At 54.4% G+C, this 57671-nt stretch carries 52 protein-coding genes and 1 pseudogene (1 of these 53 running past the window's edge); 26 read left to right on the top strand and 27 right to left on the bottom strand.

Features of this window, described 5'->3' with window-relative positions; all coding sequences use genetic code 11:
* The 8 genes from ACMV5I_RS06465 to ACMV5I_RS06430 all read right to left on the bottom strand — a co-directional run.
* Nucleotides 1-1289, bottom strand: partial view of an RHS repeat-associated core domain-containing protein gene (locus tag ACMV5I_RS06465; RefSeq protein ID WP_414823926.1) — the 5' end (the start) only. The gene continues 3655 nt to the left of window position 1, outside the view; the window shows 1289 of its 4944 coding nt (coding positions 1-1289); it begins with the start codon at nt 1287-1289; the stop codon falls past the left edge of the window.
* 10 nt (nt 1290-1299) lie between these two features.
* A complete protein-coding gene (locus ACMV5I_RS06460; protein ID WP_051346276.1) occupies nt 1300-2085 on the bottom strand; it encodes a DUF4123 domain-containing protein in 786 nt (261 codons plus the stop codon).
* Nucleotides 2086-2198: 113 nt separating this feature from the next.
* A complete protein-coding gene (gene tssI / locus ACMV5I_RS06455) occupies nt 2199-4493 on the bottom strand; it encodes a type VI secretion system tip protein TssI/VgrG (RefSeq protein WP_414823925.1) in 2295 nt (764 codons plus the stop codon).
* A gap of 20 nt (nt 4494-4513) precedes the next feature.
* Complete coding sequence (tssF, locus tag ACMV5I_RS06450) at nt 4514-6259, bottom strand: type VI secretion system baseplate subunit TssF (RefSeq protein ID WP_414823924.1); 1746 nt, start codon at nt 6257-6259, stop codon at nt 4514-4516.
* 18 nt (nt 6260-6277) lie between these two features.
* On the bottom strand, nt 6278-7306 hold the full coding sequence (gene tssG / locus ACMV5I_RS06445) for a type VI secretion system baseplate subunit TssG (RefSeq protein ID WP_059199175.1): 1029 nt from the start codon (nt 7304-7306) through the stop codon (nt 6278-6280).
* The gene (tssF, locus tag ACMV5I_RS06440; protein WP_414823923.1) at nt 7303-9045 is read right to left on the bottom strand and encodes a type VI secretion system baseplate subunit TssF; all 1743 of its coding nucleotides are present in this window, start codon (nt 9043-9045) and stop codon (nt 7303-7305) included. The genes tssG and tssF (ACMV5I_RS06440) overlap by 4 nt, the downstream gene beginning before the upstream one ends.
* Before the next feature lie 24 nt (nt 9046-9069).
* Nucleotides 9070-10530, bottom strand: coding sequence for a type VI secretion system contractile sheath large subunit (gene tssC / locus ACMV5I_RS06435; RefSeq protein WP_414823922.1), 1461 nt, complete (start codon nt 10528-10530; stop codon nt 9070-9072).
* Nucleotides 10531-10620: 90 nt separating this feature from the next.
* Nucleotides 10621-10884 (bottom strand): PAAR domain-containing protein, encoded by a 264-nt coding sequence (locus ACMV5I_RS06430; protein WP_024484455.1) that lies wholly within the window; start codon nt 10882-10884, stop codon nt 10621-10623.
* Nucleotides 10885-11332: 448 nt separating this feature from the next.
* Between ACMV5I_RS06430 and ACMV5I_RS06425 the strand changes: the two genes are divergently transcribed.
* From ACMV5I_RS06425 to rhuM, 13 genes and pseudogenes are all read left to right on the top strand, one after another.
* The gene (locus tag ACMV5I_RS06425; RefSeq protein ID WP_414823921.1) at nt 11333-11806 is read left to right on the top strand and encodes a hypothetical protein; all 474 of its coding nucleotides are present in this window, start codon (nt 11333-11335) and stop codon (nt 11804-11806) included.
* Between the two features lie 267 nt (nt 11807-12073).
* Entirely contained in the window at nt 12074-12667 is a 594-nt protein-coding gene (locus tag ACMV5I_RS06420) for a tyrosine-type DNA invertase (RefSeq protein ID WP_414823920.1), read from the top strand.
* Nucleotides 12668-13107: 440 nt separating this feature from the next.
* Nucleotides 13108-13665: a type 1 fimbrial major subunit FimA gene (gene fimA / locus ACMV5I_RS06415; protein ID WP_414823919.1), complete on the top strand. Its 558-nt coding sequence runs from the start codon at nt 13108-13110 to the stop codon at nt 13663-13665.
* Between the two features lie 65 nt (nt 13666-13730).
* Nucleotides 13731-14279, top strand: a complete 549-nt coding sequence (locus ACMV5I_RS06410; protein ID WP_414823918.1) for a fimbrial protein — start codon at nt 13731-13733, stop codon at nt 14277-14279.
* 129 nt (nt 14280-14408) lie between these two features.
* Nucleotides 14409-15056 carry a fimbria/pilus periplasmic chaperone gene (locus ACMV5I_RS06405; RefSeq protein WP_414824015.1) on the top strand — a complete coding sequence of 216 codons (648 nt, stop codon included), beginning with the start codon at nt 14409-14411 and terminating at the stop codon, nt 15054-15056.
* Between the two features lie 99 nt (nt 15057-15155).
* Entirely contained in the window at nt 15156-17792 is a 2637-nt protein-coding gene (locus tag ACMV5I_RS06400; RefSeq protein WP_414823917.1) for a fimbrial biogenesis usher protein, read from the top strand.
* A 35-nt stretch (nt 17793-17827) separates the two neighbouring features.
* The gene (locus tag ACMV5I_RS06395) at nt 17828-18832 is read left to right on the top strand and encodes a fimbrial protein (protein ID WP_414823916.1); all 1005 of its coding nucleotides are present in this window, start codon (nt 17828-17830) and stop codon (nt 18830-18832) included.
* Between the two features lie 17 nt (nt 18833-18849).
* On the top strand, nt 18850-19416 hold the full coding sequence (locus ACMV5I_RS06390) for a fimbrial protein (RefSeq protein ID WP_209529090.1): 567 nt from the start codon (nt 18850-18852) through the stop codon (nt 19414-19416).
* A gap of 142 nt (nt 19417-19558) precedes the next feature.
* Nucleotides 19559-20338, top strand: a complete 780-nt coding sequence (locus tag ACMV5I_RS06385) for an outer membrane protein (RefSeq protein WP_414823915.1) — start codon at nt 19559-19561, stop codon at nt 20336-20338.
* Nucleotides 20339-20946: 608 nt separating this feature from the next.
* Nucleotides 20947-21351: a hypothetical protein gene (locus ACMV5I_RS06380; protein WP_414823914.1), complete on the top strand. Its 405-nt coding sequence runs from the start codon at nt 20947-20949 to the stop codon at nt 21349-21351.
* Nucleotides 21352-21413: 62 nt separating this feature from the next.
* Nucleotides 21414-22127, top strand: coding sequence for a helix-turn-helix transcriptional regulator (locus tag ACMV5I_RS06375; protein WP_414823913.1), 714 nt, complete (start codon nt 21414-21416; stop codon nt 22125-22127).
* A 459-nt stretch (nt 22128-22586) separates the two neighbouring features.
* Nucleotides 22587-23171: a tyrosine-type DNA invertase gene (locus ACMV5I_RS06370; RefSeq protein ID WP_414824014.1), complete on the top strand. Its 585-nt coding sequence runs from the start codon at nt 22587-22589 to the stop codon at nt 23169-23171.
* A 654-nt stretch (nt 23172-23825) separates the two neighbouring features.
* A pseudogene (gene rhuM, locus ACMV5I_RS06365) lies at nt 23826-24428 on the top strand (RhuM family protein); the annotation flags it as partial.
* 95 nt (nt 24429-24523) lie between these two features.
* On the opposite strand, the gene ACMV5I_RS06360 reads toward rhuM, so the two are convergent.
* The 5 genes from ACMV5I_RS06360 to ACMV5I_RS06340 all read right to left on the bottom strand — a co-directional run bounded on the left by ACMV5I_RS06360 (nt 24524) and on the right by ACMV5I_RS06340 (nt 30055).
* A complete protein-coding gene (locus ACMV5I_RS06360) occupies nt 24524-25783 on the bottom strand; it encodes an MFS transporter (RefSeq protein ID WP_202811453.1) in 1260 nt (419 codons plus the stop codon).
* 101 nt (nt 25784-25884) lie between these two features.
* The gene (locus ACMV5I_RS06355; RefSeq protein WP_414823912.1) at nt 25885-26856 is read right to left on the bottom strand and encodes a sugar phosphate isomerase/epimerase family protein; all 972 of its coding nucleotides are present in this window, start codon (nt 26854-26856) and stop codon (nt 25885-25887) included.
* A gap of 8 nt (nt 26857-26864) precedes the next feature.
* The gene (locus tag ACMV5I_RS06350; protein WP_261147686.1) at nt 26865-27572 is read right to left on the bottom strand and encodes a GntR family transcriptional regulator; all 708 of its coding nucleotides are present in this window, start codon (nt 27570-27572) and stop codon (nt 26865-26867) included.
* 216 nt (nt 27573-27788) lie between these two features.
* Nucleotides 27789-28382: a response regulator transcription factor gene (locus ACMV5I_RS06345; protein WP_121608172.1), complete on the bottom strand. Its 594-nt coding sequence runs from the start codon at nt 28380-28382 to the stop codon at nt 27789-27791.
* Between the two features lie 14 nt (nt 28383-28396).
* The gene (locus ACMV5I_RS06340; RefSeq protein ID WP_414823911.1) at nt 28397-30055 is read right to left on the bottom strand and encodes a Wzy polymerase domain-containing protein; all 1659 of its coding nucleotides are present in this window, start codon (nt 30053-30055) and stop codon (nt 28397-28399) included.
* Nucleotides 30056-30663: 608 nt separating this feature from the next.
* Here ACMV5I_RS06340 and ACMV5I_RS06335 point away from each other — a divergent pair.
* From ACMV5I_RS06335 to ACMV5I_RS06295, 9 genes are all read left to right on the top strand, one after another.
* On the top strand, nt 30664-31218 hold the full coding sequence (locus ACMV5I_RS06335; RefSeq protein ID WP_202671605.1) for a fimbrial protein: 555 nt from the start codon (nt 30664-30666) through the stop codon (nt 31216-31218).
* Nucleotides 31219-31290: 72 nt separating this feature from the next.
* Nucleotides 31291-31830: a fimbrial protein gene (locus ACMV5I_RS06330; RefSeq protein ID WP_414823910.1), complete on the top strand. Its 540-nt coding sequence runs from the start codon at nt 31291-31293 to the stop codon at nt 31828-31830.
* Between the two features lie 107 nt (nt 31831-31937).
* Nucleotides 31938-34469, top strand: a complete 2532-nt coding sequence (locus tag ACMV5I_RS06325) for an outer membrane usher protein (RefSeq protein WP_121608167.1) — start codon at nt 31938-31940, stop codon at nt 34467-34469.
* Between the two features lie 268 nt (nt 34470-34737).
* Nucleotides 34738-35487 carry a fimbria/pilus periplasmic chaperone gene (locus ACMV5I_RS06320; protein ID WP_121608166.1) on the top strand — a complete coding sequence of 250 codons (750 nt, stop codon included), beginning with the start codon at nt 34738-34740 and terminating at the stop codon, nt 35485-35487.
* A gap of 35 nt (nt 35488-35522) precedes the next feature.
* Complete coding sequence (locus tag ACMV5I_RS06315) at nt 35523-36161, top strand: fimbrial protein (protein WP_121608165.1); 639 nt, start codon at nt 35523-35525, stop codon at nt 36159-36161.
* The gene (locus ACMV5I_RS06310) at nt 36154-36675 is read left to right on the top strand and encodes a fimbrial protein (protein WP_414823909.1); all 522 of its coding nucleotides are present in this window, start codon (nt 36154-36156) and stop codon (nt 36673-36675) included. The genes ACMV5I_RS06315 and ACMV5I_RS06310 overlap by 8 nt, the downstream gene beginning before the upstream one ends.
* Nucleotides 36676-36688: 13 nt before the next feature.
* Nucleotides 36689-37177: a fimbrial protein gene (locus ACMV5I_RS06305; RefSeq protein ID WP_202671608.1), complete on the top strand. Its 489-nt coding sequence runs from the start codon at nt 36689-36691 to the stop codon at nt 37175-37177.
* A 14-nt stretch (nt 37178-37191) separates the two neighbouring features.
* Nucleotides 37192-37740 (top strand): fimbrial protein, encoded by a 549-nt coding sequence (locus tag ACMV5I_RS06300; protein ID WP_414823908.1) that lies wholly within the window; start codon nt 37192-37194, stop codon nt 37738-37740.
* Nucleotides 37733-38713, top strand: coding sequence for a reverse transcriptase domain-containing protein (locus tag ACMV5I_RS06295; protein WP_414823907.1), 981 nt, complete (start codon nt 37733-37735; stop codon nt 38711-38713). Before ACMV5I_RS06300 ends, ACMV5I_RS06295 begins: the two co-directional genes overlap by 8 nt.
* Nucleotides 38714-39742: 1029 nt before the next feature.
* Here the strand turns inward: ACMV5I_RS06295 and ACMV5I_RS06290 are convergent.
* Nucleotides 39743-40132, bottom strand: coding sequence for a winged helix-turn-helix domain-containing protein (locus ACMV5I_RS06290; RefSeq protein ID WP_414823906.1), 390 nt, complete (start codon nt 40130-40132; stop codon nt 39743-39745).
* 478 nt (nt 40133-40610) lie between these two features.
* Between ACMV5I_RS06290 and ACMV5I_RS06285 the strand changes: the two genes are divergently transcribed.
* Complete coding sequence (locus ACMV5I_RS06285) at nt 40611-41423, top strand: winged helix-turn-helix domain-containing protein (protein WP_414823905.1); 813 nt, start codon at nt 40611-40613, stop codon at nt 41421-41423.
* Nucleotides 41401-41856, top strand: a complete 456-nt coding sequence (locus tag ACMV5I_RS06280; RefSeq protein ID WP_414823904.1) for a hypothetical protein — start codon at nt 41401-41403, stop codon at nt 41854-41856. Before ACMV5I_RS06285 ends, ACMV5I_RS06280 begins: the two co-directional genes overlap by 23 nt.
* Before the next feature lie 85 nt (nt 41857-41941).
* On the opposite strand, the gene ACMV5I_RS06275 is transcribed toward ACMV5I_RS06280, so the two are convergent.
* The 7 genes from ACMV5I_RS06275 to ACMV5I_RS06245 all read right to left on the bottom strand — a co-directional run bounded on the left by ACMV5I_RS06275 (nt 41942) and on the right by ACMV5I_RS06245 (nt 49003).
* Nucleotides 41942-42991 carry a hypothetical protein gene (locus ACMV5I_RS06275; protein ID WP_414823903.1) on the bottom strand — a complete coding sequence of 350 codons (1050 nt, stop codon included), beginning with the start codon at nt 42989-42991 and terminating at the stop codon, nt 41942-41944.
* 53 nt (nt 42992-43044) lie between these two features.
* A complete protein-coding gene (locus ACMV5I_RS06270; RefSeq protein ID WP_414823902.1) occupies nt 43045-45636 on the bottom strand; it encodes a fimbria/pilus outer membrane usher protein in 2592 nt (863 codons plus the stop codon).
* A 61-nt stretch (nt 45637-45697) separates the two neighbouring features.
* Nucleotides 45698-46426, bottom strand: a complete 729-nt coding sequence (locus ACMV5I_RS06265) for a molecular chaperone (RefSeq protein WP_414823901.1) — start codon at nt 46424-46426, stop codon at nt 45698-45700.
* Nucleotides 46423-47142 (bottom strand): molecular chaperone, encoded by a 720-nt coding sequence (locus ACMV5I_RS06260; protein ID WP_414823900.1) that lies wholly within the window; start codon nt 47140-47142, stop codon nt 46423-46425. The genes ACMV5I_RS06265 and ACMV5I_RS06260 overlap by 4 nt, the downstream gene beginning before the upstream one ends.
* A gap of 7 nt (nt 47143-47149) precedes the next feature.
* Nucleotides 47150-47710, bottom strand: a complete 561-nt coding sequence (locus ACMV5I_RS06255; protein ID WP_202671615.1) for a fimbrial protein — start codon at nt 47708-47710, stop codon at nt 47150-47152.
* Entirely contained in the window at nt 47685-48410 is a 726-nt protein-coding gene (locus tag ACMV5I_RS06250) for a molecular chaperone (RefSeq protein ID WP_202671616.1), read from the bottom strand. Before ACMV5I_RS06250 ends, ACMV5I_RS06255 begins: the two co-directional genes overlap by 26 nt.
* Before the next feature lie 44 nt (nt 48411-48454).
* On the bottom strand, nt 48455-49003 hold the full coding sequence (locus ACMV5I_RS06245; RefSeq protein WP_121608152.1) for a fimbrial protein: 549 nt from the start codon (nt 49001-49003) through the stop codon (nt 48455-48457).
* Nucleotides 49004-49774: 771 nt separating this feature from the next.
* Between ACMV5I_RS06245 and ACMV5I_RS06240 the strand changes: the two genes are divergently transcribed.
* Entirely contained in the window at nt 49775-50056 is a 282-nt protein-coding gene (locus tag ACMV5I_RS06240; protein WP_121608151.1) for a FaeA/PapI family transcriptional regulator, read from the top strand.
* Nucleotides 50057-50112: 56 nt separating this feature from the next.
* A complete protein-coding gene (locus tag ACMV5I_RS06235; protein WP_414823899.1) occupies nt 50113-50691 on the top strand; it encodes a response regulator transcription factor in 579 nt (192 codons plus the stop codon).
* A gap of 115 nt (nt 50692-50806) precedes the next feature.
* Here ACMV5I_RS06235 and ACMV5I_RS06230 read toward each other — a convergent pair whose 3' ends face one another.
* The 6 genes from ACMV5I_RS06230 to ACMV5I_RS06205 all read right to left on the bottom strand — a co-directional run bounded on the left by ACMV5I_RS06230 (nt 50807) and on the right by ACMV5I_RS06205 (nt 57156).
* Nucleotides 50807-52306, bottom strand: coding sequence for a helix-hairpin-helix domain-containing protein (locus tag ACMV5I_RS06230; protein WP_121608148.1), 1500 nt, complete (start codon nt 52304-52306; stop codon nt 50807-50809).
* Nucleotides 52307-52336: 30 nt separating this feature from the next.
* Nucleotides 52337-53938 carry a protein phosphatase 2C domain-containing protein gene (locus ACMV5I_RS06225; protein WP_414823898.1) on the bottom strand — a complete coding sequence of 534 codons (1602 nt, stop codon included), beginning with the start codon at nt 53936-53938 and terminating at the stop codon, nt 52337-52339.
* A complete protein-coding gene (locus tag ACMV5I_RS06220; protein ID WP_261147700.1) occupies nt 53938-54978 on the bottom strand; it encodes a TerY-C metal binding domain-containing protein in 1041 nt (346 codons plus the stop codon). The genes ACMV5I_RS06225 and ACMV5I_RS06220 overlap by 1 nt, the downstream gene beginning before the upstream one ends.
* A gap of 239 nt (nt 54979-55217) precedes the next feature.
* A complete protein-coding gene (locus ACMV5I_RS06215; protein ID WP_141130904.1) occupies nt 55218-55856 on the bottom strand; it encodes a vWA domain-containing protein in 639 nt (212 codons plus the stop codon).
* Nucleotides 55853-56497 carry a TerD family protein gene (locus ACMV5I_RS06210; protein ID WP_024484436.1) on the bottom strand — a complete coding sequence of 215 codons (645 nt, stop codon included), beginning with the start codon at nt 56495-56497 and terminating at the stop codon, nt 55853-55855. The genes ACMV5I_RS06215 and ACMV5I_RS06210 overlap by 4 nt, the downstream gene beginning before the upstream one ends.
* Before the next feature lie 20 nt (nt 56498-56517).
* Nucleotides 56518-57156 (bottom strand): vWA domain-containing protein, encoded by a 639-nt coding sequence (locus tag ACMV5I_RS06205; RefSeq protein WP_021807361.1) that lies wholly within the window; start codon nt 57154-57156, stop codon nt 56518-56520.
* Between the last annotated feature and the right edge of the window lie 515 nt (nt 57157-57671).

The raw sequence follows: 57671 nt of genomic DNA, 5'->3' as shown, positions 1-57671 counted from the left end.
TTGATCAGCGAGACCGGACAGCCGGTGCCGGGGGTGCACTGCGAGTTCACCGTGGACTGGTCAGCCGCATTTGTCGCAGGGCTGTTTTTCACCGTGCCTGAGTTATCCACCAGACCAGTTTGGTTTGACGAACCCAGCTGGTTTTTCCGATCCTGTTTCAACTTGGCATTGGCCTGGCGCTTGAGGTTCATTTGGCGAGTCTTCTCAAAGAACCGTTTGACTAGTTCCAGGGTGGCAAACAGAATCGTCTTCAGCCCCTGCCAGACAGACTGCAATGCGCTGCCCAGTTTCTTGAGCAAGCTGCCTACCTTATAGATCAGAAACGCCACGCCCAACCCGGCGGTCATCAGGGTCAGCAGCGCCCCGAAGACAATGCCGACCAACGCATCGCTGATAATGGAACCCCCTATTTTTACCATCGGTTCCAGTAGTGCACCCCAGGGGTACATACGCACTTGCAGTTCCACCGAACGCATAAACAGGTACAACGCAGCTTCATCATTGAACAGCGCCAACAGCTCGCGGGCCATCTGCTTGCTGCCTTCCAGCAGGGACTTCAGTTTCTGTTCATCTAACTGGGTGATGAGATCCTTATACTTACCCGCTTCCGCATAGATTTTCTGCCCGTACTTTGCGGGGTCGGTGATCACGTCGTAGGCCAGTTTTACGTCATCCCACAGCCCGAACATGCCGTCGTACAGCCCAGCGCCCAGCGCGGTCAACAGGCCTGCATTGATTGGGCTCAGCTGCCACTGCGGCTTGTAGGTCTGCCATTGCGTTGACAAGGTGTTGTACATCTCTAGCATCAGGCCGTCATAGGCTTGCAGCATCTGGTCATTGTGCTGCTCAAGCTGGGGATCGGTGGCTTTAACGTAATATTTCTTGCCCGCAGTCAGACTAGGGAAACGGGCTATGCCTTGCTCATCGGTCTGCTGGGTAGCCACCTTCGAGTCAAAACCAAAACTGACATCTTCATAGATCTCAATGGTCACATCGGGGATGGGGAGTTCGAGCGTAGACTCGTAGGCGAGGGCAACCTTGATCTCGCCACTCTTCGGGCAGGTCACTACGCTACTCTCAAAGCTGCGATCGTTTTCCGAGACCACGGTCTTGCTGTCGTTGAGCCGCAGGGTTTTTTCCATCTCCAGCGTCGGCCCACCTAATCGCCCGGAAATGCTGCTGGCCGTGGCCCACTCCTTGACGATCTGCCGATACTCTTGGGTGATCAGGGTCTTGTTTTTGAAGCCCAGCAAGGCATTGTCAATACTCGCAATATATTCGGTCGTCATAGTCCATTACTCACGGTCGAAAAGAGGAAACGTTGAAGGTGATCACCTCAAACGGATTGGTACGGCAGCTCAGCGCATCTACCAGGGCCTGGGATAGCCGTGCGGTTCGCTTCTTCGGATCTGGCGTCTGTTGCCAGACCTGTGGGTAAAGTCGCAGCGCTATCTGGCGCAGAACCGGTTCTGGCACGGCTTGATAGAGTTCAAACTCATTCTCGCGCAGCCAGGTCAGCTGGTTGGCGATCAGCGGTTCTGGATCTTCATCCAGCAATGCATCTACCATCCCTTGGGGCACCAGCCACCAGGGGCTAATCTGGGCCTGCGCAGAAGGATCCACTGGGCAGGTAAAACCCTCGCCGTTCACCCAGTAATCGGAGAACACCGGCAGGATAGTGCGCCACTCATCGCCAAAGTAGCGCAGGTAAGCTGGCAGATAACGCCCATCCCAATAGCGGAAAAACACCGCTTTGCCGCTGGGCATGATCACCTGCGTCAAACCGGCAAGGTGGGTCGCCAGGGCAGCCTGCGGCAACGGCGAACGTGCCAGCCAGCCCCAGTTGCGTAAAGGGGTTTCTGCCACCCAGCGTAAGAATGGGCTGCCTTCGTTAAGTTGCACCAGCACCGGCATCACTTCAAACCAGTTGGCATAGGGCGTATTGGCGTAAAGCCCGTGCGGCGTGCGGCTACCGTCCTCACGGTAATAGGCTTTGATGCCTTGCGCACCATGGGTATTGGCCAGGATGGCATACAACGGTGTACCCGCCGTGTTTCTTACCCAGTCCTGTACACGATTTGACATGGTCATCTTCTCCTTGATTAAAGAACGGCCTTAAACTGGCTGCGCCAGGCCAGCTAGCGTGCCGAAGAGGACGATATCCATTCCTCCCGAGAACAAAAAAACGGATCTTTTGCTCATGACTTTTTGCCCATCTTTTTGAATAGCTCTTCTACATCAGCAGATTGCGAGCCTTTAAGCCGATCGCCGAGCATATTCAAATAGTCTTTACCCGTGGCACCGGACAGGTTGCCTGCGTTAACCATTGAGGTCAGCCCGCTGATAGGCAGCGAACCAACGTTAGGCAACGCTTGAGAAACACCGCCTGTCGAGGCCCAGCCACTGCCGGGCATCCCTTGAGAGACACTGGCCGTTGCTGGCATCGCTCCACCGGATTGCGGTACAAAGCCGCTGCTTGCGCCTTGGGCACTCGGCTTGGCAGGGGCCTCATCTATCGGGCAACCTCCGGCTTTACATTTCTCACACTCTTCGCAATAAGGGGCATCACTACTAAGCACTCCCTGCTGGATCAGCGTGGGTGCCGCCAACAACGGCACCACACCCGGCATCTTCAGGTTGACGCCTTGTCCGCTGCCCGCAGAGCCACTGCCTACCTGCAACGATGACGACGTGAAAATGGCCCCCGGTGCCAGTTTGATAAAGCTGCCCCCGGCCTTGAGCGTTAGCTCACTGCCCGCCGAGAGGGTGATTTTGGCCCCGGCTTCTACCGACACTTCCTGCCCAGCCTTCACCACATAGGCGCTGCCAACCTGCAAATGGGATTCGCCGTCGGCCAGTTCGGACTTTTTGCCGCTGGTGTGGAGGGTGAGTTCGCCCTTGATGCGGCTTTCCCGGTTGCCCTCGATTTCGCTCAGGCTGTTGCCGCCAATCTTGCTGCTCTGGTTGGCGCGAATGTCCCAGTGCGCATCGTTGTTGACCAGAGCCTTGAGGTCTTTCTGCGCGTGCAGGTAAATCTCCTCGCTGCCCGCCTCATCCTCAAACGACAGTTCGTTAAAGCCCTCTGCCTTGTGCGATTTGGTGCGCCAGACCGATTTGGTCTTGTTGGCGGGCAGCGGGTACGGCGGTTTGTTCAGGCCGTTGTAGTAACGCCCGCTCACCACCGGACGATCGATGTCGCCGTTGAGGTAGCTGATCAGCACTTCCTGGCCAATCCTTGGCAGCGTCACCGAGCCAAAGCCGTCCCCCGCCCACTGGTTGGAGACCGGCACCCAGCAGGAGGCTTTTTCATCCGCCGGGTCGTAACGGTTCCAGTGGAAATGCACCCGCACCCAGCCTAGTTCGTTGACGTACAGTTCCTCGCCCTTGGGCCCGACGATCGTGGCCACCTCGTCACCGTCAGCCAGCGGTTTGTAACGGTAGCTTGGTCGCCAGTCGATATTCCCCGGCGCAAAGGTCAGCGAGTTGGTGAAGGTGGTGCCGCTGCCGTTACTTTCTTCTTCCAGCGCGGCAGGCTGCTCCCCACGGTGGCTGACGGTGATCACCTGCCAGCGATCGTTACGCGCCTGCACCGGGTGGCCCTGCAAGGTAAAAATTGTGCCCGGCATCAGCCGGATGCTGTTGGTTTCTGCTGCGCCCTGTTGGGTGCCCGCTTGCATGGCCTCCAGCCGCACGGTGCTGAGCTGCGGCCCGGTCTGGTCATCCTGATAACGGCCATAGCTCTCAAATACCGAGTACTGGGTGGCTTCACCGCCCAATGCAGGGTCGCTCTGCTTAAACTGCAGAGGATGGTCTGGCCGCCGGTGTTCACGGTCCTTGAGCACGCTTTCCCGTGACTGCATGAACGCTCCCAGGGTCAGCCGATGGGCGATGTCGCCCTGGGTTGGCGACTGGATATGCGGGTTGAAGGTCAGCGGGATACCTTCCGTCATGCTCAGGTGCGAATCGCCATACACCAGTTCGTTATCTTCAAACCAGAAGCTGATCCCCACCTCGGCCATCAGCCGCAGGATGAAGTCCAGGTCGCTTTCGCGCTTCTGGGTCACGTACTCACGCGGCGGATAGGTCTGCTGGATATGGCTCTGGTAAGGGATGCGGTGTTCGTCCAATACCTGATTGACGATGTCCGGCACCGACAGGAAATGGAAGATCCGGCTGTCCTGTTTCAGGCTCAGTACCCAGACATCCGGGCGGATCACCGCCTGATAGTAGGTGCGGCGAAAACCGCTTTCCCCCTGAGTCAGGCTGGCAATCAGCCCTGGGATCGTGCGCTGTTCCTTGCCACTGACGGTGACGGTCAACGCCCCCGGCTGCAGCAACTGTGCTTCCAGTTCGATGTCTGACCGGGTGCTGACCAGGTTCACCGTCAGGGTAAACAGGGTCGACAACCCTTCTTCCAGGGTAAAACCGGCCACGTCAAAGGTGTCCGGAGGCAGTTCACCGAGTTGGCTGCTGAAAAATAATCCGCTGTCCATCGTTCACTCCTTGTGGTGTCTCACATCATGGCTCGTTGGCCGCGCGCCAGGGGCAATGCCCAGCGCCGCTGTGAAGGTTCGGTTATCACATCCAGCAGCAGGAAGCTGTTGGTGGTCAGGCAATGGGTAAAGAAGACGCTCAGCGCCGCCGCAAAGGTGTAGGCTTCGCCGGGGCTGTCGAACGCCTGGTCATCGAGCGTCAGGGTCATCTGCAAACCGCGCCGCAGCCGTTCCCCCATCAGGGTATTCACCGGTTCGGTCTTGACGGCGGTGATGCCCTCCACCGCCCGGCGAATGTGCCGGACCTGGGGCAGGTTGTGCCGGGCGTGCAGGCAAAAATCGTCGATCGCCCGCTGCACCGTTTCCCGGTGGTTGAGAAGCGCGGGGCTGAACGACAGGCAGGCCATCAGCCGCCAATGGTGATGGCTGTCCACCACCGCCGGGTACGGGGTCGAAAATCGGGTGACGGTAGTAACGTCCAAGGTGTCGGTCACCGCCATGCCGAGCAGGAAAGGGGAGCCAAGCGGTAACGTGGGTGATTGCGCCGAGGTGGTGAGCAAATCGCAGACCACGGCCCGGCAAGGGGGCTCGGTCAGCGGCTCCCCGGCACTGTTGCACAGCACCAGCTCATGCTGCATCCGCCCCAGGACATCACCGCTGACCCGGACGGTGTAAAACAGCGCCAACCCGGCGTCGGGTGCATAACGCGATCCCGGCGTCAGTTCGCTGTCGGGCTGGAAGTGCACCCGTCGGCCCCGCCGCAGGGTATCCGGCTCTTCCAGCATGCTGACGCCGGTGATGGCATACACCCAGCGATCGTCGGCATACGGCAGCGGGTAAACGCTCTGCCCGGGTAGCAGCCGTATGGGGGCGCTTTTCTGTGCCGCCAGGCTGATCACCGGGACGCAGTGCAGCATAAAAGCCGAGGCCAGTTGGGCCTGGGTGAGTGGGATCTCCCCGTTGAACGTGAGGATGACGGTAAAGGTACGGCTGTTCCCCAACGTCAGCCCTGAGTGCATCGGGCCAAAATCCAGCGTCAGGAAATCATTCACATGGGGCAGGTACAGGTATTCGGCCAGGCTCTGCAGCGCCCAGGTGGTTTCCCCCTCGTGCGGCAGAATGCGGTTATCCGCAGTGGGCCGTGGGGAGGACAACACCGTCTCCAGCACCCATTGTCGTCCTTCCACCTGTAGCACGGGCCGGTCCTGATGTTGTTCACACCACAGGGTCAGCGTCGCCGCCACCTGTGGATCGTCACCCAGAAATAGCGACAGCGGCTGGGTTGGCCAAGTGTCACCCGGCCCCTGATACTGAAACGTCAGGCGGATCTCGCTGTGGGAGTTGGTGACCAGCAACTGCCGGTCAATCAGGGCCAGCGGTTGCAGCGTCAAGGCATGGCAGGTCTGGAACACCTGCGTACGTCCATCGGACAACAGGGAGAGCGATTCTCCCGCGGGCAAGGTTAACGGCGCATCCAGCGTGCTAGCTTTGGCGCTGACGTTCACCACGCCACAGGCCGGAATAGGCCGCAAGGGGAAGGGCCAGGTACGTGCAAGATGCCCCTGCGTGACTTCGGGGAAGCCGTCCTCCAGGCGTTGACGCAGCCCGGCATTCAGCATTGCCGCCCCCTGGATCAGGCATTCCACATCCGGATCGCCCGCATGGCGGCCCAGTTGCGCGGCCAGTGAAGGGGTTTCCTGCCCCACCTTGTCCGCCAGCGCACGCAGGTAGGCATGTTCCTCTCTGAGATGATCGGTAAAGTTCATATCAATCCTTGACGTTGGCTACCTGCGCACAGGCAACAGGGTGTAGGGTTTCTCTTCGGGCTGCCCCACAAAGGTGGTCCACCCCAACTGGGTCCGTTGTGTGTCGCCGAGCTTCAGCCCCCCCGCCTGATGCCGTGCCAGCGTCAGGCGCAGATCCCAGACCAGCGGTTCGCGCAGGATGTACTCGACAAAATTGACCAGCAGGCGATGCTGCTTACCGTCAGGTAAAAACGACAGGTACTGTTCCTGCGTGAGTTCATTGATCGACAGCTGAAATTTGACGCTGCGATCGCGCATTCGGCTGCCGATCACAAAGTTGCCCCCCAGCAGCGAACGGGGTTGATGGCGTTGCCCGCGCACGGCGGTGACCTGCCCCAGGCGATTTTGCTGCTCGTCACTCAACGTCATGACGTGGGGCATACAAGACTGCACCGTCACGTCCGGGAGTGAAAAGAAGTGGCCGACCAGGCGAGCGATCACTTCTGGCGAACGGCCCGGTGAGGCCAGCAGACCGGCGTAGGCCAGCATGGCTTCGGCGTTGATACCCAACTGCTCTCGCGTCTGCGGATGGCCCAGGCCTATCAGGGCAAAAATACGCCCCGAGGTAGCATCGCGGCCCCCCGGTTTGAAGGTGATCTCATAGCGGTATTTGCGCCAAATCTGGTGCGCCAACGATAGGGGCCGATGGTTGAACACGGCTAGAAAATCGTTGAGCCGCGTCTCTCCCTGCGCTGTGCTCCCGGCAATGTCATCCAGGTAGTAATAGGGTAGGGGCGACTGGCTGCCTTGCAGGCCCAGAAAGCTCACCTCCAGGCGCAGCGGCCCACCCGGTTCATGTTGCAACGCCACCACATCGCTGGCGGCGAAGCCCAATCCGGCAGCGGCGGTAAAACGCAACGCCTCCCGGTTCGGTGGCAGGCCGAGCGTGCGGGCCGGATCGATGCCTGCCAGCCGGTTAAGCCCTTCCACCAGGCGGTAGAAGTCATACTGGCTAACGTTATCGGCGATAACCTGGAGCTGCTGCTCCTGCTCTGCACTAGGGATCATAGAAAGCGGTAAGACTCCTGATTATCTTGGTTAACCACGGTGAGGGTATGGAAATGGTTGACGCTGGCGCGCTGGGCCAGGAACCGTGCCAGTACCCGGCCATACAGATAGAGCTCGCCTTCTGAGTCAAACGCCCCTTGGAGCCGCACCGTAAGCACCGAAGCCAGGCCATCGATCGGCACACCGTCGATATGACGTTCAGCCGGGCGCACGGTCAGGCTGAGTAACCCCGCTCTGCGCCGCCGGGAGACCCCTGCCGCCAGTTCACTGTGCCAGGCGGGCAGATCGCAGGCGCTCAGCACCTGCCGCAGCGCCGTCAGCGTCAGCAGTGAGCGGCTGTTCAACGAGAGATTACGCAGCAGGGCCGCCTGCAAGGTGGCATCCAACCTCGGACTAAGGGGGACCGACGGGCGGGTGATATTGTGCACACGAACCCCCGGCGGGCAGCCGGTGGCCGGTTGGCGGAGTTCTCCTACTTTCAGGTGCAACGGCAAGCGGCGGTGGCTGCACGTGAGCCGTACGGACACCGACTCCGGCGGCAGGTTGTCCAGGTTTTCTCCGTGGCGGATCAACGCCAGGTGATGGTTCAAGCCCCCCACGGGCGATGAGGTGACCCGCACGTGGTAATACCCCGCGTCTTGTTGCTGGCTGAAACGCTCAAACGGCGCATAGCGGCAGGGGGTATCACTCAGGGCTGATACGCCGGTCACTTCATCTACCGAGAACACGTCGTAATCCTCGGGATGGCGCACGCTGGGGAATAACGGCAGCTCTGACTGCGTGCCATCGAGGCTGACTCCGTCAGCGTAGTGGCTAAACAGGTTGATGGCGGGCGTGCAATGCAGGCGCACCGTCTGGCGGTTGATAACCAGGGCGGACGGTAAAGGCCGGGAGAAGGTGAACCGCAGGGTAAAGCCGTGAGAGGCTGATAGCGGAGGTAGACTAGGGAAGCCCGTCACGTCCATAAATAAAAAGGCGTTGGGGAAACAGGCGTGCTCCTGCAGCAGGCGATAGCCGGGATCGGCATTCTGTGGCCACGGCAGCAGCGCCTCTTCGTCGTTGAAACCGACCGGGGTGAGCGCCAGTTCAGGCAGCGGCCACGTCTTTCCCCCCACTTCCAGCGTGGCGTGGCCCAGGTATTCACTCAGCCACAAATGCAGTTGTTGCCCGGTGTGCAGGTCTTCCCCCAGATACAGCCGCAGGCCGTTCAGGCTAGTGAGATCCAGCGGCCGATCCGCCGTGGTGACCAGTTGCAGGCACAGGCTGTCATGGCCGTGCCGCTGCTCGCGGCTTACCGCCTGCACCTGTAACGGCCACAGCCGGGTATCACGGCAGGTGCGAAAATGGCACCGCAGCGTTTCCTTACCGGTTGTCACCGGCAGCGGGATACTGACCACCGTGGCCCCCTTGGCGATCTGGGGGCAAGCCTGCGCGGGATCTGACAGGTAATCCTGCTGCCATTCCAGCACGGTCATGCTGGGAGTGGGCCGCAGAAAATAGGGCCACAGCAGGGCCAGCATATGGTGGGTGAGGTTCGGTAGCTGGTCTGCCAACTGCCCCTCTAACTGCCCGGTCATCCAGGCCATGCCCTCCAATTGCCGCTCCACATCGGGATCGTGGTTGGGTGCGGTCAGGAAGGAAACCAGCGGGGCATGTGTTTGTTGCAGCACCTCGGCAGCCTGGTGTAGCGCTTTGCGCCGACGGGCTGGAGGGAATTGCCGATGTTTATCCCGGTTCATGCTGAAGACATCCTGTCTTGGAGGTTATTTATCCAGGCGCCCGGTCAAGGCGAGGACGAAGTTGGAGCCCATGTGTTTGAAATGCGGCTGCACATGCAGCTGTGTCAGATACCAGCCGGGATCATTCGCGACTTCCTGCACCTCAATGCGTGCAGCGCGTAACGGGCGGCGGCTGCGTACGCTGGCTGGTGGGTTCTCCTGATCGGAGACAAAGCGTTTTAACCAGTTGTTGAGCTGATGCTGCAGGTCTCCCCGATTGCGCCAGCTACCCAGCCGCTCACGCTGCAATACCTTGATGGTGTGCGCCAGCCGGGTGATGATAAACAGGTAAGGCAGTTGCGCCCCCAGTTGGTCATTGACCCGGGCGTTCATCCCTTCAGGCGTGAGGTCGGTATATTGCGGCGACTGGATTGAGTTGGCCGAATAAAACACCACGTCCTGCCCTTGTTTGCGCACCCCAAGCGGAATAAACCCGGCCATCGACAAGCGGTACTGCCACTGGTCCGACAGCAGCGTCTCGGTTGGGATCTTCTCTTGCCAACGCCCCAGCGCCGCATAGTAGCGAGCGGGCAGGTTACGGAACGCTCCGCCGCTCTCCGCCCCGATAATATTCGGGCACCAGCGATAACGGGCAAAGCTGCCCGCCAGGCAGAGCGCCAGTAAAAAGGCGCTGTTGCCCCACAGCAGGTGCTGATGTGTTGCAATCTGTTCCTGATAGACAAATTGCCGGACCTGCTGTGACGCCGGGGTATAAGGCTCACGCTGCAAGAAACGGCACACGGTCAGCCCCAAATAGCGGGCATCCGGAGTAGCTCTGAGTGCCTGCCAGCGCAGATGTGTCGGTGCAGCCATGACCGCATCCAAATCAAGAATGGCGGGCAGGTCGGCCAATGAATCAACGCCGAAGAAGGTGGCGTCTGCCGCCGAAAGAAACGGCGCGTGCGCCATGGCGCTGACCACGCTGAGGTAGTGCAGCAGTTTGATATCGGCGGCACCGGGGGTGAAATCATAGCAGCCAATCACCGCTGCTACCGGCACCCCACCAAACTGGCCGTAGCCTGCCGAATAGACATGCTGGTAATAGCCAGAGGAGGTAATGTCTGGGGAGAATTCGAAATCCGCCAGCAGCTCTTCCTGAGTGGCATGGAGCAGCGTCAGCTGAATGTTCTCGTGAAACGGGATGTTATCGACCAGCAGGGCTAGCCCGCGCCAGGTCGATTCCAGGCGCTGAAACGCCGGAGCATGCAGGATCGCATCCATCTGGGCACTCAGGTGCCGATCCAGCTCCCGCAGCAGGCGATCAATCAGCAGAATGGTGAGGGTGACACCACGGCCTTGTTCCGGCAGGGCGCGCAGCAGCAGTGCGATGTCCGCGTGGCTCACCGCATATTCACTGCCGTTCAGCGTCGCAAGCAGCCCGGCGGCAAGTGAGGTGCGCGGTGGGAAAATGTCTGAATCGGTCTGTAGCGTATCTAACGTAGCCACGGCATCCTTGCTCCCTGGTAAAGAGTCTTGTCCATTATTTTGCGACTCTGCCGCTTCTGGCGGAGTGATTAGCGCTGAACGACGTTGCCGTCAGGCATTACATTCATGTTGTGAAGCAATAAGGGCGGCTCCGCAGGCGGTTTTCATGCCTTCCAGCGCCACAGGCACCCCACCGACCAGTGCGGTTTCTGCGCCAGTGACAATGGGAAAAACCCCTTTGCATAGCGGGCAGGAAACCAAATGCCCCACCAGTGCTACGTTTGTTCCGCAGAACTGCATCACAGACGATCCCTGTAACACGACTCCACCATGAGAGGTTTTGTCGCCTTGTAAAATCACGGCTTTCCCTGCCATACGCCCACCATAGTTAGTATTTTCTTAATAGATTACAGGATGTATACATTTGAAAGAAGTCGAAATATAACGGCGAGTAATGAATCTGTGAGCCGCATAGGGATAAAGGGGGATCTTTTAGCATCAATCTGGGGGTATTGATAAAGCGTTCATTGCATGGCCTTAACCAGGACGAGGTCAGCGAACTCAAACCGGCTCCGGCCGGTTTATTTACGTCTTAAATGCGCATCAGGTAAAACAAACTAACAATTAGTCACCATAGGTTATTAGTTTATTTGTTCATAATAAACTAACGTTGCAATTGGTTGTGTTGCTTTTTTGCTCGCCATCGAGGCGGTCAAGCAACATGACTCTGCCATGTTGCGCCATGTGTCACGTGTTGTCTCAGCGAAGCGCGGTTGAAGTCGTGAGAGGAGAGGCGTAATCATTGCCAACAAGGAGAGAGTGAATGTTCAAACGTATTATGGTGACCGTAGTGGGAATGTTGTTGGGCGCGATGGCGCCGCTCAATGCCTACGAAGGGGATAAAAAGTGGGGGCGCGCCACTGCCTATACAGTGAAAGGGGATGGGCTATCCAGTTTTACCCTGATTTGCACCACCAACGGCACGCCTTATGTCATTTATGTCAATGAAGAGGGGCAGCGCTTCACCAACCATGACTTTGAGACGCAACCCGTGCTGCTATTTATCTCTGTGGATGGTGGCGAAGCGGTGTTGGTGAATGAGCTGACGTCCTCCACGGGGTTGCGGGCGTTTGCGAGCGCCTGGGAGAAATTGCGCCAGGGAAAACAGTTGGCCGTGTGGAGTGATGACGTTTTTCCCTCCACCTTTACGCTACGTCGCGCTGCCGATAGCCTGCCGCCACTGGCATCCAGCGGATGTGTGCCCGAGATGGTCTTTACGCCATTACCTGCTCCCTAACGAAGTCGCTACGCTATCCTTTACGCGGGGTCGCCAGCAAAGAAGTCACAGTGCGACCCTACCCGCCATGATATAATCCTGCAAGCTGGTCGTTGGCTGGCTATTTATCTTGTTTTTAAGTAACTTTTTGATTTGATGCTCTGAGCTGTTCATCTGCGGTAATCAAGGGAATGAGCGCACCATCACGGTGCTTTCAAGTGTTTCACATGGGATAAAGGCAGGATAATTCGCGATGTGAAATGAGTCTCGAGTGTTTGAAGAGGTAGTATGAATCAACGAAAGCATTTGACGCAGTCAGAGGTGGAGCGTCTCTTGAACTGTGCGAAGGAGAGCAAAAATCCGGAACGGGATTATTGTCTGGTGTACATGAGCTTTATCCACGGATTTCGCGTCAGTGAGGTCTGTCGATTGAGGCTGTCGGACATGGACCTGCAGGCGAAGAGCCTGTATATCCGGCGGATGAAGAATGGGTTTAGCACCAATCATCCGCTGCTGAACAACGAAATAAAAGCGATACGCGCCTGGTTAAAAATCCGCAAGACCAAGCCGGGGGCAGAGAGCGACTGGTTATTCTTGTCTCGCCAAGGCGGTCAACTGTCACGCCAGCGGGTGTACCAACTTATCAGCGGATTTGGGGTGCAGGCCAATATCCCCGTGGTATCGCATCCGCATATGCTTCGCCATGCCTGCGGTTTCGCGCTGGCCGACCGGGGCATTGATACGCGTCTGATACAGGACTATCTGGGGCACCGTAATATTCGTCATACGGTCAGTTACACGGCCAGCAACGCTGAACGCTTCGAAGGGGTGTGGCAAGGAAAAGTTAAACTGCGAGGGAGACAAATAGGACCAAACTGTTAAAGTCATTCTAGATTGGCTTTTTGAAAAGCGCAATATTTTTTTACATCTCCACTATTTCATTTATACCTTGTTGTAAAAAAAGGCAAAAGTGTTTTGTCTTTTTCTCCTGATTGTCATTTCCCTCATTTTTTTCCTCATCTTGAATCCACATCCTTTACTTAATTCCTTTTGTTAGTCTTATTTTTAAAAATTAAATAATAGTTTTATCTATTAAAAATCAAAATATTACAGGTGTTTTACTTCACCATTTTGGTGCGAATTGGGTAATTCGTCTGCTTTAAAACGAGATAGTCAAAATGGTCCTAATTGACTAACTGGAATGATGCCTTTTAGACAGTGACGGTGAGATTCAGTTGCCGGATGTCGGGGGCGGATACGACATGGTGTCGTCGATTTTTTCTATCGAAATTAACAAGGTTTAAGTAAGGAGTACTTTACGTATGTTGAGCAAGCAGCGTTTTATCAAATCTGTTCTGGGACTGGCATTGCTGTCCGCAGGCACCGTGGCGTCAGCGGCAATTGTAACCGGCGGTACCGTTCACTTCACCGGCCAGATTGTCAACGCGGCCTGTGCGGTTAGCGCGGACTCCGTTGATCAAACCGTGAAGATGGGTCAGTTCCGCACGGCTAACTTTACTTCTGTAGGTGCACGCTCCAATGCGGTGCCGTTCACCATCAAGCTGGAAGACTGTGATACCAGCGTGTCAACCACAGCGGCAGCCTCATTCTATGGCAGCCTGGATGCGAACGACTCGACTGTACTGACCGTGAGTAATATCGCTGGTGGTGCCGCCGGTAGCGCATCTGGTGTGGGCATTGAAATCTCCGATCACACCGGCAAAGTGTTGAAGCCGGACGGTTCCGTGTTCTCAACGGCACAGAAACTGGTTGATGGCTCCAACGTGCTGAGCTTCACCGCCCGCTACAAGTCCACCAAAACCGCCGTCACCCCGGGTGAAGCGGACGCGGATGCGACCTTCAAGATGGAATACAACTGATTTTTTGTCCTGTGACATGTTGACCGCCGGTAACGGCGGTCTTTACCGATAAACAGGAGGCGAAAGTGTACAGAAAACAGTTGTGCGCAGGGATCGTGCTCCTGCTCATGGCGTCCGGCGATGCCCTGGCAGGGGATCGGCATCACGTCGTGATTGACGGTGGGATCACTCATTTTCGCGGTTCGCTGACGGCGGAAGCCTGTACGGTTGCTACCGATAGCCAAAATCAGACGGTAGACATGGGGCAATTGCGGAGCAACCAGTTCAGCGGAGTGGGAAGTTTGACGTCGCCGGTTGGCTTCAGTATCCGTTTAACGGAATGCAGCACGGCCGTCAGTGACCAGGTCGGCGTGACTTTCTTTGGTGTCACGGATGGCAAGGATCCACTGGTGTTGAAAGCCGGGGAGGGGGGGAATGCGGCCACGGGGGTCGGGTTGGCGCTGTTTGATGAGCAAGGGCAAATTATCGCGCCTAATACTCAGCCGCGCGTCTGGAGCCGACTGCATGAAGGTGATAACAGTTTGCGCTTTCATGCGCGCTATCGGGCTACATCGCGTCAGGTGACCGGGGGGAATGCCGATGCCTTTACCTGGTTCGCTCTCACCTATCAATAATCACGACGATATTTCTATACCGGCATGCCTACCGGGTGCGGAATGAGTAAAAGTGAGGTTTCCGTGTTTTATTCTTATTTTTTCCAATTTAAAAAAGCCGTTGCCGTCACCGGTCTCACCGCGTTGTTAATGCTGCCGTCGTTTTCCTGGGCGGGCGGTATTGCGCTTGGCTCTACGCGTGTGGTTTATCCGGCAGATGCGCGACAGGTTTCGCTGGCGGTCAATAACAGTGATGAACATAACCGGTATTTGATTCAGACCTGGGTGGAGAATGAAGCGGGCAAAAAAACGGAGGACTTTATTGTTACACCGCCGTTATTTGTCAGCAAACCGAAAAGTGAAAACACACTGCGTATTATTTATAGCGGTGAAAAACTGCCCCAGGATCGCGAGACATTATATTGGCTGAACAACAAGGCGATCCCGTCAATCAATAAGGACGAGGTCAAGGATAATAATGTTCTGCAAATTGCCGTGCTGGCACGCATAAAGCTGTTTGTTCGCCCAGCCGGGTTGACGGAAAAGTCGGCGGATGCGCCTTCCATGCTGAAATTTAACCGCAGCGGTGATTCGCTGAATATCAGTAATGGTTCACCGTTTTATGTGACGCTGGTGAATATGTCCATTGGTGGTCGGAATGTCGATACCACGATGGTGCCGCCAAAATCCAGTGCGCACGTGGCGCTGCCGAACGGGGTGGCAACGGGAACATTAAGCTATCAAACAATTAACGATTACGGTGCCAATACGCCTGCAACCAAGGTTCAGATTAACTGACGGGTAAAGTCTGACGGCAGGAGCTGAATATCAGAATTAAGTAACAGTGCGCGGTCAGCAAATAGCGACTGCCCGTTTGTGCTGCCAGAGGAGTAAGTTATGCAGTATTTCAAGCTGCCGGCGTATTTCAGGAAAAATGCCGTGTGGGCCAAACTATCTCTGCTTCCGTGCTTTGCCATGATGGGGCTGGGTGTGAATTTTAGCTACGCGGAAGAGTATTTCAACCCGGCGTTTCTCTCCGGCGATGCTTCGCAAGTAGCGGATCTATCCCGTTTTGCGCAAGGGGAAGGCCAACCGGCTGGAATGTACCGTGTTGAGGTCTACATCAATGAGGAATATATCGGCACGCAGGATGTGCGGTTTGATGCGTTGGAAAAAGGCCGGAAAGGGGCGGACGACACTGGTCTGGTGCCTTGCCTGTCTCGTACCTGGCTGGAGAAGCAGGATGTTAACATTCAGGCGTCGCCAGCGCTGCTGAAGCTGACGGGAGATCAATGTGCCGACCTGCCTGCGTCGTTTGACAAGGCGCAGACACGCTTCGAGTTTGAGCGCCAGCGTCTTGATATCAGCATTCCTCAGGCGGCGTTCAGGAATAACGTTCGGGGATATATTCCGCCTGAGCGTTGGGACAACGGCATCACGGCCGGCTTGCTGAACTACAGCTTCTCGGGGAGCAACAGTAAGAACACCCAAAGCGACGCCAATTACAACAGCTATTTCCTGAACCTGAACAGCGGGCTGAACATCGGGCCGTGGCGACTGCGTAATTACAGTACCTGGAATTACAGCGAAAATGGGCGCTACCGTAACAACACTTGGCGTAACGTCAGCACCTATGCGCAGCGCAGCATCATTCCACTCAAGAGCGCCTTGACGATTGGTGACAGTTACACCGAAGGGGATGTGTTTGACGGCGTCGGTTTCCGCGGTGTGCAGCTTGCCAGCGATGACAGTATGCTGCCGGACAGCATGCGCGGCTTTGCGCCGACCGTTCGTGGCGTGGCGAACAGCCCGGCGCAGGTGACCATCCGACAGAACGGGTATGAGATTTATCAGACCTACGTACCGGCAGGGGCGTTCGAAATCACCGATCTGTTCCCGACCTCAACCAGTGGCGACCTGCAGGTCTCCGTGCGTGAAAATAACGGTACCATCAGCCAGTTCACCGTGCCGTATTCGGCGGTGCCGGTACTGCAACGTGAGGGGCGGGTGAAGTACGCCCTGACGGCCGGTGAGTTCCGTTCCGGCTCTGACCTGCAGGACTCGCCGGACTTTTGGCAGGGGACGCTTATTTGGGGGCTACCGGCCGGGGTGACGATGTATGGCGGCTCCCAGTTGTCGGACAACTACCAGTCCTTTGCGTTTGGTGCAGGTAAAAACCTGGGTAACTGGGGAGCAGTCTCAGCGGACGTGACGCATGCACGCAGCGTGCTGCCTGACGACAGCCAAAAAGAAGGGCAGTCTCTGCGCTTCCTGTACGCCAAGTCGCTGAATGATTACGGCACCAACTTCCAGTTGCTGGGCTATCGATACTCGACCCAGGGATTCTACACGCTGAGCGAAACGGCGTGGCGCCAGATGGAAGGATATCGCCTGAAGACGCAGGACGGCCCGGTTGATACGAAACCGGAGCTGTTGGACTACCACAACCTGTATTACAGCAAGAAAGGGCGGCTGCAACTCAACATCAGCCAGCAAGTGTTTGATGTGGGCACGGCGTACGTGACCGGCAGCCACCAGACCTACTGGCGGACCGGTGAGAAAGACCAACTGTGGCAAGTGGGGTATAGCGGCAACTGGGAAGACATCAACTACAACCTGAACTGGTCGTGGAACAAGAGCCCGGGCCTGAGCGATGCGGACCGCCGCGTGGCGTTCAACGTCTCGGTACCACTCAGTCGCTGGCTGACGGGGACGGGCAAGGCGCGCGATATCACCAACTCGACCAACACGGCTTACGCCACGTATTCGGTGACGCATGACGCGGACAACAAGGTTGCTCAACAGGCGGGTGTCAGTGGCACATTACTGGATGACAATAACCTCAGCTATAGCGTGCAGCAGGGCCACACCACGAAGGGCGGCGGTGCGACCGGTACGGCGAGTTTGAGCTATCAGGGGCGCTATGCAAACAGCAATATTGGTTACAGCTACGGCAAACACTACCAGCAGGTGAACTACGGCCTGAGCGGTGGGGTGGTGGCGCATGCGGACGGCGTAACGCTCAGCCAGCCGCTGGGTGACACTAACGTCTTGGTAAAGGCGCCGGGCGCAGACAGCGTTCGGGTGCAGAACGCGACAGGGGTGAGCACCGACTGGCGGGGGTATGCGGTGGTGCCGTATGCCACTTCTTACCGGGCGAACCGTATTGCGCTGGATACGACCACGCTACAAGACAACGCCGAGCTGGACAATGCTGTCACCAACGTGGTGCCAACCAAAGGCGCTCTGGTACGAGCCAACTTCGATGCGCGCATCGGTGCCAGGGCGAAAATCACGCTGACGCAGCGTAATGGCAAACCGGTTCCGTTTGGGGCGTCGGTGAGCGACGAAACGGGTGGCGGTGGTGGCATCGTGGGTGATGCGGGTCAGGTATTCATGTCGGGCCTGAAACCTAACGGCAAACTGAACGTGGTCTGGGGTCATGCGGCATCGCAGCAATGCACGGTGAGCTACCAGTTGGGCAAAGACGCAGAGAAGCGCGGCATCAGTTATGCGCGTGCTGGGTGTCTGTAGTTTGCAAGGCAGTGATATAACTGCGAGGACATGCAATGTTTAAATATTATATCTTGAAGGCAGCTATATTCTTTTTCATTTTAAATGGTCATGCGTATGCGCTTTCTTGTGTTTCTGGGTGTGGCGATTCGACAGTGGAGATTAGTCGTAACTTAACCTCTGACGATAACGTTGTTGGAATGACGGTTAATAGCAACAATGTTCCTCGGCTTGATATCAGTATTCGACATTCTGCAGGCCAAGAGCAGGGCTGGTCTGCTTATTCGGGGGGGGCAATTCCTCCTGCTGGTACTAGCTATTCTGATTGGCAATATACCAAGATTGATGACTATATCTCAATTGCACTTAGTAGTGTAAGTGCATGTGGGAGATCTTTCGTCCCATCGAATGGCTTAGTTAGCAATGCCAATACGTGTAACCCTGAAGTTTTTGATGAAGGGCAGCTTACAAATAGAGCAGCGGCTCACTATGAGGCGAAGTTAAGAATAGATAAAAAAATGATTGGAGGATCATATAGCAAAAGAATACTGTTAGTGGAGACTGGGAGGTGTAGGCCTGCTGGTTGTGCTAGTAAGCAATTGGTTACTGACAGGATTTTTGTTAACGTAAATATTACCGTGCCGCAGTCATGTAAGTTAAATGCAGGCCAGGTTATTGATATTAACTTTGGTAATGTATCCTCTGGTGCATTTAAAGATGCAGGGGCTATTGCTCTAGGTGTTCAGCCAAAATCGAGGGTTATCAGTGTTGAATGTGACAATGTTGCTGGTAATGCTCAGTTATCTTTGCGCCTGCAGGCGGATAAAACCAATGGCAATATTGTGGTCTCGGATGAGAATAATGATGTCGGGTTCCGCGTGACTAATAATAACGGAACTCCACTGGTGCCAAATAATTTGTCCAGTGTGATCCCTTTCGTGCTGGATAGCAATGCGCGTCAAAACGTCACTATTCAGGCCTATCCCGTCAGCGTGACCGGTAATAAACCGACTGAAGGGCCAGTAACGTCTCGAGCGTATTTGCGTGTGGACTTCCCCTGATAAATGGAGAATGAATAATGCTATCTATTGACTCCATCACCCGTTCTCCTTATCGGAAGGGCGTGAAGTTTATTCGTCCGCTTATTTTCGTGGCGGGGTTAAGTGCCTTGACACCCGCCTGGGCGGACTTGGGAGTGATTAACCTCTATATGCGCGCAACGTTGATACATCCAGCCTGCTCACTCAGCACGGACTCAATCGACAAAACGGTAAACCTGGGTATTTGGGCGACCAAACAGTTTGTGGAAACCCCGGCTGTGATGCCGTTAACGCGCTTTACTATCAACCTTGAGGATTGTGGACCTACACCTGGCGTCAAGGTCAGTTGGAGTGGAACGCCGCATGCTAATAACAGTGGGTTATTCGCTCTAACGGCAGGTAGTACGGCAACAAACGTTGGTGTGGAATTGCTGGATTGGAACCGCAAACGCATTGCTCCGGGTTACATCACACCTACCTATGGGTTTGCAATGAATGCTCCTGGCGTATCGATCCCGTTTTATGCCCGATATGTCAGGGCAGGCGGTGCCGTCACGGCGGGGACGGCCAATTCAATGGCGACATTTACGCTGGATTATCAGTAATACCGCTTTGCTTGAAGTCAAACACGTTTCTGCCTAAACCGGGTTTGCCCGGCGTGACAGGAAAATTGTTTGCGTGCACGGAGCGTGCTGAGTCTTACAGCGAAATATTGAGAGCTAATTTTTGAGGCAGAGGGCAGTGATAATGAAAATGCGCGTATTGTCAGGAGTGATTTTTTCGCTGATGTCGGCGGGAGCCATGGCGGAAACAATTTCATCCGGTTTTTACCTTTCCGGCAAACTCGGGGCATCACAGTTCCGTAATTCGGAGAATACGGCGAGTGAAGCGGGGACTACGATAGGGGCTTTGAACTGGGATATGGGTAAATCGCAGTTGGAGAATACTTCCTCTTCTGTGTTCTCGCCGTCGATTGCCGTGGGTTATCGCTTTGCTGACGACTGGCAGCAGCCTGTCAGGGCTGAGCTGGCCTTCCAGACCTTCGGTAAATCCGAGAAAGACTTCTCGTTCAAACCGTCAGCCAACGGTTATTGGAACGGGGATGCTAAAAACAACTTCGCGTTACCGGCGACAGCCGACGTTCGTCAGAAGACACGCGTCAATACATTGATGGTGAACGCCTTCTATGACTTCCCGCTGGGCAACGACATTACACCGTATGTCATGGCAGGGGTGGGGGCAGCATTCGTGCGTCACAATATCGCGACCAGCAGCAATGTGGGCGGACAGGCGTTGGCCGAAGAAGGCTACAGCAGCAAGAAGACCAATCTGGCCTGGGCGTTGGGAGCCGGCGTTGCCTGGGATGTGACAGAACACGTCTCTGTTGAACTGGGTTACACCTATACGGATGCGGGGGACATTACCACGAATTGGTCTGCGGCCAACGGTATCATCAAAGGGGATGGCGATGTGCATTCTAAGATGCAACTGCATTCTCTGCATACCGGTGTGCGCTACCACTTTTAACCTCATCCCACATTGAATGACGGCTGCCGATGAGGTTTTCATACCTAATGTGACGTATTGGCGCCCCTGGCGGATTGCTGTGCTGTATTTTTATGTGTTTGCCTAAATATCAGGCCAAGGGCATTCTATGTGGGAGATTATTGCTGCTGGTATACTGTTTGTTTTTTCTGTTTTTTGTTTTATTAAACATTATAGAATCGTCAAAAACCGAAGTCTGAATACATTTAATCGACACGAAAATAAAGGTGATTAACCATTGGATAACTGAATGTTGTTATTTTTCAGGCTTTTTTTTAACGATGTATTTATCAAGCTGAGTTACTTAATTACACCTGTTTTTTGCCATCCGCGCGGCGGGTGGATGTGACATCTAGAGGAACGTTATCGATAGTCGAGCTGGCATGGCTGATGGGATTGGTAGAGCGAAAATTGTTTGACGCGCGCTCAGTGTTTTTACTTCTTAACTCCGCAAGCCAACACGCCTAGAGCTTTCGCCAATATATGCGCTTTTTGTGTAATGGTGGAATCTCAATTTATACGGTTGACGTTATTTCTCGATGGGTAACGTATTACGGCAAGTGCGATGAGCAGTAAGTGATGGAGAGCGTGTGTTCATGACATTTTTGGTGGCACTGGCCGTACTGGCGATGCTGTGGCTGGGTATCACGGCATTGCTGATTGGCGGGTTGTGGATATTACCGCCCCTGCAACCCGCACCTGCCTTGTGGTTTTGGCGATTTTTGCGCGGGGATAACGGGATATTTGGGACGCTACGCATCGGGGCAGTCATGGTTGGTACCGTGTGGCTTTCTCGGATAGCGGGGTTTTCTCTTTCGCCACCTATCCAAAACTCGCTGAGCTTGCTGCTAGGCATGGCAACTCTGGTGGCCGTGTTTAACGCCGGCCGCTGCGTTGCACTGTCCCCGACCGAAGAAATGATGTTTTGCGGCGCGCTGGGGGCCGGCTGGATGGGCATGCTGGCACTGGGATTTTACTGGCTTCTTTTCCCGTGAATGCCGGGTAACACCGCGCATGACATTGATTGCAGCGAGTCGCTCGCAAGGAGAGTAGAGATATGGCTGACCCCCAAAGCAATCGACTTTATACCTATGACTATGCGCCCGGCCTGGCTAGGTATACATCAGCGCCTGGTGAGGCACACGGCTGGTTTGTGGCATGTGTTGATGCCTGTAGCTACGGCCGTATGGGGCTGCATTCCGCGTTAAAACATCCTCCCTTTATGGAAGGGGGGAAGCGTGTCGTCGGTGTCAGTTCGTTGGATGAGGCGCTACAGATGACGTGGCCCTATGCATTAGATAATCAGATTGTGCGGTGCCTGGTCGTGCGGCTGCCGTCCCTGACCCGGGAGGCGTTAATAGCGTTGTTGCAACTGAGTGAGGTGATGCCGTACGCGGCGGAGCGTTATCATCAGGTGGTGGTGCTATCACCCTTTGATGTTGCGGGCGTACAGCCCCTGCTCACCGCTATGGGAATGGCCAATGTGCGTATTGTGGACGCCCGGCTTTCTCTGCCGGCACTGTGCAGTGCGGTATTAGCCACGCCAGAGGAATGGATGGCTGAGAGGGGGGGGATGAGTCACGAATTGACAGAACACGAACGCAGCGTATTGCGTCAAACACTGCAGTTTCGCTCTGTTCCACAACAGGCAAGAACGCGGCAAGTTAGTGTGAAGACCGTTTACAGCCAGCGGTTCAGTGCATTAATGAAACTGGGCGCGCAGGATATACGCTCTTTGTTAACTCTCCTTGCCCCGACAAAAAAAGAATGACGAGCAAAGCCAAAGAGGAGACGAGCACCGATGCACTCCCGACAATGTGAGAGCGGCGGTGGCGATGAACCAGTGGGCATGGTGGCTGGCATCTCTCGCTGCTGCGAGCTGCGTGGTGATGGAATTTCCGGCGCAGGATGTGGGTGACCTCCTCTCCCACTTCGCACATCTTCTGATGAAGGCTTATATAAGATGATCTGGAACTGAGGGGAATTGAACCCTCCCTGCGTGCTGCCGCCTGCTGTAGGGGAAAGTGTGTGCCACGGGGGAGCGCGACATCGTCATGAATGTGGGTAGCTAACATGACGACGACGAGAAGTTGATTTATTCATCAACGCTCTACGTTACGCGGTGAACGTCACAAATATTCAATTTCATATCATATATCTCATTTTAATTTGAAAATTGTTGCTACGTTCTTCTAAGAATATTCTTAGTTCAATCGAAGAGAGCGTAGTGATGAAACGTAAATATTTAACCGGGGAAGAAGTGCGGAGCCTGCTGAGAACGATTTCAAGGGACAGGGTTTCGTATCGCGATTACTGTATGGTGAGTATGGCCTTTGTACATGGGTTAAGGGTGAGCGAGCTGACAGGACTGAAAGTAACGGACTATGACCCTCTATCTAAAATGATACGTATCAAGCGATTGAAGGGAGGGTTGAGCACTAACCATCCGTTATTGCTGGAAGAGAACACCGTCCTTGGGTGCTGGCTGACCGAGCGCGAGACACGTCCGGGGAATCAGTCACCGTGGCTGTTTTTATCGCGGCAAGGGAGGCGCCTTTCCCGGCAGCGTTTTTATCAATTACTGCGAGAATATGGCAAAAAAGCCAATCTCCCTCTACCTATCCATCCCCACATGCTGCGACATGCTTGCGGGTATAATCTTGCCGAGCGCGGTAACGACACTCGATTGATTCAGGATTACCTGGGGCACCGTAATATTCGACACACGGTTCTTTATACGGCGGCCAATGCCGAAAGGTTTAACGGAGCCTGGATGAAAGGGAGTGATGGTTCTTCGAATTCACCGTTGGTATAACGCGAGTTGATATTGCCTAAAAGCGTCGGAAAGTAACTTTTTTGACTTTTCGTGTTTTCTGCCAGAATGGCAGGCATTGAGAATATTCTATTTTACCAATGTATTAAAAAATGCCCGAGAGAAGAGTTCGTCGGGCTAATGACCTCTCAAAATATCCGGGTAATATCGTTGAGGCTGAGCACCAAAGATATTCATCCGGGTACGACTCCCCGGGGTTTCACTGGTTTACTCTCACCCTGACGGCACCGATACTGGGATAAGCTTCTATCTCTAATAATAGCTGTTGGATCTCTACTTCATCAGAGGTCTAGGTTATTATCAATCCATTCCGATTCGGCTTAATGTTAAATACTGAGCTAGGTATAAACCACCCAGCCTTGATAGTATCTTCGCTATCGATTATCAGCCGCGGAGCGGGTTTCTTGATACCCCGGTTGGGCGCATAACCCACGGTAAACAATTGCCTCAACCAGGACGAGGTCAGCGAGCTCAACCGTGTGGTCCCCATATAGCGGGTTTTGCCGAAGGTCAGGCTAGCGTCGTCAGCAGTTGTTTCTGCGTGGCTGCACGCAAAATAAACGCCATTCGTGTAATGAGCTCCAACAGCTATCTCTGGCATACTAAGCGGATACAGCATTGTAAAGCGGAGGCGGCATGGCAGATAAACACTTAACCCAATCCCCGGCAGGCGAATTTGTGATGTTTGCCAGCGGCGATGGAAAAGTGCGCGTTGAATGTCGCTTTGAAAGCGATACCCTATGGTTATCTCAGGCAATGATCTGCGAGCTATACGGCAAAGCTAAAGCGACCATCAGCGAACACATCAAGAATATCGTTGAAGACGGTGAACTGGTCGAAAATTCAGTTGTTCGGTTTTACCGAACAACTGCCAGTGATGGGAAAAACTATCAGGTTCAATATTTTAGTTTGCCGATGATACTCGCCGTTGGCTACCGCGTCCGTTCAGCCCGAGGCACCCAATTCCGCCAGTGGGCCACCCAAACCCTTCAGGAATACCTGATCAAAGGCTTCGTGATGGACGACGAGCGGCTGAAAAATCCGCCTGTTGGAACATCGGCTGTACCTGACTATTTCGACGAGATGCTGGAACGCATCCGCGATATCCGCGCTAGCGAGCGCCGGGTTTATTTGCGCGTTCGGGAGATCTTTGCATTAGCCGCCGACTACCAGCCCTCACTCAAAGAGACCACGCAGTTTTTTCAAACCATCCAGAACAAGCTGCATTTTGCCTGTACCTCAACACAGTGCAGGACGGCTCCCTCTCCTTTTGGGAGAGGGTTGGGGTGAGGGGAAGTACTTATTGCGCAACCAATTGATTTAAAATTGATAAGTTACGCAGATGGTAACGCTTCAGGCTGGCGTTTTTGACGAATATTCTTGATCAGCAGAGCCGAAACGCAAATCCCGGCACAGGCAAACACCGCCATTAAACCAAAGACAATCTGGTAGCCCACGATCCCCGGGTTGGCGTCCAACACGTGGCCATACAGGCTGTAGCAAAACATGGCTGGCGCGTAACCAATGAAGCTACCCAGCGCCATCGCTGCACCGGTGTTTTTCTCACTGATCCCTGCTTCACCAATGGGGGCAAAGAACACCGCCCGCTGAGTAAATATCACTGCACCGAACACCAAGGTACACATCATGCCTAAATAAACTGGCATCTGCTCATGGGGCAGGACAATCAGCACCAGCAGGAAAATCGCGCTGATAATAAAGGTATAAAACAGATATTTACTCGGCGATTGCAAAACCTTGTCGGCAATTAAACCGCCGATCGGCCCACCCACCATTTTCAGGCAGTATTGATTAATGATCCCATAAGCGCCAACCAGCGCGATAGGCAATGCATAGATATTACTTAAGAACGGAATAAAGAAGGTGAGGCCACAATACACGGCGTAAACACAGAACACGCTAAAGGCGATGAGCCACACCGTTTTATTCTTTAATATACTGCCGAAGCCAGTTTTTTCAGTCTTGTCCTGCTCATCTTTTGTCACTGGCTCCTCCGCGTTGCCTTTCATGGCAAAGAAAAGGATGACGCCCACCAGAATGGCAATGGAGGAGTAAAACAGAATGCCCGCTTTAAACCCTAAGTAGCCGCCACCGAACCAGGCGAAAACGGCCAGCGCACTGAAGGCAATCACCGTATCGACAATGCCGCGCCCGGTTTCGAAGAAGCCAAACAGCCGCCCTTGCTGAGTATTGTCACCCAGCAAACTGACCGACTTCAACAGCACCGGCCAGTTGAGCATATCGCAGGTGACACCAAACAGCGCCCAGACAAACAGTATGCCCCAGTAGCCCGGCATGGTAGATAAATAAACGCCCAATAACCCTGTCGCAATCAATGAGAAAGACATGGTAAACCGGCGGGGTAAACGATCGGAAATATAGATAGATAAAAAGAAGCCGATAGTTGTGACGATGGAGTTAACCGACATCGCATTACCAATTTCACCATTGGTAAGATGGAAGTACTCCTGCATCGGGACATAAAAGGCATCTTTTAATGAAGGCAGTTTATAAATGGTCCCGCCGCATAGAACTAACAGACTAAATATAGTCCACTTCTTTTTTGTTAGCATAGTTCCACCTCACCACTGGATATCGTGGTGTTATTGACAGTTTTAGATAGCGTCATCCCATCTCAAATGAGATGCTTCGCCCTGGGTTGGTAAAATTTAAATTATTTCAATACGGCTAATGCATCCTGTTTTAATTCACTGAGGATTTCACGGACGTAATTTATTTGCTGTAATGCGTCGCTTAGCTCTTTATCCAGTCTTAGGTCTATATCTTGCTCGGGAAGCGGGGTTTCGCTCATTTCTCGCCAAGGTATCCATGGGTTGTGATCTTCACCGTCAAAGCGGAACGGTGGCGCATAGTAGTCCACTTCTTCCTCTAGGCCATAAGCCATAACCTGCGGTTGGTTTTCGCCCAGGCAAATAAGCTGCAACAGCAACTCCTTAAATGGCAAATGCCCTTGCCCTGAGATACAGGCTTTATGACCTAACCCGTTAACTTCGTGGGTGATCACCGCATCTTTAATATGCACCTGCGTGATTTGGCTGGCCATCGCGGCCAAGGCAGGGAGAGGCTCTTCGTTGGCGTTGATCATATTGGCGAAATCAAACAGTAACGAAAGCTGGGGGAAATCCGCCTTGGCCAGCAGGCTCATCAACTCGTGGCTTTTCAAATCTTCATGCTGTTCGAGCGTAAAGCTTAGGCCGCTATGCTGGTAGTTTTGTTTAATATACTGAATATCTTGTGCAATTTTCACCATCACGTCATCCAGGTTCCCTTCATAACGTGGATAGAACCTGACAGATGTTGCACCAGATTTGAGGGCAATAGCCACCGCCTGATCGAGGGTTTTGGCATCGGAGGCGCTGGTTTCGATATGCACATCCAGCCCTAGCTGGCGTGCCTTGTCGCCAAAACGGCTCAACTGCTCATCGCTCGCGCAGCCTAAAGATTGGCTCTCACCGTCAAGCACGTGGATCTTCACGCCCTTCAACCGTTGCTGGTTGGCAATATCCAACAGATCCTCAGGTAATATCTTTTCCATTCTCATATTCAGATGGAATGCGTAGGCATGCAGATACAGTGGAATATCCGCTACACGCTGCAAAATCTTGTTCGCTTGTAAACGATCCATGATGTTCCCTATAGGTCGATAAAAAATTCCACGGACTCAAAACGCCAATGCTCGATATCGATCTGCACGATGCGGTTTTGTTCATCGGCGCGATATTTTTTAACCCGTATGGAAGGGGTACCCACAGTACCGCCCATCCCTTGGCTGGCTCCGCCAGAAAGGCGGGTCGGTTTAAATTCCAGATGCCGGGTGTGTGTTTTTTTGGCAAAGGTTGTCGCCCAGACTTCCGCAAACGAGCGCTCACCCAGTTCATCGATAAAACCAGGTGCAACCTGCGTATTGATATAGGTTTCGTGGTAGAACACCTTGTGGCTATCCAATGCTCCCCAGCCGCAGATCTTGTAAAGCTCAGCGCCTTCCGCAACTTCAAGCAGGGACAAAATCTCCGGCGGTGCAGTGCGAACGCACTCTTTTGCCAGATAGCCCCAGGAAGGTAAACGCCCTTGTTCCATCGCGGCCTGTTTGAAGCTGGTGGAGCTATTAGGGCTGTAATTAAAGCGCGGCAACGCAACAAACCAGCCGCGACGATCCTTACGAAAGATCTTCGATTCGCCTTCCAGAAACAGTAGCGCCTGGCGCAACGTCATGCGCTTAATCCCCAGCAGCTCTTCCAGTTCGCGCTCAGAAGGCAGCTTGCTCCCTGGGGCGACAACCCCTTGGCTCAGCCACTCATTGAGCCGGTGCTTCGCCAGTTCTACGGTTGAGGTGTTTTCCATGCATTAACCCATTTGGTTTAAACCAGATTGCAGGCAACGTTACTCTCAGTCCGCAATGATGACAATGGGCGTGCTGTGGGCTAGCGATTGAATTGTGAACTCTCTCGCAGAATCCAGGGGATTTGTCGTTATAAACGTTATTCGTGTCATGAGTGGCGGCGGGTCTCGTCGTCTCTGCCCATGGGTTGACGGTTGCGCACAAGCGGTGGGAAGCCGTCACGCGGTGTAACGTGAGATAGGGTTGTGCAGCAGCCAGTTGTGTAAATCAGAGGTCCGTTTAAGCTGCAATTTGCCCATTGCGGCTCGCTTATGGCCGCTTACCGTTTTTTCATGCAGCTGCATGTTGTTGGCTATCTTGCTGGCCCGCATTCCTTTGGCAACGTAATACATCACTTCTTTCTGGCGCGGTGTCAGTAAGGCCATTGGGTTTTCAATAGCAGCCAGCTCTTCATGGCTATAGGAGGCCTTTTTACTGATGGCCTCATCAACCAGTGCTAGCAAGGCGGCACAAGATTGGTGCCGATTAAACCTACGTTGAATCAGGCGATTGAAAAGGAAGTTTTTCTCCCCGGATGTGACGATGATTAAGCGGGAGGAAAGATATCGTTCAGTCAGCAGGTTGCTAGGTAGGCGATAATGAGTATTGCTTGGCGTCCAGAAGATCAAATCGGCCATTGGGTACGACAGTGGGTTATTGGTAAAATGTAACTTAATGCCTTTGGCGAGAAAATGTTCCGTTAAGAGCTTTTCTAGCCCGGCAGAAAAAAATTGATCCAGGTCGTTGATCAGGACTTGCAGTATCGGTGTCATAAAACAGCTTCCGGTTATTGAGGAATAAAAGGGGTAATAAAACGCGTATCGTCAGGAAACAGGCTATGAGCCTCTTGGCGTAACCTGCTGTGGGTTATCGCATCCTGCTGGTATTGCGCGATGGCCAGCCAGGAAGCGTAAACATTGTTGTCGACTCGTCGGGAAAGGTAGTTTTGTGCCCAGCGTACATAGCCGTTGAGCAGGGCAGGATCGCGGGTTTGGTTAAAGGCCAGCAGAGCGTGCGTCTGTTGGTCGTAGTGCCAGCGTTCGCTATTCACCCACAGATCATATTTCATCGCCACGCGGGCCGGTTCAATGTCTGCCAGGTGGTTACGTTCAACGGAAGTTAAAGCCAGGTTGGCATTCAATCCGCACCCCGCCAGCAGCAGGGTCGCTGCGGAAAGTGCCGGGATCATGCCGCTAAGCAAGGCGCTGGTGGGCGCTGAAAGTGAACGGCGTTCTGTTACTCCGCTGGTCAGCCGATCCAACTGTGCCAACAGCAGTAAAAAGATCGCCCAATGTGCGGTGGAAAGGGTAAACGGATATTCGGTTTGGGTGTGCAGCAATATTGGCAGCAGTACGCAGATCAGCGCCCGTGCCAGGGTAACTCGCTGTGGGTTTGCGTGCCTTGCTGGCCGACATACTCGCCACACCAATTTTGCACCGGCATAAATCAGTATCAGCACCCCGATTAATGCAACGACACCGCCTTCTGCCCACCACAACAGCAGCTCATTGTGAGGATGGGTCACGACACCCAGGCCCTGAGTGGAGAATCCCTGTGCCAACCGATAATGCTGGAAGCTATATTCGAAGCCGCCGTATCCCCAGCCCAGCCAGGGTTTCTCGCTAATCATGTCCAGGGTTGTGCTTAGCATTGTCAGCCGGGCGTGGTTTGAGCCTGCATGTACTACATCTGCAATGTTGCCGCTTAGCTGGAAAGCAATGGCCAAAGCGACGCTCAGCATGATGATGCCTACGGCGACGAGAGTCTGTGCCCGGGCCGTTTTCCAGCCCAGCAGCAGTAGCAGAACGCTGGAGATTCCGCCGCCAAGCCAGCCGATCCTCGATTGCAGCCAGACCAAGAGCGCTGGAAATACCAATAGCAGGAGCCCTAAGGCATATTGCCGGAGGCGCTCAGCTTTTTTGCAGGGTAAAGCAAAGCCCGGCAGCAAAAATAGCAATAACGCCAGTGCCAGGCCGGTAGCGATAAAGCTGGCCAGCACATTTACTTGCTGGAATACGCCATAAGGCCGTCCGATGAGCTGTGGGTACGCAAACCATTCAGGTACGGCATCCGGCACCACCAATTGCAGTAACGCAATAACGGTCTGGAAAACAGTGGCGGTCAGGATGGCGTACAGTAGCCAAGGTTGCCAGCGGTACAGCGGCGAGCACTGTTGCAAAGAGAGATAAAATACCGCGCCACCGGCCAGCGCAAACCAGCGTGAAAAAGCAACGTCCCACCATTGGGGGGAGGTATAGAGCAAAGGCACGGCCAAAATGACGATGGCCAGCAGCAGCCAGCGGGTGGTTGCAGTAAGAGAAATGATTTTCTTAGCCGGCAGCGTTAGCCAAATTGTGGTGACGGCGGCGGCCATCACGCCCCAGGTAATAATATTTTGCGGCAGCTTTAAACCACTCCCACCCATATTAGGTAGATATAGCGGCATGATAAGTAGTAGCCACAATAAGGCTATGCCTATTGGCAGTAGCTGTCGGGACTGATGTTTTGCTAATGGCATAAGATACTGCATGCTAATTGATGAACCTCATTAGAACGCTATTCTGCACGGGCAGTTATTGAATAACACTCTGTTTTTACTTGAATAAATGACCATTTCCGAGAACAATGTCATCACAACGGGTGGGGTGGCGTTTTTTGTGTATTATCCAACGATTATGTCGCAAATCAACATAAATCAGATCAAAATATCAATAATGAATTACATGCTAGTTTTATACTCTGTTTTGTGGTGGTTTTTTAGATTATTTATTTTTGCGCGTGACTTTATTTAAACCACCTTGGGCTTTTATGGCGAAATTGACCTGGATCTATTTTTGCGCTTTTCATCAGACTATTCTGTTTGTAATAATATGTTCCGACGCAAGGGGCTTCTGCATAATCAATCGCGAATGCCAAGTCGACATTTTGTTTTAACTGTTATTGTTCTCTCAATAATAGCGTTAAGCAATAAATAAACGTTGAGAGCTGTGTGACTATATATTCAATATATTCGCATTGGATGCTCTCACCATTAAGCATTTAAAGGAATATGGAATGAAATTGAACAAGATTGTTCTCGCTGTCTCTTTGACCTTCGGGATCGCCTCTTTCGCTCATGCAGCTGCTGATGTTGCTTATAAAGACCAGGGGCATGGTACTGTCACCTTCACCGGTTCTATTATTGATGCACCATGCTCTATCGATCCGGACACTATCGACCAAACCGTTAATCTGGGTCAGGTATCGAACGTGGCACTGGAGGACGATGGCAACACAGGTACTTCTACACCTAAGTTCTTCGAAATTCGCCTGGAAAAATGCAACATCAGTGGTGATGCAAGTAAATCAGTTACCGCTAAATTCACCGGCGCCAAAGGCGTTCCAGATGGTTCGCTGGGTATTGCTGGTAGTGCCAAAGGTGCCAGCATCATCATGACAGACGGCGATGGCCATCTGATTAAACTGGGTGATGCGACTGCAACGCAAACGCTGCAAAATGGCAAGAATACCTTATTGTTCTCCGCCTACCTGCAAGGTGACGGTGCTTCTGCAACCATCACTCCGGGTGACTTCAAGAGCGTAGCTAACTTTACCTTGGCTTATCAGTGATATAGCAATAGGTTGTGCATGTGGGGCTGCCCACATGCATGCCTTCCCGGCAGCCATTTGCGAGTACTGTTTATGTCAATAAAAGCAGTCGGTTACACTCTATTTTTACTGTTGAGTCTGTGTAGCGTGGGCCAGGGATGGGCCAAGGACCCACAGGGCTGGGGAAGAGTGAATATGGTGGGGGCGATTATTGAAACCGCCTGCGCGATAGACATCAGCAGCCGTGATCAAACCATCAATATGGGCGTGGTGCCAATCGGCCAAATTGCCCGCGATGGTCAGGGAGTCATACGGCCCTTTTCTATTCGCTTGGTGAACTGCATCCTGACGCGTAACGATAAAACATTACCAGACTGGCGCCGCTTTCAAATCACCTTTGATGGGCATGCGGACGCTGGGTTATTTAGCATATCCGGCTCAGCCAGAGGCCTGGCACTACAAATTTCAGACGGTCAGGGAAATATCGCCACGCCGGGCGCACCATTGCCCTTAGGCGAGATTAGACCCAGTGAGATGTTATTAAATTATTCTTTACGCTTGGTGAGTAATCGCCAGGTATTACGTGCCGGTGAGTACAATTCGACGGTGAAATTTAAAATGGATTATTACTGATCCACCTCCACCGGTTCTCCACTGATGATGGGTAAATTTATTGCGTAGTCATTATTTAAAATAATGGAAATAGCGCTTAATGGAATAATATAAAAGGTCTGAAAATAATGGCGTTATCTTATTTTAAGGCATTGCCTTCGCGTCCGCGTACCCTGGGATTAATCATCAGCACTATCATTGGTGGCGCTACGGTCTCTGCGCAAGCTAATGAATTCAGTTTTAACACCGACGTATTAGACGTTAACGATCGCAGTAATATCGATTTAGACCAGTTTTCCCGTAGTGGTTACATCATGCCGGGCGACTACATGATGGCAGTGCAGATTAATAAGCAAGAGTTGCTGGAGCAACCCGTGACTTTTTATGCACCGGATAACGATCCGAAAGGCAGTGAAGCCTGCGTTACGCCGGAACTGGTTGAGCAATTGGGTTTAAAGCCAGAGATGAAGAACAAGCTGGCCTGGTGGCATCAGGAGCAATGCCTGGTACCCGAAAGCCTGCCAGGGATGAGTACCAAAGGGGATTTGGGGGCGGCCAAGCTGTATGTGAGCGTTCCACAGGTCTACCTGGAATACACCGCCGATAACTGGGATCCGCCGTCGCGCTGGGATGAGGGCATCCCCGGGTTGCTGCTGGACTATAACGTCAATGCTCAGACCCAGCGGCAACAGCAGAGCGGCACGCAGAGCTATAACCTCAGCGGCAACGGTACGACGGGCGCCAACCTCGGTGCCTGGCGGTTACGTGCAGACTGGCAGGCTCGCTTCAATCATCAGACCGGTTCCGAGCAAACGTCACAGAATAGCTGGAACTGGAGCCGTTTTTACGCCTACCGGGCGATCCCACGGTTGGGTGCCCAGTTGACGATAGGGGAGAACTACCTTATCTCCGACATTTTTGACAGTTTCCGGTTTAGCGGTGTCAGTTTGACCACCGACGACAACATGCTGCCGCCGAACCTGCGCGGCTATGCGCCGGAAGTTACCGGTATCGCGAAAACCAACGCCAAAGTGGTGATCAGCCAGCAGGGGCGGGTATTGCAAGAGACTCAGGTGGCGGCGGGCCCGTTCCGTATTCAGGACATCAATGGCGCGGTCTCCGGCCAGTTGGATATCCGGGTAGAGGAACAGGATGGCAGCGTGCAGGCGTTCACGATGGATACCGCCAATGTGCCCTATCTGACGCGCCCGGGCACCGTGCGCTACAAGCTCGCCACCGGGCGGCCGAACGACTGGCGTCACCATGTCAATGGCCCGCTGTTTGCTACCGGCGAGTTTTCCTGGGGCGTCAGCAACGGCTGGTCGCTTTACGGCGGCGGGGTAGCTGGGGGTGACTATAACGCCTTGGCGCTGGGGATTGGCCGTGACCTGCTGATGTTTGGTGCGCTGTCGTTTGACGCCACCCAGTCCCGCGCCCGTTTGCCGTTTAGCGATGAAACGCTAAGCGGTGGTTCTTACCGCGTGAGCTATTCCAAACGCTTTGATGATTACGATAGCCAGGTCACCTTCGCCGGTTATCGCTTCTCAGAGCAGAACTACATGAGCATGAGTGAATATCTGGATGCTCGTACTTACGGCACGCGCTCGCAGAACAGCAAGGAGATGTACACCATCACCTTTAACCAGCAGTTCCGCAGTTTAGGGCTGAGCGCCTATCTGGACTATCAACACCAGACCTACTGGGATCGGCCGGATAACGATCGCTACAACCTGGCGCTGGAGCGTAATTTCGATATCGGCCGATTCAGGAACCTGAGCGTTTCAGTCAACGCTTATCGTAATAAGTACAACGGGGTGAATGACGATGGCATGTATTTGCGGCTCTCAGTGCCTTGGGGTAATCGTGGCTCCCTTAACTACAACAGCAGTTGGAACCGCAACGACAACAGCCAACAGGTGGGGTACTTCGAACCGGTAAACGATCACGACAGCTATCAACTGAGTGCGGGCACCTCACGCGGCGGGGCGACGGCGAGTGGCTATTACAACCACCAGGGCGATATCGCTCAGATGGGCGCCAATGCCAGCTATCAGGCCGGGCGTTACTCCTCGTTGGGGCTGTCGTTCCAGGGCGGCGCTACCGCGACTGCGAAAGGTGCTGCGTTGCACCGAGCCGGCAGACTGGGCGGTACCCGAATGCTGCTGGACACCGACGGTGTAGCCGGAATTCCGATCCAAGGCTATGGGGCCAGCACTCTGTCCAACCGTTTTGGCAAGGTGGTGGTCTCCGACGTGGGCAGCTATTACCGCAATCGGGTGAGCATCGATTTGAACAACCTGCCGGATACCGCAGAAGCCACCCATTCGGTGGTACAGGCGACCTTAACTGAAGGTGCGATCGGCTACCGGCACTTCGAGGTGATCTCCGGTGAAAAAGCCATGGCGGTGATCCGCCTGGCGGACGGTTCTACCCCACCGTTTGGCGCCACGGTGCTGAACCATAAACAGCAGGAAGTGGGCATCGTCAACGACGGCGGCAGCATTTACCTGAGCGGCATCAATGCCGGTGAGGTAATGACCGTGCACTGGGGCGGGCGGGCGCAGTGTGAGCTGACGTTGCCGGGCACAATCCCCAACAGCGGCCTGACCGACCTACTGCTGCCATGCCGCCTGCTGGATGTGAGTGAGGATGGAGCCTGACGGTAAATGCTAGCGCGCTCTTGCCGAATTGAAGTGATAAACGGCTCTGACAGCGGGCGCCGAGCGTTCCCCCTTCTGGATGTGAGTGAGGATAAAGCCTGACGGTAAATGCTAACACGCTCTTGCCGAATTGAAGTGATAAACGGCTCTGACAGCGAGCTCTGAGCGATCCCCTCTCCCTGTGGGAGAGGGTTAGGGTGAGGGAAAACGCCGCTGCTGCATAACGCGAACTATCGAAATTGACCATTTTTTGCATGAGAACCACCCAATGAAATTGACCATAACAGCACCACTGATTACCGGCGTACTGCTTAGCGCCCTGACGGCCCAGTCCGCCCAGGCGGCCATCGCTTTGGACCGTACCCGGGTGATTTATGACGGCAGTCAAAAATCCCTCAGCCTGAACATCAGCAACGAGAACAAGCAGCTGCCTTACCTGGCACAGGGCTGGATTGAAGATGCACAGGGTAACAAGATCACCACTCCGTTAACCGTTCTGCCGCCAGTGCAACGTGTGGAGCCGGGTGCCAATAGCCAGGTAAAAGTGCAGGGGCTGCCAGCCGCCAACCTGTTGGCGCAGGATCGGGAATCGCTGTTCTATTTCAACCTGCGCGAGATACCCCCACGCACCGACAAGCCCAATACGCTACAGATCGCGCTGCAAACGCGCATCAAACTGTTCTACCGCCCCAAAGCGCTGATGACCGCTTCTGGCGATACGCCGTGGCAGGAAAAAATCACTCTGAGCAAACAAGGGGATAGCTACGTGGTGCATAACCCGACGCCGTACTTCGTCACCCTGGTGGATGGCAGGAGCAAGGTGAAGGGCGAGTCACTGAAAGACTTTGAACCGCTGATGGTGGAGCCAAAGGGCAAAGGCACTCTTAAGGCTAGCGCCAGTGCATTGGGCAATAGCCCGGTGCTGACCTACATCAATGATTACGGCGGTCGCCCGCAGTTGCAGTTCACCTGCAGTGGCGGCAACTGTACCGCCACACCGGTAAAAGACAGCCACTGACGACGCAACGCAATGACGTGGAAAAGGAGTGAGAGATGCAACATAAAACAGGGAAAGGCTTTCGCCGCTGGTTATCACGCCATGAACGTCAGTATCTGTTAGCTCGGGGGATCTTGGTGCTGATGGTGCCGCTGGTGATTGGCGTGGAAGCGCGGGCGGCGGACAACTGGCAGGTCGAGGGGGCCAATGGCGTATTGCGTGTGCACGGAGCCTTAACCGAAAGCGCTTGCCGGTTGGATATGACCTCTGCCTGGCAGGAAATTGAGCTGGGCGAGACTGGCACCGGGCGGTTGCGCAACATTGGCGACCACGGGGCCCCAGTGGTGGTGCGGCTCCGCTTACAGGACTGTCTGCCGGGCCCGGCTCGCACTTTGGATGCTCGTACTGGCAACCGGCTGTGGAGCGCCAACCAGCCTGCGGTTACCGTCAGCTTTAGCGCTGTGGCGGATGCAGACAACCCCCAGTTGGTGAAGGTGCAGGGTGCTGGTGGGCTGGGATTGCGGTTGACCGATGTGTGGGGGCGTGATGTGCGTCTGGGCAGCCGTGGCGCACCGCTATTGCTGACGCCGGGGCAGAACGAACTTACTTACAACATTACTCCCGAGCGCACCCGGGCGTCATTACAGGCCGGCGCTTACTGGGCGCAGATGAGTTTTGGGCTGAGCTATGACTAGTACTTTGAGTGGTATTGCCCAACGGAGGGGCCTCGCGCGGCTGTGCCTGAGTTGCGCTCTGCTGCTACCCGGCACGTTGGCACAGGCGATCACTATGGTAACGGTCACCATCACTGTGGTGGCACCGCCGCCCTGCGTAATCAATGGCGGGGGAACCCTTGAAGTAGAGTTTGGCAATGATGTGCTGACCACTCGGGTGGACGGTAACAACTATCGGCGGCCAGTCCCTTACAGCGTGCAGTGCAGCGGCAATACCAACAATGCCATGACCTTGGAACTGCAGGGGGCGGAGGCGGCGTTTGGCGGCTCTAACGTGCTGCGAACTGACAAGGCTGATTTGGGTATCGCGCTGTTTATTACCGATGCCAATGTACCGCTGCCGCTAAATACCAGGATCAGGTTTACTTATCCGGCGATACCGACGTTGAGCGCGGTGCCGACCAAACGCGCTGGCAGCACACTGACCGCAGGCGCATTTTCGGCAGGGGCCACCCTAAAAGTGGATTACCAATAACAGGAGCACTGCGATGACGTGTGATTTACCCATAAAGGCATTGCTGCTGCTGGGGGCCTTGCTCAGTTCACCGCTGTGGGCCGCGGACAATCTGTTGTTCCGCGGCACCCTGATTGAGCCGCCGCCCTGCAAGATTAACGACGGCGGGACGGTCGATGTCGATTTTGGTGAGCGGGTCGGAGTGAAAAAGGTCGACGGGGTTAACTACCTTAAGGCTATGGGTTATCGCATCAGCTGTGAGCCGGGGGCCAGCGGGCTGGACATGACCTTGACCCTGAGCGGGCAGCCGACCGGCTATGACACGGCGGCGGTCCGAACCAATCTGGCGGATCTGGGCATTCGGGTGTTGCAAAACGGCAAGCCGTTTACCCTGAACCAGCCAATCGGCATTGACCCGAATAACCCGCCGCTGCTTGAGGCGGTGCCGGTAAAAACCCCGGGGGCCACGCTAAAAGAAGGGGCGTTTGTCGCTACGGCAACGTTACAGGCGAATTATCAATGAGGGGGGCGGAACGGATGCAAGGGAATAACGGCCGCCGTCGGTATTGGCTAAATACCGCTTGGGCTGGGGTAGCACTGCTGCTCAGCCCGCTGGTGATGGGGGAGGACAACGTGCGTTTTCATGGCGCATTAGTGGCTGAGCCCTGCGTGATCCCGCCGGGGGAAGAGAATATTCAGCTGGATTTCGGCACGGTGATCGACAAATACCTGTACCTGAACCAGCGTACCCACGGGCAGCAGTTTACGCTGCATTTGGCGGAGTGCGATCTTAGCCTGGGCACGACGGTACGGGTACGTTTCAGCGGTAATGAGAACCCGAATTTACCCGGGCTGTTGGCGTTGGCAGGCGGTAGCCAGGCTTCTGGTATTGCCATCGGTATGGAAACCCCCGAAGGCGAGCCGTTGCCGCTGAACCAGAGCGGGCAGAAATACCCGTTAGCCAAGGACGACAACCTGCTCATCTTCAAAGCCTATGTGCAGGGTGAGCCTGAGGCGATAGCCAATGAAACCATTGAGCACGGGCCGTTCAGCGCGGTAGCGACTTTTAGTTTGGAATATGAATAACGCTGAGATTTGCTGGCAACGTGCCTGGCAGTGGCTTTGCCTGCGGCGCAGGCATGCTCCGGCAGACGCGGATATTTGGCATCTGCGCTACCACTGGAAACAATGTGGCGAGGCGTTGTTCGAGAGCGCAAAGTCTGGCCGATATCGGCTAACCGCCATGCAGGTGCATCATCACTTTGGCCATTCCTGGGTGCAGTGGTGCGCGTCGGATGCACTGGTATTGAAGTGGGTGGCGATGCAAGTGGAGCACCTGTTGCCGACCCATGAACGTTGCGCCCATGTGAAAGGCCAGGGCGGTGGTCGGCAATCGATCCGTCAGGTATGGCAAGCCCTTACCAGTGACGAATATGCTTTTGTTTACCGTACCGATATTCGGGGTTATTACCGGCATATCCGTAAAGGGCAAGTACTGTCGCAGGTGGAGCGTTACGTCTCTGACCCCGTATTGGTGGGGCTGATAAAACAATATCTGTATTACAGCGTTGAGGATGCGGGCGAGTTTCATACCCCAGAGTTTGGCATTTGTCGTGGGTGTGCGTTGAGTCCATTAATCGGCGCCAGCCTGTTACATCACGTAGACAGTTATTTTGCAGCACAGGAGGGAACCTTTTATGCGCGTTACATGGATGATTTTGTGGTGCTTACCCGCAGCCGCTGGCAATTGCGGCGGTCGGTTAAGCGATTATATGAATTTTTCGATCTGGGCGGTTTTGAAACCCATCCGGATAAAACCCAGTTGGGGAGAATTGAACGTGGATTTGACTGGCTGGGAGTATGGTTTACCCCCACGGGCACCACCATAGCGCCCAGAGCGTTAGAGAACCATCGAGCAAAACGAACGCGGCTTTACGAGCAAGCCAAAGCTAAGGGGCTGACTCCGTCAGCGATCGAGGCAAAGGTGCGGGCGTATGAGGCTCGGTGGAAAATTTGGGCAAACAGTCAATTGCAAGCGGCTGAATCCAGCGGGTATTGATTATTTGCTGTTGCATTTATTGAGCACTGTGTGCGCCGTAGCGTGGCGCAGTGTGTGGAGTATATAACACGCATGACTGAACGAATGTTAAAATACATCATTGTTGTCTCTCTCCTGTTGAACGCGGATACCGCCAGGGGGGCATCATACGTCCTAAACGGGAAAATCTCTCGACTACCGAACGGCTGGTACACGGTCGCTGTTGATTTTGCCTGGCCTACTGACGTACCAGGTAACCCCATACTACGATGCTATACTGGCAAATGCTACGCAGGCGTGTCGGTCGTGTTCCCTGCACTGGGAACGACCTACAGCCCCTTTGGCCAGAGGAACCTCATGCTGACCTACGCCGACCGTGAAACAGTGAACTCGATACGCGCACGCTTCGTCACGCAATTCGGATCATCAGGGCATTCCCAAATAGACAATTGGTCTGTCGGGGGAGGCATCTCCTATACCGAAATCGCTGTAGGTTGCTTCCAATACTGGCCGTACAATAAGGATGGCACGTATACCAAGGGGGTGAACCTCCCCGATGCAACCTGCGGGAGCATAGCTCCACCTGATGTAACGTGTGAAAGCCTTCCGTCCATGGTGTTCGACTTCGGCGTCGTACGGTCCGGTTCAACCTCTGGGTTACAATTGACACAACGACATAACGTACAATGCACCAACGCGACTACTGTGACGTTCAAACTAATCTCGGACTTAAATCTTTCGCGAACGTTAACGGCTAACATGTCTGTGAACGGACGTACGCTCGACCCTACGGGGGTGTCCATGGAAATCACCGGCAATACCCTACCTCTCGACTTTGTCGTGACGACCAACGGGAACGAAAACACTGGGGGCGAATACACAGCGAGCAGTGTATTGATCATGGAATACCGTTAGGGTTTCGGTCTGGATTATACACAGGGGGGGGACATGCATAGCGCTGTCCCAATGAGTTCTTTAAATAGGTACAGATGGATAGCAGAGGTGCTAATATTTGAAGTATACGGATATGCATCGGCTTTCAATGGCGGCTCAGAGAGCTGCCCGATCGTTATAAATGCCTATAGACGAATCTCGTGGAATGTCTTGTTGCTCAATGAGTTTAGTGTTTATACATAAGCCATAGTTGGGAATGGTAATGACAGTCTCGTTAGGAAAACCATTTTTTTCTAATATTTCTCGGGTCCGACGGACCAGTTGACGATAGTTACTCTCGTTTGCATCGTTTTTATCAATGCCCCAGATATAATTGATGATGGTCTGCTTTTCCTGAATCTCATTGATCAGGCATAATAGCAGTTTGGCCTGGTTCTTACTCAGCATTACAGCCTTTTGGCTATTGTTTAATTTTAATGTTCTATCCTCAATAGTCAGGCTGTAATTTTTAAGTTTACTTCTGTCTTTGATTAACGTTTCCATCATGGCTTTCCTTGGGTGTGCAAAATCCCGCATGAAAATAAAGGGTTTTCATGGCAACAGGCGTAAGGCTTGTTTTTTTCAGGTTATTAGCCTGGTTGTTAAGGCGTGATTTACACCTGCAAAAATAAAGGTTATTGACGCTGTTAGGCTTGTGTTTCGTCAGTCTGCTCGCTCGGCTTTCGATAGGATAAATCTTAACATTCGGTAAATTGCCCTTTCTATATATACTTAATTTGATGGGTTATATAAAATTTTATGCTGCATTTTTTATTTAATTAAGTTTTTATTCCGTTAATGGCGATGGTGGATTCGTTGGTTTACGCTGAAGGAGAGCTTCACACAGTATGTTGCTGAGATTTTTCCTGTAAGATTGCGCGCTGTTTTTCAAGCCGATGGAGGAGTGAAGAAAGAAGTGAGGAGGGATGAGCCCGTACAGGGGCGGTTGTCACGTAGATAAGTTCAGTTTTTTTGGGGAGAGGATATGGAGTGCATCATTAACGGGATTGTAAAATACAATTCTGATGATGGGACCTTGCTGAGTCCAGATAATGCGATTGATATGATCAAGCTCACCCGGGTGGTCAATGAGCTGTTGCTGTTGTTAATTAACAATAATCATAGCTTGTTAAGCCGGGAGACGTTGCTCAGAGAGTTATGGGAAAAAAGAGGCTTGAACGCTTCCGGTAATAACCTGAGTAACTATGTCTCTATACTCAGGAAGACGTTGGCGAAATGTGGTTGCCCGGGCTTGATCACCACCGTCCCCAAGCACGGTTTTTTGTTTGAGGCCGATATTACCCTGTTGGCGAAAACTGAAGAGCAACGGCCAGCGCCTGCGTTAGCAGAACCACAACCACCATTGGTGTTACCCGCTCCGGGCGTGGTGGCAGAGCAACCGCTCGTTGCCCGCTCTTGGCTAAAAGGAAAAATGGCACTGTCAGCGGGCGGGATAATGCTGGTGGCATTTTTGATCCTGCCGAGTGTTTATGACCAATGGAGTATGAAATCATCACGCACGGAGGTGTTTACACTGGGGCAATGCAAGTTTTATCTCACCGATGATGTCACCCGTGGGTTAGATAAAGCCCGTATCATTGCGAACCTTAAAATGATTGTGAGTAATGAAAAGCTAAACTGCTTACAAAAAGCCAATGTCTATTATTTTGCCGAGAAAAAGGGGGATGCGTCTGGGAGAGTGATGATGAACGACCTGTTAACCTATTGCCCGTACGATGGTAAGGCACCTTGCGATAATTACTATATGTCCAAATATGAAAACGAAAATGAAAACTAAGCTCTTGGTATTGGCCATGGTAATGATGGTGGCTTGGGCCGTATATGCCGTTTGGCAACGCACCCTGCAGGACCGTGTTTTTGAATGTCGGGCGCAGTTGCACACCAAAATCGCTGGCTATAGCTGCGACAGAAACAGCGTTTTTGATGTGTTTATCTCTATGCACGGTAATGGGGAGGGGTATTTGTTGATATCCGGCACCTATGCCTGCCCAAATGCATCGCCAAAGTTGGCGGACGGTATCGTGGATTTTCGCTACAAAAAAGAGGCGGGTTATTACGCTATCCATATGGGAGAAAGGAATCCTGAACTTATCAATATTTTCAAGGTGTTAAAATACGATGACATCAAATTGAAAATCAGCAAAGTGAATACCTGGGACTATATCCTTTCTTTGCCCAATCAAACGCTGATGATCTGCACAGAGGATTGAGCAAGTGGTGCAGGGTAGGTGGACGTCAGCTTCAATACGCTGGACGGCTGGAATACACCCAACCGTCTGCAGCGCCAAATACGGCTCAGTTAAACGTCACCAGCATTTCCGTAGAGGCCGTGACCGCACCGATTGGCACGCTGCTGCCTCCCGAGCACAGTCGCCAGGTGAGCTGATTGGTCAAGGTTTTGCTGCTTTCCGCATTGGTGATATTGCCCAGTTTTATGAGGAAGTTATCAAAGCGTAAGCCGGTTGTGGCCTTACAGTCGCCACTGCCTGTCACCCCGTTATCAATTTCCCCGGTGATATAGCCTCCTCCCTGGTTTAATGCCAGCCGTGAGGGTGCGCTGTTGTACAGGCCACTGATGGCGCGGAACTGCAGATTGATATTGGCATTTATCTGGTTATTAGGCTGTCCGCAGGTGGCAACCAGTTGTACTGGCTTCACCGCCAGTTCTGCATTGGCCTGGGTATTGCGAATGACCGATCCGAAGTTAATGGCTGTCGGGGTATTCACGCTACATTCCAGCGTAGAGATGCGCAGGGAAATATTGGTGGGCAATATAGAGGTAATTCTATCCCCTGAGGCAGTGCCGGAAAAGCTGCCAAAATACATGGGTGGAACTGACCCTTCTCCATCTTGTTGGGTACCGTCCGCCACCAGTACCCAGGTGCCTGAGAGCGTTGCCGTACGAGCACCCGAACTCGAGTAAAATTCCGTATTTCTCGAACTAGCAGGGGGGAGGCACCATGCCAAGCCTGGCGGTGAGGTAATATTATTTTGTGACGTTGAGGAGCCTTCGGTTTCCGGCAGCCCAATGGTGCCAGTCAACCTCCCCTGTGAATTGTTACTTAGGGTATAAGTGGCGCTACCCGAGGCCCGAGGGATCAATCCGACTCCGGAGACCCCGGCCAGCGGGAAGGCTAGATAGCCACCAATGTTTTTCAATTTACTTGAGTCCATGCATCGGGTCGGTACCTCAGAGACTGACAAGAGTCCGTATTTGGGATCAAGTAATGCATAATCGAGAGAACCACTTAATGGCGCGTTAAACGGCATGCCCTCCCATAGGATCCCCGTACCCTTGCCGATGGTGATGGTTTCCGCCAGAACGGGGGCCGCAAGGGGCATCATTAAGGCTATGCTGGCGATACCGCATGATGCTGTCTTTATTAAACGCTGTTTAATCACTGTCCTTCCTCACATTGCACATTCAGCATGCGCACTGGATTGTTTGCTGATACTGCTGCCTTGCTCAGGTTGAAGTGGGCCAGGCACTGCTGTGCAGCCCCACGGCCCCACACCGCGCGCAATTTTCCCTGTTCCGGCAACCCGCTCAGGTACACCTGGCCGGCATCACCCACGATGCCGCTGTTGATCTCCGCTCCTTCTCCGTCCAGTGTCACCAGCGTGCCGAAGGGTGCCGGTATGCCAGCCTGGGTCAGGGTTATCAGCGCCTGATAGCCGGTGCGAGGCGTAAACGTGGCCGCTACCACCGCCCCTTTGGTGGGGTAGACATTGGTACTGCTCTGCGGCAGGTCGACATCTTCCGGCAGCGTCGACGGGTTCAGGCTCACCGTGTTGTTCTGGTAAGGCGACAGGTACGGCACCACCGCATACCCGCGGCTGTCGGTACGGACTCCGCCGTTCATTACGCTCACCCCGGCAGCGCCCGGTGCGCGAACCACGGCTACTGAAGTGCCCAGTTGCTGGCTCAGCGTCACCCCGTTGGGGTGGACTACCAGCCCCCCGTTACCACTCACATTCAGCGAGTTATAGCGGCTGCTGTGACTGTACCCGGCGCTGACCATGCCCTGGCTCCCCTGCCAACCCAGATTCAGGTTGCTGGTGCTACCCCCGTTGCCACTCTGGTTGTTGTTACTCCACCCCTGCATCAGGCTGTAGGAAAGGCGGTCTTCCGCCGCCGAGCCGCTCACCCCCACCTGTTGCCGCACACGGCCTTCACTGTCGTGCGTCATCTGGTAGCTGGCGTAGCTGCGATTGAGAGCAGGCTGCGCGCTGAACAGGCTGAACGGTACCTGCATATTGAACGCCAACTGGCGGTTCTGCGGCCAATCCCCGTCGGATTTTATCCGGTCAACGCTGTAGGCCAGGCCATAGCTCACGCCGTGCCAACTGCCGGTGTAACCCGCCGACAGGGTGTTGTTCACCTGCTCATCGCCCCAGTAATCACTGCGCGCCCCCGACAGGTACAGCGATCCAAAATCTCCCAGTTGCTGGGTTACCCGCACCTGGAAATCCGAACGCTGTCGGGCCAGTGCCCAGGGCACCTGGCCTTCACTGAGCTGATAACCGCTGTTGTTGAAGTCGGCAAAGTTGTAATAGTGCCGGGTGGAGTAACGATAAGCCGTCAGATCCACCGAGGTGCCCGTGCTAAGCAGGCTTTTGGCATAACGTACCCGGTATGACTGGCCGCTCTGTCTTTCGTCATACATGCGGGCCGATGAGAGGGTCACGTCCGCCGACATGGCACCGAAATCCCCCAGCGAAATCCCGCTGCCCGCCACCGCCGAGGCGTATTTCTCCGCTATCAGCCCGCCGCCGTACAACGTGATGTCATGGGGCAGCCCGTAAATCAGGGTACCCAACGCAAAATGGGCCTCTCTGGAGCCGGTGGTGATGCCGCCGTTGTAGCGCCCAGCGGTCAGTTCGTACTTCAACCCCCCCGGACGTTGCATCACCGGCAGCGCCGAGAAGGCCTGGGTCCAGGTACGTACGCTGCCATCCGCTTCGGTCACCGTGACCGTCAGGTCTCCCCCTTGGCCGGTCTGGTACAGGTCATTAATCCGAAACGGCCCCGGGGCGACATACGCCTGGTACACCACGTTACCGTTCTGGCTGACGGTAACCCGGGCGTTGCTCTGCGCAATGCCGCTGATCACCGGGGCAAATCCCCGCAGGCTGAGCGGCAGCATGTCTTCGCTGGAGCTCAATTTCACCCCGCGAAACGGAATGCTGTCGAAAACGTCATTGCCGGTGTTGTTCTCCCCAGCCAGCACATCCGAACGCCAGGCCTGGATATCGCGTTGCAGATAGGTATTTGAGAAACGGGTTTGCTGGTTGCGTTGCGTGTCGCCATAGCCAGAGCGGCTGTTATTGTAGGTGTAGGTCATGTCACTGCGCAGGCGCCAGGCCTGCCAGTTCAATCCGCTGTGCAGCCCCAGGAACAGGTTGGACTGTTCGCTGGCGGATTGGCCCCACTGCCCGTCCTGGCGGCTGCGCCCGCCGTTGAGGGTATAGTTGAGTAAAAACGCGGTCATGCCCTGGTCCCATAGCGCAGGGTTAACCACGCTGCTGGCGTCCGGCTTCATCGCTACCTGGGGAATGCTGAGTTCCAGGCGCTGTTGCTGAAAATCAAAGTGCACCCGGGCATCAGGGATCAGGGTGGTCAGGTCACTGACTGGCTTGTCGACCGGCAACCCGCCAAAAGTGGGCAATGCGGAGGTATTGATCCCCATCTCCGCCAGGAAGGCGGGAGTCAATTCCGGGCTGACCTGGCCCTTGTCACCCGGGGTGAACACGACGCGGTATTGGCCACGCTCGCTGCGGTTGACCAGTACCGTCACCAGATAGGTGCCCGGCGGGGTCTGTCCGGCGCTTTCAAACGCACTCAGGTCGGTGACGGCTTCCAGGCCACCACCAAGCGACAACAGCGCCGGGTCAAAGTAGTCGCGGCCCCAGGCTGGAGACGTGCCTGCAATCAATGCGCTGCCCACCAGGAGTGGGGAAAGAGCAAGGGCAAGAGGGTGAATTTTCATGGTTATCCTATCCGTCTGAAAGAACGTGGCTCCCCGTAACGAGCCAGGAAGGGAGAAATCGTCAATCCTGTTGGGCAACCGGGGTATCCCAGCCATCTTCATCAATCAGCTGCCAGCTGACTTTCCCGCTCGCGGTGGCGGGCAGGGTGTAAGACTGCTTGCCGAAAGGCGGTACCATCAGGCGCAGAGCCGGTTTGTCCAACGCCACACTCCCCACCGCCAGGCGGGAGAAGGTGAGCCAGTAGGGGGTCGGATTGGTTGCTGTCAATTGGTCGCCTGCCCGGCGGAAGGTCAGCTTCGGGGCCATGTCTGCCACGGCGCGTTTCACCAAACCCGCCGGGCGGTAAAACAGTTTGATATTGCTCACGACCGTCATCACCATCTGCTCACCGTCGGGCTGCTGGGTGGGCAGCGCCTTCATGGAGATAAAAAACACCGACTCGCGGTCGTTAGGCAGCGGCACATCGTTGCGGCGGATACGCAGCGCCAGTTCACCGTTCGCTTCCAGGCGAGCGAGCGGCGGCGTGACAATAAATGGCATCACCGGGGTGCCATGCCAGCTCAGATCGACATCCCCGGTGGCTGGATCGACCGGGCGGATCCATGACTGCATCAGATACGGTGCCGGGCTTTTGTTGTAGGCGGTCAGCGTTACGCCCTGCTTTTCGCCCTCCGGGTAAATCACCCGCAGCACGTAAAAGGATATCCCCGGCGAGACGTTGTCCTGTGCCAGGCCCATTTTGTTGACCAACAGGCATAGGCCCATCAGAAGATAAATCGGGTATTTCATGGTGTGGTCTCCGTGGAGGCTGAACCTGTCTGCTGGCAGGACTGGGAGAGCCCGCCAAAGTCGGTGAGCGTCTGCCAGGCCACCTTATTCACCGGCCCGTCAACGGCCAGGGTGATGTTGCTGTGCGGAGGTACCATCGCCGGTTGTTGGTCTAGCGCCACGGTATGCCCGTCAACGGCCAGCATCCCCAGGGTCTGAAAATAGCCGGTGGGATTGATGGCCCGCACGCCGTGTGCTTCACGCTTGAACGTCAGCAGGCAAGGGGTGTTGTCCGCGGGTAACGCCAACCCTTGCGGGCGATAAAACAGCTTGATCACGAAACGTACCCCTATCGACAGCCGATCGGCCGCCGTTACGGGTTCAGCCTGTGCAGGAATGGCCGAGATAGAGAGATAAAACAGGGATTCCTGGTCGGTGGGCAGCGTGGCACCCTGCGGCAATAGCCGTAGCAGTTGGCGGCTATCGCCTTGCAGCGAGAACAGCGGTGGCGTAACGATAAACGGCGCAGGGGTCGTATCGTCCAGGCAGTTTTGTACTCGGGCCTGGACCAGATAAGCCTGTTGCCCGCTATTGCTGACGGTGAGGGTTTGTGCTTTATCCGCGGAAGAAAAAATAACGCGCGTCTGTCCCAGGCTGATGCCGCCGCTCCCGGCTTGTGCAGACAGGCTGAAAGTGAGCAGCAGGCTTGCTAGCACCAGATAAAATCGCTGTGTCATCGGGCCCTCACTGATAGAGAAACGTAAACATCAGCGTGGCCGTCACGTCACCGGTCGCGACCGTGGCACACCCGGTGCTGCCGCCACAACTGGCACCGGCATAAAAGGTGAACGTCTGGTTGACCGGTATCTGTCCGGGGTTCGCCAGTGAAATCACGCTGTTGTTTTTGACTTCGGGCTGGCTGTAATCCGGCACGGAGGCACTCTGGATCACCAATATCCCGGTATTCGCCGCCGATCCGGCATTGCGAAACAGCCATTTGCTGTCTTGGGTGGTGCCGGTGCCGGCGATAGTCACTACAGGCTTGAGGCTGCCGCCCGCAGAGCCGGTGCAATCCTGCACGGACAGGGTAAAGGGCTGTGGAGCAACCAGCTGGTTTGGGCGCAGCTGGGATTTAGCGATGACACCCAAAGGCAGAGTGCTTCTATCCAGGCTGAGCGTGCAGGTGCCATTGGTCAGCACGGCGGAGAAATCCAGCGTTACGGCCTGCACCGGGGCGGATACCGCTCCACCACCTGCCAGCACTACAGCCAGCGCGGCCTTAAGGTAACGTTGCGCTGAACGCATCGGTGCCTCCGGTATCATTAATGGTCTGCCACTGCACCCGCTTGCCGGTTGCCAACGGTGTTTTAACCGGCCAGATATGGTTGCCGAAAGGGGGGAGCATGAGTGCAGCCGGCGTGTCCAAGGCCAGTTGTTGCCCCCCCACCTTCAAGTCGGCCAGGCTGACAAAATAGGGAGAGGGATTGGTCACCTTCAGCCCCCCAGCCACGCGGGAGAACTGCAACTCTTTTTGGGCGGCGGCAGAGGAACCGCTCAGGCTCGCAGGCCGGTAGAACAGCTTGATAATGTTGCCCACGCCGAAACGCAACTGGGCCTGCACGTCATTACGCTGTTGAGCCGGATCCCTTTGCGTACTGGCCGGGATCGCGGTGGCATGCAAATAAAACACCGACTCCCGATCGTCAGGTAGCGGCTGGCCGGTAAAGGCGATACGTAACTGATTGGTGCTTTGAGGTTCCAGACGGAACAGCGGCGGCGTCACGGTGAACGGGGCCGCGGTCTGTGCATCCTGTTTACCGCTGATAGCCGTTTGTACCAGGTACGGTTCGTGGTTAAGGGTGTTGCGTACCGCGACGTTGATACTGCTGGCACCTTCAGGGTAAATCAGGCGGGTGGCATTAATGCCAAACCCGGCGGACCAGCCTGCCAACGGCGCACCCAGCAGGGCCACTAGCAGCGAAAACAGGGAGATAAAGCGCGTCATATTGCGGATCCTGAAAAGGCGGGCCATCGGCCCGCTGGAACACATCAGTTGTAGGCAAAGCTGAACAGGATTGGGGCGCTAACCATACCGATATCTGGCGTGAGGGACGTAGAGGCCAAACCAGCCTGCAGGCTCAAGGATTTCGCGTTGAAATCGCCCGCTTCCGGGGTCTCACCTGCTTTGGCTACCGATAACTTTTGGCCGGCGGTAATGTAGGTGGTTGGTGAGGTCACTTCACTTAACATGATGCCGGTATTGGTGCCGGTGCTGTTAAAGATGTTCGGGTTGCCCCCTAGTGTCTGGCCGGTGACGATCAGGCTTGCCTGATCGCCTGCTGCTGCCGGGGTTTCACAGTTGCTCAGGCCCACGGTGAAGGTTTTTATACTCTGGGTCACCGGGGTGGCGACTGCGGTGATTGCGGTTTTGGAGTAGTTACCCAGGTCCAGGCTAGCGTTGGAGAGAGAAACGTCACAGGTCGCTGCGACAACGTTGGCGGTAATGGTCATCTGGGCGTTAGATGCGGCCTGAGCCACGCCAGATCCTGCCAACAAAGCTGCAACAACCGGGGCCAGAGTAAAAATAGACTTACGCATAATGAATTCCTTATTTACGTATTAAAAAAGTGAATAAAATCATTTCGTAGCGGATTATTAGCCACGAGCCATCATTTATCTGAACAGTCCGAGCAGACAAAGCACCTTCAATAAGATCATCACTACTGATACCGTCAGTTTTTTAAGAAGTGAGCAAAGCATCCTGATGCTATTTCCATGTGTTTTTTAAGCCAAGACTATTCCCTAATGGATTGAGAGAGGTTGGCTATCCATCAAGCATGAAAGACTTGTTGTGCTGCTGTCTTTCCATCATGGAATACACAGTTTGGCTGAGCTGGAAATGGAGGGTTTTCCTCACTCTATAATTATCTAAATCGAAAACAAAACCTTTCATTTTGATTTTTCATTAAGATTAATCTCTCAGTGGTAATGATATATGTTTAGGATACTTCCCGGTCGCTCATTGAAGCCGGGATTATTACGGTCAACCTTATTTTTTAAAAGTTTTTTTTGATGAATAAAGAGATTTTGCAATAATTGCCTTGGCAGGTGGTTTTTATGGCTAAATTGCGAGTTATTATCGTATGTATCATTATGTTTCCGGTGTATTATATCGCAAATTTAATTTAGTCAGATTTAAAACTCGTTATTGTACCGTTTATGAATGCTTTCATCCGATGTGGTATTAAATACACTCAGAAAGCCAAGCAAACAGGACCTGCATGCCGTTTGCCGCTTTGATCAGTGGGCTTTGGCCTGTAACACGGGCTTATTCATCACGAACGCTCGTAAGAGAAAAGGTTTAACCTAATGAAATATAAGAAACATAATGCAGCCTTCGACAAGGTTCTGACGGCGTTGCAGGTGTTGAGCCGTGTTGATTGCTGCCCTCCCGATACATTGCCACCTAGAGATAAATGGCCCAAGACCCGGGATATTGCCGATTACTGTGATACCAACATTTATGTGTCCCGCTACTACCTGATGAAACTGGTAAAGAAAAAGAAGGCGCATGTCTCATCGGTGCCAGACCAAAAGAGCTTACGCTGGTGTATTGCAACACCTACCCGGGGTGGGGATATATCCCAATGATGTATCACATCATCAACGGTGTCATTTAAAAAGAATCAGGCTGTTAAGGTGTCGATATGAACTCACGCATCGTTATTGCTCTATGGGGCAAAAATCTCTATTTCTTACAAGGTATTCGCCACCTTTTTGAACGGTATTTTTATCTCCGGGGAGTATCCCCTCTATTTGTTCATGCAGATTGCAATGATATTATTCATCTGAAAGTTGCGGATCTGATTGTCAGGAGCAATGCCAGCTGGAGGGGAGAAGGGTATCAACGCTACCAAATCTTCCTAATACGGAACAAAAATACAGAAGGGGTCACCTATCAACAGGGAGAAATCGGCCTGAATGATAAACCCGAGGCGGTGATGCAACAGCTGGATAGGCTGTTCGACGTGCAGCTCAATAATAATGCCCCCTGCGTACCTGACTACGAAAAGATCACTCGGCGAGAGCGGGAAGTCTTGCAGGCGATAGCAGCAGGCTTATCGCCTACACAGATCGCCAGAAAGTTGCAGATCAGCACCAAGACCGTCAGCGCCCATAAGCAGGCATCCATGCGAAAATTGGGATTCCAGCGCAGTCACGATCTGTACCATTGGCTGTGGCAAGGCAGCCCGGACATATCGAGGAGCACAGTGGGAGAGGGATGATGCTACCTAAGGGTGAGAAAGCACTAATGGTTGTTTTTTTAAGGGGTACAGGTGTGGGCCTTCCTTTCCCCTATAACTTAGTGCGGGGGGCACCACACCCCGCACTCACCAAAGCTTAGTTTTCCACCAACTGCACCACTACCAGCCTGCCGCCCTCCTCGGTGGAGAGCACAAACTGAACCCCATCGTTCAGCGCCAGCTTGTCACCGATCGCCACCGGGGTCTTATCCGGCAAGGAGAGCAGCCCGCTGATACCTTCATTCACCAGCCACCACTGATCGTTATGGAATACGAAATAGCCCACGCGTTTTTTCTGCGCGTCTGGCGTACGTTCGTTGGGGGCGATCAGGCGGTTAACGTGCCAGGCATAAATCGACTGGCCGCTCCATACCATCAGGCGATGATCGTCGGGGCGGAAGCTCCCGGCTTTACGCGAGGAATAAAGGTTCAGGATCGGCAGCTTACCCTTGAACGGTGTGCCGCAATACGGACAGGCCGGGCGGTTTTTACCGGAGAACACATACCATTTCTGTTCGCAGGCAGCGTTTTGACACGGCTGGATCAGATCGACCGTTTTCACCAGCGCCGTTTCCCACTCATCGGCGGTTGGCCGCCTGGTGGGTTCGTGCAGGCCTTCAATAAACGCCCTTTCAAACAGCGGCGTCAGGTAGGGGCCCATAATGGTGTAGGGCACTTTCTGCGGATCGGCCCAAGGCAGCGAAGAAGGGCTGACCTGGTTGAGTTTGACCGCGTTGCTGTGATCGGTCGGGTGCTCTATAAACAGCGCCCTCTCACCCATCGCCAGCGATTCGTCGCGCATCTCGTCGTCCATGTCATGGATCTTGCCGCCGCGCAGCGGGTGGCGGAAGAACAGATACATGTAGATCAGCACGGATAACGCATGCCTGTCGGTGGCGATGCTTGGCAGTATGCGCTGCGGATCTTCTTTCGGCAGATGGCTGGTTTTCACCACTTCCGGAGCAATAAAGTCCGGCGTGCCGACCACGTCTGGGGGATATTTGCCTGGTACCACCAGTCCGTCGACGTCAATGATGCAGGCGTGGCCCTGCTCGGGGTCGATCAGCACGTTTTTATAGCTCAGATCGCTATGGCACAGGCCAGCGGCGTGCATACGCCGGACTGCCCGGGTCAGCAGCAAGCAGACCTTCAGGTAATTCAGGGTGTTGCCGCGTTCGCGCGGATCCAGGAACTTGTTCTGGTTATTGGCGCTGGCAAACCATTTACCTTCCTTCTCGCGGCCTTTAATCCCCAGGAAGTCGTTATTCTTTGAGCCGTACTTGAAGAAGAAGTGGCTCTGGTAGGTGGGCACCACGATGCCGATCTTGCCGTCGTGTTCCACTATGCTGGTGGGCCAACAAAACAGCCCTTGCCAGTAATCGCCACCGGCTTGCTCAAAGATGTTCTGCCTGTAGCGGCCAGTGATCATCTCGATGCGTTCTTTCGCCTGCTCGTTCTGCGGCTTCTTATAGAACGCCACTACGTATGACTTATCCGGCGAAAAGTAGACGTCCTTCATGGAGCCGGAGCCGATGATTTCATCGACATACTGGATGGTTTCGCCATCCCTGGTGGTACAGGTAACAATATTTGCCATTTTACTCACCCGCTATGTAGTCCAATCCATTCACCACGCCACGATAAGGGTCCGATCGTCGTGATTGCCCGGGGAGAAGAAGTTCAGCCATTCGGCCAGCCGCTCTGCGGGCTGCGAGGGATCGCTCAGGCAGGGCGTCAGCTCCGCGATCAGGTCATCCCACTTCTGGCTATTTTGCAGGCCATTATCCGTTTCAAAGCGGGGATCGGAGACGCCGTCGGTCATCAGCACCAGATGAGAGACCTCAGTCCATTTACCGATGCTGATGCGCTTACTGAAGTTCGCATCGTTCACCGCATCGGCATCCAGGAAACGCGTTTGGCCCGCATACTCACCGCTGTCTGGCGTGCCCAGTACGCGCACTTTGCCCACCGGCCCGTAGGCTGCAATGGCACCGTCGCCCAACCAGAATGAGGCGGCGAACAGCTCGGCCCCGGTACGGAATGAGACGGTGACCAGCAGCGTGGTGGAATAGGATTTGGCGCTCTCTTCGGCCCGGATGGATTCATTGCTGATATTGTTGACGGCCATGATCGCGGCCTGGCGGAACAGGCGATTAAACGCTTCCCAGACTATCCGTTGATCGTCAGTTCCCCAGTTTTCAACGCAGGCTTTGAGTTCCAGGCCTTTGTCGCTATTCAACAGGGTAGTCAGGTAGTCGCCCACGGTTTGAGTCGCGATACGCGAGCCCTCGCGCGAATTTTTCGCGCTACCGGCTCCGTCGGCTACCAACATGACGTTCCAGCCGGTGTTGCTATTGCTGGCGATGTAAAAGTCATCATCGCGGAAGGTGCCCGCATGCTCATGGGAACGCCCCCTGCGGCTGGCTGCCATGATGTTCACGCCAGGCTCCAGGATCTGCTGATGGGCGACATGCGGTTTGAAATAGCGCGAATCGGCAGGCGGCTCGAGGATTTTCCACAAGCTGCGCGGGTCGGGGTTAACGATAAAGGGGACTTGGGTGGAGCATTGCGGTGCAGTGGAGCAAGACCAGGTAACCGTGATGTCAAAGTCGCCGCTTTCGGTGGCGGTTCCTGCCAGTGAAGAGGTCGCCGGATCAAAGGTGATGCCGATATCTTTAGAGAACGCGACGGCCAGCACTTCGGCGGTCGTTCCATCATCCAGCACGATATCGATTTCAGAGTGGAAGGGGACGCCGGTACGGGCATTAGCCACGTTGATTTTTGCCTGCGGCTGATTGTTCTGCGGCGTGCTAATCGGGGTAGCGGTGCCGGACGGGATCTGGCCTGGCTTCAGGTTTTCTTTGGCGGTTTCTTCAGGCAATGTGGCATCTCCTTGCACTTCCAGCGGCTCAAACGGTGCTTTCTGCCAGTCGACTGGTGTTGGCAGATCTGCGGTTTCTGGGGCGGCAACAGGGATGTCATCGCTCTTGGTGAGGACCACTTTAGGTTCGTCGGCCAAGGTATCGTCATTGGCAACCAGCGGCGGAGCTTCTGTTGTCTCAACCGTTGCGGGGGTCTTGGCAGTCACTTTGGTGATGAGGTTGGTCAGCAAGGTGCCGATCTCATCATCGGCTTGCAGGCTGGCAAGCTGGGCGTCATCCGTCGTTGCGCCCGTTTCTGCCAGGATCAGCATGAGCACGTTTTGGCGCAGTTTCTCCACGTCTTGCATCAGCCTTTCCCTCGCGTCACGTCAAAATCAGAGTCGCCGCCGTTTTCCCTGAACGTCAGCCCCTTATCGCACCACGGGCAGATAACGTCATCGGGCCCGTTGACGCACAACAGCTTGCCGCAGGTACACATTGCAAAGGCGCTGGCATTGCCGCAGTACGGGCAACCCGGCACGCCGTGCAGTTCGCTGGTATTGACCTGAATGGCGGATGCCGATTCGTCGCTCCAGGTAAAATAATCCTCATCGATCGGGAAGCAGCCGTTGAGGTTGAAGCCGTTGATATTGAGCTTGAAATCCAGCGAGGAGAGGTTGATGGCCGGGCGTTCGTATTTCATCAGATAAGGGCGGCGTGACTTGCTGCAACGGCCCGTCAGGGTGACGCAGTTTTCGTCGTAGGCTCTGGCAATATCGTCTTTGGCCAGCCGCACAATGTGGTCGGTGTGGGTGAGCAGCGGAGGTGCATCTTCCCCCACGCTGCGGCTGTGCGCAGAGACAGACGCGGTGATCCACTTAATGAACTGGGCGAAATCCCCTTCCTGACTGTCGGTGAACAGTAGAACGTTGTCGGTCAGCTGCCGCAGGATGTTCATATCCGCCGAAGGGCCAAGGCCGATGGCGATCAGGTTGACCTTATTGGCGTAGTTTTCTTTCCAGCGCCTGATTTCGGGGGCGGTATCGTCCGTTGGGCGGCCATCGGTGAGCAGGTACACCACCGGTTTCCAGTCGCCTTTGCGTTCCTGGGTGGTTTTTCTGACCTGTTGATCCAACTGACGGGTGAGTTCCCGCAATGCCGCGCCCAGGTTGGTACCGCCGCCGATCGGCAGGCGAGGGGGATAAAACGACACCACCTCCACCAGCGGTACGATGGTTTTTGCCACCCCGGCGAAGGCGATCACCGATATCCAGGCGGTCTCAAGCGCGTGGGGGTCCTTTTTCAGGTCGCTGACGATCCTTTGCAGGCCATCATTCATTTTCTTCAGGCTTTCCCCGATCATGGACTCTGAGCAGTCCAAGACCAGGAAGATGGGCAGTCTTCTCATGGTTAAAAACCTCGTCAGGCGGATGCGTCTTGCAATGCGCGTCATGGGGCAATGAAAAAACAGGCAAAGCTCCGGGTAGAGGCTTTGTCTCAGATTGATGACAAACTGGCAACGTTGCTGAATTTGTAGGAGCCGCGCTGTGTGACCATTGCTAACTCATTGATTATCCAAACGGGCGCAGCATGCAGCGCCCCTACGTTGTGAGTCCAGTGACCGCAGTCTCAAGCTTTGCCTGTTGGCTACAGAACCAGCTGTATTTCCGGTGGTGGTGGCGGGAGGTTATCCTGCCCGGCGTTAACACCCGCACTGGAACTGCCTGACGCGACGCTGGCCGACACCCATTTGAAGAAGCCGGAAAATGCCGTTGAATCCAGAGTTTCGAGAGCCACAACCTGAGAGGTCAGTTGCTTGAGGTGTTCATGTTTGGCCTTCGGCCCGACCGCACAGGCGATAATGGAGCCGAAGGAACGTTTTTTGACTTCTTTGATCGCCTCGCCATAGGCATAGCTGTCTGACGGGGTGCCATCGGTCATCAGGAAGACCAGTGGCCGCCAGTCGCCTTTCTGATCGCCATCGGAGCGGTGGATATCCCGATCGACACATGTGATCAGGCACTCAAGCGCGGCCCCGGTGAAGGTGCCACCCGCGCTGGGGACGACAATGTCGCTGAACTGGAACTCTTCTAATGAGGTTAGCGGGATAAACTCCCGGGCTTCGTTATCAAAGGTGATGATGGAGATATGCACGCTTTCCAGCGCATACGGATCCTGGCGCAGCGCGCTCATCATTGACTGAATGCCCACGTTAACGGCATGGATAGATTCCCCGCGCATCGACCCGGAGGTATCAATCAACAGGTAAACGGGTAATCTTCTCATTGCAGGTAGTTCTTCAAGTGGGACACGAAGGAGTCGGACTCGGAAGGTTCGCCAATGGCGTTCAACTTCCAGCCCGTGCTTTCACGCACCAGCTCGGCAAACAGCATGGAGCGCTGGCCATCGAAGGCGGCCCCACCCGAAAGGTCGAAACGTGCCATCTCAACGTTTTTGGCATCCACCGCACGGATAAAGGCATTTTGCACCTTGCCGAAGTGCTGTTTCAGCTCCTGGCCGTTATAAATCTGCACGATGAAAACGATTTTTTCGTACTTGGGATCGAGGGAGTTCAACTGGGCGATAATCTGCTCGTCATCACCATCGCCCGCACCGGTACGGTTATCGCCGGTCAGCCAGATGTGGCCAGACTTATGGCGCAGGCTGTTGAAGAAAATGATATCCCCGTTAACCAGTGAAGGCCGGCCGTTTTCCACATCGCCCAGATCGGCGACTTTGCCTTGGGCATTACACAGGAAGGCGATGACGTCGAGATCATACTCCGGCTCTTTCTTGCCAAACAGACCACCCAGCAAACCTTTCTTCTCTTCATTGATATCCCAGCCGAGCCCAATGGTGACTGAGGAAAGGTCGTGTTCGTTTTTACGCAGGCTGACGCTTTGTCCTTTACGCAAACTGACTGACATAAAATCTCCTTGAAAATGTTTTATAGAACAACGTTAACTTCGGGTGGTGGTGGCGGTAAATCGTCCAGGCCAATAACTTCCTTTTTACCTGACTCGACTTTCTGGCTGCCGACGGAAATGCTGGCCGACACCCATTTAAAGAAGGCTTTGATCGAGGTGGAGTCCGCCGTATCCAGCTGGAGCACGATCTCGGTGATTTCTTGTAGTACTTTGGTTTCGGCACTGTGGCCAGCGGCACAGGCAACGACCACGCCGGTTCTGGCGGCTTTAAAGTCGCTGACGCCTTTGCGCCAGTCATCCGTTGGCGAGCCATCGGTCATGATGAACACCAGCGGGCGCCAATCGCCTTTGGTCTCGGCGGTGGTTTTCTGCACTTCGTTGCTGATGCTGGTGGCGACCAGTGAGAGGGCCTCACCCAGCGCGGTGGTGCCGCTGGCCACCAGTTCTGGCAGCTTGAAGCTCAGCAGATCGGTGAGGGGCACTGCTTGGCGTGCGGAAGAATCGAAGGTGATCACGGAAACATAGGCGGTTTCAAGGGCGTAGGGATCTTGTCGCAGGGTGGAGAGCAGCGTTTGCACCCCATTTTTGACCGCTTCAATGGGTTCGCCCGTCATGGAGCCCGAAGTATCAAGTAACAGATAGACCGGAAGTCTTCTCATCGTATTCCCTTATTGAGTGCCGAGTTTACATAATAAGTGTTCTGGTCGTTATCTCAACAGAAATACCCACGTTTGCAGGAGTGGATTTGTTGATTTTGCGATCGCTTTATCCCCTCACCCCGACCCTCTCCCACAGGGAGAGGGAGCCCGCGCGGAGTTGTGGTCGGGGGCGGGAGTTGATCTGTAACAGGGCTGATAGAGAGGATGCCGTTGAGTTGTAGCACCGACTGTCCCCATCATTTTCCACAGGGAGAGGGAACTGATTTGGCGTTGGCATTAATCGGTGGCACTGCAGAGGGCGCAGCATGCAGCGCCCCTACGACGGAGGATCGGGTGATGTTTGTAGGAACGTATTTGGTTCGGGAGTTGATATGTAGCACGGATAGTCCCCTCTCCCTGTGGGAGAGATACCGTCTTGTCGGCTATCCGGCAAGCGGTATTTCCGCATTAAATGTCTTTCCTGATTTCACCACACCATAGGCCAGTTGCAGCAGTTTTCGCATCGCCGCACACAC

Source organism: Serratia sp. T13T92, assembly GCF_047530105.1.
Taxonomy (GTDB): domain Bacteria; phylum Pseudomonadota; class Gammaproteobacteria; order Enterobacterales; family Enterobacteriaceae; genus Chania; species Chania fonticola.
The sequence above is the reverse complement of the archived record's forward strand: the minus strand, read 5'-3'. Positions and strand labels throughout refer to the sequence as shown.

Bases quoted from the DNA above. Each gene is read 5' to 3' on its own strand.
- ACMV5I_RS06300 (WP_414823908.1), top strand. From the start codon at position 37,192: ATGCAAGGGAATAACGGCCGCCGTCGGTATTGGCTAAATACCGCTTGG.
- ACMV5I_RS06245 (WP_121608152.1), bottom strand. From the start codon at position 49,003: ATGCGTAAGTCTATTTTTACTCTGGCCCCGGTTGTTGCAGCTTTGTTG.
- tssG (WP_059199175.1), bottom strand. From the start codon at position 7,306: ATGATCCCTAGTGCAGAGCAGGAGCAGCAGCTCCAGGTTATCGCCGAT.
- ACMV5I_RS06340 (WP_414823911.1), bottom strand. From the start codon at position 30,055: ATGCCGCTATATCTACCTAATATGGGTGGGAGTGGTTTAAAGCTGCCG.
- ACMV5I_RS06325 (WP_121608167.1), top strand. From the start codon at position 31,938: ATGGCGTTATCTTATTTTAAGGCATTGCCTTCGCGTCCGCGTACCCTG.
- ACMV5I_RS06265 (WP_414823901.1), bottom strand. From the start codon at position 46,426: ATGAAATACCCGATTTATCTTCTGATGGGCCTATGCCTGTTGGTCAAC.
- ACMV5I_RS06235 (WP_414823899.1), top strand. From the start codon at position 50,113: ATGAACTCACGCATCGTTATTGCTCTATGGGGCAAAAATCTCTATTTC.
- ACMV5I_RS06250 (WP_202671616.1), bottom strand. From the start codon at position 48,410: ATGACGCGCTTTATCTCCCTGTTTTCGCTGCTAGTGGCCCTGCTGGGT.
- ACMV5I_RS06205 (WP_021807361.1), bottom strand. From the start codon at position 57,156: ATGAGAAGACTTCCGGTCTATCTGTTACTTGATACTTCGGGCTCCATG.
- ACMV5I_RS06230 (WP_121608148.1), bottom strand. From the start codon at position 52,306: ATGGCAAATATTGTTACCTGTACCACCAGGGATGGCGAAACCATCCAG.
- ACMV5I_RS06285 (WP_414823905.1), top strand. From the start codon at position 40,611: ATGGAGTGCATCATTAACGGGATTGTAAAATACAATTCTGATGATGGG.
- ACMV5I_RS06305 (WP_202671608.1), top strand. From the start codon at position 36,689: ATGACGTGTGATTTACCCATAAAGGCATTGCTGCTGCTGGGGGCCTTG.
- ACMV5I_RS06405 (WP_414824015.1), top strand. From the start codon at position 14,409: ATGCTGCCGTCGTTTTCCTGGGCGGGCGGTATTGCGCTTGGCTCTACG.
- ACMV5I_RS06425 (WP_414823921.1), top strand. From the start codon at position 11,333: ATGTTCAAACGTATTATGGTGACCGTAGTGGGAATGTTGTTGGGCGCG.
- ACMV5I_RS06275 (WP_414823903.1), bottom strand. From the start codon at position 42,991: ATGATGCCCCTTGCGGCCCCCGTTCTGGCGGAAACCATCACCATCGGC.
- ACMV5I_RS06225 (WP_414823898.1), bottom strand. From the start codon at position 53,938: ATGCAAGACGTGGAGAAACTGCGCCAAAACGTGCTCATGCTGATCCTG.
- ACMV5I_RS06370 (WP_414824014.1), top strand. From the start codon at position 22,587: ATGAAACGTAAATATTTAACCGGGGAAGAAGTGCGGAGCCTGCTGAGA.
- ACMV5I_RS06295 (WP_414823907.1), top strand. From the start codon at position 37,733: ATGAATAACGCTGAGATTTGCTGGCAACGTGCCTGGCAGTGGCTTTGC.
- ACMV5I_RS06355 (WP_414823912.1), bottom strand. From the start codon at position 26,856: ATGGATCGTTTACAAGCGAACAAGATTTTGCAGCGTGTAGCGGATATT.
- ACMV5I_RS06350 (WP_261147686.1), bottom strand. From the start codon at position 27,572: ATGGAAAACACCTCAACCGTAGAACTGGCGAAGCACCGGCTCAATGAG.
- ACMV5I_RS06270 (WP_414823902.1), bottom strand. From the start codon at position 45,636: ATGAAAATTCACCCTCTTGCCCTTGCTCTTTCCCCACTCCTGGTGGGC.
- ACMV5I_RS06390 (WP_209529090.1), top strand. From the start codon at position 18,850: ATGCTATCTATTGACTCCATCACCCGTTCTCCTTATCGGAAGGGCGTG.
- ACMV5I_RS06430 (WP_024484455.1), bottom strand. From the start codon at position 10,884: ATGGCAGGGAAAGCCGTGATTTTACAAGGCGACAAAACCTCTCATGGT.
- ACMV5I_RS06255 (WP_202671615.1), bottom strand. From the start codon at position 47,710: ATGCGTTCAGCGCAACGTTACCTTAAGGCCGCGCTGGCTGTAGTGCTG.
- ACMV5I_RS06260 (WP_414823900.1), bottom strand. From the start codon at position 47,142: ATGACACAGCGATTTTATCTGGTGCTAGCAAGCCTGCTGCTCACTTTC.
- ACMV5I_RS06220 (WP_261147700.1), bottom strand. From the start codon at position 54,978: ATGAGAAGACTGCCCATCTTCCTGGTCTTGGACTGCTCAGAGTCCATG.
- ACMV5I_RS06310 (WP_414823909.1), top strand. From the start codon at position 36,154: ATGACTAGTACTTTGAGTGGTATTGCCCAACGGAGGGGCCTCGCGCGG.
- ACMV5I_RS06215 (WP_141130904.1), bottom strand. From the start codon at position 55,856: ATGAGAAGATTACCCGTTTACCTGTTGATTGATACCTCCGGGTCGATG.
- ACMV5I_RS06385 (WP_414823915.1), top strand. From the start codon at position 19,559: ATGAAAATGCGCGTATTGTCAGGAGTGATTTTTTCGCTGATGTCGGCG.
- ACMV5I_RS06420 (WP_414823920.1), top strand. From the start codon at position 12,074: ATGAATCAACGAAAGCATTTGACGCAGTCAGAGGTGGAGCGTCTCTTG.
- ACMV5I_RS06290 (WP_414823906.1), bottom strand. From the start codon at position 40,132: ATGATGGAAACGTTAATCAAAGACAGAAGTAAACTTAAAAATTACAGC.
- ACMV5I_RS06280 (WP_414823904.1), top strand. From the start codon at position 41,401: ATGAAAACGAAAATGAAAACTAAGCTCTTGGTATTGGCCATGGTAATG.
- ACMV5I_RS06240 (WP_121608151.1), top strand. From the start codon at position 49,775: ATGAAATATAAGAAACATAATGCAGCCTTCGACAAGGTTCTGACGGCG.
- ACMV5I_RS06315 (WP_121608165.1), top strand. From the start codon at position 35,523: ATGCAACATAAAACAGGGAAAGGCTTTCGCCGCTGGTTATCACGCCAT.
- ACMV5I_RS06375 (WP_414823913.1), top strand. From the start codon at position 21,414: ATGGCTGACCCCCAAAGCAATCGACTTTATACCTATGACTATGCGCCC.
- tssF (WP_414823923.1), bottom strand. From the start codon at position 9,045: ATGAACCGGGATAAACATCGGCAATTCCCTCCAGCCCGTCGGCGCAAA.
- ACMV5I_RS06335 (WP_202671605.1), top strand. From the start codon at position 30,664: ATGAAATTGAACAAGATTGTTCTCGCTGTCTCTTTGACCTTCGGGATC.
- ACMV5I_RS06395 (WP_414823916.1), top strand. From the start codon at position 17,828: ATGTTTAAATATTATATCTTGAAGGCAGCTATATTCTTTTTCATTTTA.
- ACMV5I_RS06400 (WP_414823917.1), top strand. From the start codon at position 15,156: ATGCAGTATTTCAAGCTGCCGGCGTATTTCAGGAAAAATGCCGTGTGG.
- ACMV5I_RS06320 (WP_121608166.1), top strand. From the start codon at position 34,738: ATGAAATTGACCATAACAGCACCACTGATTACCGGCGTACTGCTTAGC.
- ACMV5I_RS06345 (WP_121608172.1), bottom strand. From the start codon at position 28,382: ATGACACCGATACTGCAAGTCCTGATCAACGACCTGGATCAATTTTTT.
- ACMV5I_RS06460 (WP_051346276.1), bottom strand. From the start codon at position 2,085: ATGTCAAATCGTGTACAGGACTGGGTAAGAAACACGGCGGGTACACCG.
- tssF (WP_414823924.1), bottom strand. From the start codon at position 6,259: ATGAACTTTACCGATCATCTCAGAGAGGAACATGCCTACCTGCGTGCG.
- ACMV5I_RS06210 (WP_024484436.1), bottom strand. From the start codon at position 56,497: ATGTCAGTCAGTTTGCGTAAAGGACAAAGCGTCAGCCTGCGTAAAAAC.
- tssI (WP_414823925.1), bottom strand. From the start codon at position 4,493: ATGGACAGCGGATTATTTTTCAGCAGCCAACTCGGTGAACTGCCTCCG.
- ACMV5I_RS06360 (WP_202811453.1), bottom strand. From the start codon at position 25,783: ATGCTAACAAAAAAGAAGTGGACTATATTTAGTCTGTTAGTTCTATGC.
- ACMV5I_RS06330 (WP_414823910.1), top strand. From the start codon at position 31,291: ATGTCAATAAAAGCAGTCGGTTACACTCTATTTTTACTGTTGAGTCTG.
- fimA (WP_414823919.1), top strand. From the start codon at position 13,108: ATGTTGAGCAAGCAGCGTTTTATCAAATCTGTTCTGGGACTGGCATTG.